The organism is Octadecabacter sp. SW4 (genome assembly GCF_008065155.1).
Taxonomy (GTDB): domain Bacteria; phylum Pseudomonadota; class Alphaproteobacteria; order Rhodobacterales; family Rhodobacteraceae; genus SW4.
Genome location: NZ_CP042819.1, coordinates 2,602,426 through 2,656,371, shown reverse-complemented (window position 1 = coordinate 2,656,371; position 53,946 = coordinate 2,602,426). Strand labels below are relative to the sequence as shown.

Below are 53,946 nucleotides of genomic sequence, written 5' to 3'. Positions count from 1 at the left end.
TCATTTCAAGTCGGGCCAATAGCGGGATCCGGCAGTCGTTTCAATGTCATCGTCGCACCCCCAATCGTTTTGTCCCACGCCATAAGATCCTGTCCTGACGGTAAAGATCCGCAATTTCAATGACTATGAGGAAAATAGCTTTGACATTCTTTCACGTCTCTGTTGACTCGCCCCGCGCGCTTGCCTACCTATCCGCTGCTAGCACTCTACCGAGGTGAGTGCTAACAGCCCCAAGGGGCCCATGAAACACCAAGCTGAAGGAGCTGCATGATGGCTTTGAAACCGCTTCATGATCGTGTGCTGGTTCGCCGCACAGAAGGCGAAGAAAAAACTGCAGGTGGATTGATCATCCCCGAAAGCGCAAAAGAAAAGCCCGCAGAGGGTGAAATCATCGCTTGCGGTGAAGGCGCACGCAAAGATTCCGGCGAGCTGATCGAGATGGCCGTAAAAGCCGGCGACCGCGTGCTGTTTGGCAAATGGTCCGGCACCGAAGTCACCGTCGACGGCGAAGAGCTGCTGATGATGAAGGAAAGCGACATTCTGGGCATCCTGTCCTAAGTCGCCTCCCCCTCAAGAAATTCCAAAAAGGAGCTAAAACATGGCTGCTAAAGACGTAAAATTCAGCACTGACGCCCGTAATCGGATGCTCAAGGGTGTGAATATCCTTGCCGACGCGGTCAAAGTGACCTTGGGCCCCAAAGGCCGCAATGTAGTTATCGACAAATCGTTCGGCGCACCGCGCATCACCAAAGACGGTGTAACGGTTGCCAAGGAAATCGAACTGGAAGACAAGTTCGAAAACATGGGCGCGCAGATGGTCAAAGAAGTGGCCTCGCGCACCAATGACGAAGCTGGCGACGGCACGACGACAGCCACTGTTCTGGCTCAGGCGATTGTGCGCGAAGGCATGAAATCAGTTGCAGCTGGTATGAACCCGATGGACCTCAAGCGCGGTATCGACATGGCGACGACCAAAGTCGTCGAGGCGATCAAAGCTGCGGCGCGTCCCGTCAGCGATAGCGCAGAAGTTGCGCAGGTTGGCACCATCTCCGCCAACGGCGAAGCAGAAATCGGCCAGCAAATTGCCGATGCGATGCAGAAAGTCGGCAACGAAGGCGTGATTACCGTCGAAGAAAACAAGGGTCTGGAAACGGAAACCGATGTTGTCGAAGGTATGCAGTTTGATCGTGGCTATCTGTCGCCATATTTCGTGACCAATACCGAAAAAATGACGACCGAACTGGAAGACGCCGTCATCCTGTTGCACGAAAAGAAACTGTCGTCGCTGCAGCCAATGGTTCCGCTTCTCGAAGCTGTTATTCAATCGGGCAAGCCGCTTGTGATCATCTCGGAAGATGTCGAAGGCGAAGCGCTGGCGACTCTCGTCGTCAACAAGCTGCGCGGTGGTCTGAAAATCGCTGCGGTCAAGGCACCCGGTTTCGGCGACCGCCGCAAGGCTATGTTGCAGGACATTGCCATTCTGACCGGTGGTCAGGTGATTTCCGAAGATATCGGCATGAAGCTCGAATCCGTCACCATGGACATGCTGGGCACAGCCAAGCGCATCACGATCACCAAGGACACGACCACCATCATCGACGGTGGCGGCGAAACAGCCGAGATCGAAGCCCGTGTATCCCAAATTCGTGGCCAGATCGAAGAAACCACATCAGATTACGACCGTGAAAAGCTGCAAGAACGCGTGGCCAAACTGGCTGGCGGTGTTGCCGTGATCCGCGTTGGCGGCATGTCGGAAATCGAAGTGAAAGAACGCAAGGACCGCGTTGATGACGCCCTGAACGCGACCCGTGCGGCCGTGCAAGAAGGTATCGTTGTCGGTGGTGGTGTTGCGCTGGTTCAGGCTGGCAAAACGCTTGACGGCGTGAAGGGTGCGAACTCGGATCAGGACGTTGGCATCGCCATCGTGCGCAAGGCGCTTGAATCACCGCTGCGTCAGATCGCCGAAAACTCTGGTGTTGACGGGTCTGTTGTTGCGGGCAAAATCCGCGAAAGCGATGACAAGACGTTCGGCTTTAACGCCCAGACCGAAGAATATGGCGACATGTTCAAGTTTGGCGTGATCGACCCTGCCAAAGTCGTGCGCACAGCGCTTCAGGACGCGGCTTCGGTTGCTGGTCTGCTGATCACTACCGAAGCGATGGTCGCTGATAAGCCGTCCAAAGACGGCGGCGCTGCTGGCGGCGGCATGCCCGACATGGGCGGCATGGGCGGCATGGGCGGCATGATGTAAGCTTCACTTTTCCTTGGGGAAAAGTGGCTGACGAATGCACCACAGCTGTAAAATTACAAAGGGCGGCCCACATCGGGTCGCCCTTTTTTATTGTCCCGCTACTGGCCCTTTACGGCCAAACCCGCGATGAGGTGACATGCGCCTTTTCTTCCTCACCGCCATTGCCATGCTTGCCTTTGCGGCCAATTCGGTTTTGAACCGCCTTGCGCTGCTGGATGGCGGGACCGATCCGCTGGCCTTTGCCGCGCTCCGTGTCATGGCCGGGGTTATCGTCTTGTGGGTATTGATCGGGCGGCGCGGCGTGCGGGCTCAGGTTGTCAGCCGCGCCACGCTGATCGGGGCGGTGTCACTGGCCCTTTACATGCTGGGGTTCTCGCTGGCTTATCGCACGCTTGATGCGGGCTTGGGCGCGTTGATCCTGTTCGGCGGCGTCCAGGTCACGATGTTTGTGGGCGCCATCATCGGTGGCGCATCTGTGCCCGTGTTGCGCTGGGTCGGGGCGGCTGTCGCGCTTGGGGGTCTTTGCGTGCTGTTCTGGCCCTCGGGCGGCGCAGCGGTTGATCTTTGGGGCGGTGCGTGGATGGCCGCGGCGGCCTTGGGCTGGGGGATTTATTCGTTGAACGGGCGGGCGGCCACGGACCCATTGGTGGCCACGGCGGCGAATTTCCTGTTGGCCCTGCCGTTCGTTGCCGCGCCGCTGATGTGGCAGTCGGTGGGGGCAACGGGGTATGGCGTGACCTTGGCGGTCATGTCGGGCGCGATCACATCGGGGTTGGGATATGCGCTTTGGTATGCGCTGATACCCGGGCTGGGCGCGACCCGCGCAGCCGTTGCGCAGCTAAGTGTGCCGATCATCGCGATCGCTGCGGGCGTCTTGCTGTTGGCGGAGCCGGTGACAGCGCGCTTGGGTGTCGCCGGAGTGCTAGTCATTGGCGGCATCGCGATCTCACTTTTGCCGCGCCGCGCCTAATGCACTATCGGTTCCAGCGGGTCGTAAACTGGCGCGTCCGCATCCTGCCACGCAACTGCGGCAAGGCTGTCGGGTTTGACATGCAAGCGTGCCAGTTCGCCGCGCGTCACCCAACGGCGCTGTGTCACGATTCCTTCGGGGTCTTGCCATGTATCATCCAAGGCACCGCTGACCAGCGTGCTGCGAAAATACACATCGACCTGATGGAAATCGCCGTCAGGGTCATGAAATTCGTTCAAAAGGCACGGTAGACCGACGGCAATCCGCAGCCCGGTTTCCTCGAATACTTCGCGCGCCAGATTGTCGGGCAAGCTTTGGTGCAGTTCGGCCCCGCCCCCGGGGGCGCACCATAGATCGCCGCGCCCCTTATAGGCGTTTACCAGCAGGAGCCGGTTTTCGCGCATCAGGATCGCGCGGGTGGCAAGGCGGACTGGGCGGGACATTGCGCAACTTTGGCGAAACACGCGAAGTCAGGCAACCCTGACCTTACCCTGCGCCAAAGGCCGCACTATATGTCCGAAATGACTCGCTTGTTCTTGACCCTTGCGCTGATACTTGCGCCTTTTGCGTCCCGCGCCGAGGATGTATTTCCGGCCGAGCAGGAATGTGTGGTCCTGCTGCACGGGCTGGCGCGCAGTGAAGCGTCGTTCCTGCCGCTGGCCGAGGTGCTGGAGCTTCAGGGTTACAAGGTCGTCAACTCGGGCTATCCATCGACGACGGCCACGGTGCAATCGCTGGTCGCGGATAATTTGCCTGCGGATGTGGCGGCCTGTGGCGATGCGCGGGTGCATTTTGTGACCCATTCGATGGGTGGGATACTGGTGCGCGCCTATCTGCAATCCAACCGTCCCGCCGATATGGGCCGCGTCGTCATGCTTGGGCCACCCAATCAGGGCTCGGAACTGGTTGACACATTTGGCGAATACGAAGCGTTTGAATGGGCCAATGGCCCCGCCGGTCTTCAGTTGGGCACCGAAGACAGCAGCCTGCCCAACCGGCTTGACCTGCCGGGCTACGAGGTTGGAATCATTGCCGGAAACCGGTCGCTGAATCCGGTGTTTTCCAGCATTATCGATGGGCCCGATGATGGCAAGGTGTCGGTTGAATCGACGCGCCTGCCGGGGATGGCCGACCATCTTGTGCTGCCCGTGACCCATACATTCATGATGAACAACCCGCTTGTGATTGCCGAAGTGCTGGAATTCCTGCGCAACGGGCGCTTTGATCCGTCGCTGCAAATGACCGATCTTTTGTTTGGCCAGGGGAACTAGGTACAGGGTCCGGTGATCCTGTTGAGATGTCCCATCTTGCGGCCCTTTTTGACCTCGGATTTGCCGTAAAGATGCAGCGCGGTGTTTGTCGCGGCAATCGCTGGCACGCGGTCCATATCATCGCCGATCAGGTTTTCCATCACCACGTTTGAATGGCGGCCGCCATCACCAAGGGGCCAGCCTGCCACGGCGCGAATATGCTGTTCAAACTGGTCGATCAAACAGCCGTTTTGGGTCCAGTGGCCGGAATTGTGCACGCGCGGGGCGATCTCGTTGACGATCAGACCGTCGCGGGTCACGAACAGCTCAACCCCCATCACGCCGATATAGTCCAACGCATTGAGGATACGCGCCGCAATCAGCACCGCATCGGTGCGCTGGCTCGGCGAAAGGGTGGCGGGCACGGTCGTGCTGTGCAGGATGCCGTCACGGTGGATGTTTTCGCCCGGATCAAAGCAGGCCACCGCTCCGTCAGCGCCGCGCGCGCCGATCACCGACACCTCAACGTTGAAATCGACGAACCCTTCCAGCACCGCTGGTGCGCCAGCCATGTCTGCCAGCGCCGCTGCGGCATCGCGCCTGTCCATGATCCGCGCCTGCCCCTTGCCATCATAGCCAAAGCGGCGCGTTTTCAGGATCGCGGGCGTGCCGATATCGGCAAGCCCGGCGTCAAGGTCAGCCGCGTTTTCGACCTTGGCAAAGGGCGCGACCTTCAGCCCGAGGCCTTGCAGAAACTCTTTTTCAGTCAAGCGGTCTTGCGAGGTCGCAAGGGCCGCGCGTCCGGGCCGGATCGGGCAGTGTTCCTCAAGGATATCCAGCGCTGCGGTGGGGATGTTTTCAAATTCATAGGTAATCACGTCGACGCCCGCGGCGAAGGCGCGCAGCGCGCCGTCGTCGTCGTAGCTGGCGGTTGTGACGGCATGGGCTACATCGGCGGCGGGCGGGTTGGCGCCCGGTTCGAATATATGGGTGCGCAGCCCGAGGCGGCTGGCGGCAACGGACAGCATCCGCCCCAATTGACCGCCGCCAAGAATGCCGATTGTCGCGCCGGTGGTCAGTGGATCAGTCATTACTCGGGGCATCCGGAATTGAATCGGACAGCGTGGTGCGCCAGGCATCAAGGCGCTGGGCCAGTTCGCTGTCATGCAGTGCCAGAATTCCGGCGGCCATAAGGCCTGCATTTGCCGCACCGGGGGCTCCGATTGCCATTGTCGCTACGGGGTAACCCTTGGGCATCTGCACGATCGAATACAGCGAATCAACACCCGACAAGGCTTTGGTCTGTACCGGCACGCCGATCACGGGAATGCGGGTTTTCGAGGCCATCATGCCGGGCAGATGCGCTGCCCCGCCAGCGCCCGCGATGATCACTTGCAGACCGCGCTCAACCGCGTCGCGCCCATAGGCCCACAGCCGGTCAGGCGTGCGGTGGGCCGACACGATCCTGGTCTCGTAGGCGATGCCAAGCTGGTCCAGCACTTCGGCGGCTTCGCGCATTGTGGGCCAGTCAGACTGGCTGCCCATGATGATACCGACAGGAATTTCAGTCATGCAACGGCCCCTTCGGCCCAACCAAATAAGGAAACGGCACTATAGCCAGCGGGTCGGTCAGCGCAATGTGTCAGGCGATGATATCGGGGGTTATCCGATCCTCGAGCTGGACAATCTTGTCCTTGAGCGCAAGTTTTTGTTTCTTCAGCCGCTTCATGGTCAGCATATCGGCGCTGCCACGTTCCTGAAGGGCGTGAATCGCATCATCAAGATCGCGATGTTCCTGGCGCATCACCTCAAGCTCATAGCGCAGCACGTCGATCTGCTCCATTCGGGACGATGTGTTCATACGTGCGGGCCTGTGGGGTTTGTCATTCTTGATTATATTATATGGGTTTCTGCGGGCTGCGCATAGCCCTGCCACTTGCATCCCTGCCCGCATAACCCCATATTTTTAATAATCGGTTGCCGCATTTGCGGGGCCACAGATGACTGTCGCTTTGAAAAGGACGTGTCGTATGACAAAATTGACGTTGGGGACGCATCCGTTCCTACTTGGGTTTGAACAGCTTGAACGGTTGGTGGAACGCACCGCCAAGACGGGAAATGACGGCTACCCCCCTTATAATATTGAACAAACATCGGAAAATTCTTATCGGATTTCGCTGGCCGTCGCCGGTTTCGCCGACGATGATCTGGCGATCACGGTCGAGGACAATCAACTGGTGATCCGTGGTCGTCAGGGCGACGATGCGGATGATCGCGTGTTTCTGCACCGCGGCATCGCAACGCGACGGTTCCAAAAATCATTCGTATTGGCCGATGGTGTCGATGTGGGCGAGGCGGTGATGGAAAACGGCCTGCTGCACGTTGATCTGACCCGTGCGGTGCCCGATTCAATCGTGCAGACGATCAAGATCACGAAAGGAGCGAAATCATGAATACCGAATACAAACTGGCAGACCACGCCGATGATCGGCTTGTTTACGTGAAACCCGTTGCCGTGTCTGACCTGCCCGACGAGGTGCGCGAGCAGGCGGGTGACATGAAGCAGCTGTTCGCCGTGCATAACAGCGACGGGGAACAACTGGCGCTGGTCGCCAACCGGCGGCTTGCCTTCGCACTGGCACTTGAAAACGACATGTCCCCAATGACACTTCACTAACGCAAAACGCCGACCCTGCAGGGTCGGCGTTTTCGTTTTCTCGCTGGTGAGGCGTGCCTTAGTTGCCCGCGATCAGCCCCAAGCTTTCCAGCTTCAAGATGACCTGATGCGCGCAGTTGTCCACATCGGTGCCTTCGGTTTCCACACGCAATTCTGGATCGGCAGGAACATCGTAAGGGTCTGAAATCCCGGTAAATTCCTTGATCTTGCCCTCGCGCGCCAACTTATAAAGCCCTTTGCGGTCGCGGCGTTCGCATTCTTCGATGCTGGTGGCTACGTGGACCTCGATAAAGGCACCAAAGGCCTCGATATCTTCGCGCACGGCGCGCCGTGTCGTGGCATAGGGCGCGATGGGCGCGCAGATGGCAATGCCACCGTTTTTCGTGATTTCTGAGGCAACATAACCGATCCGGCGGATGTTGAGATCGCGGTGTTCCTTGCTGAACCCCAGTTCAGAGCTGAGGTTCTTGCGCACGATATCCCCATCCAGCAGCGTCACTGGACGACCACCCATTTCCATCAGTTTCACCATCAAGGCGTTTGCGATGGTGGATTTGCCCGAGCCGGAAAAGCCGGTGAAAAACACGGTAAAGCCCTGGTTGGAACGGGGCGGCTTGGTGCGGCGCAATTCCTTGACAACCTCGGGGAAGGAAAACCATTCGGGGATTTCCAGACCCTCGGACAGGCGGCGACGCAGTTCGGTGCCGGAAATGTTCAGGATCGTGACGGCGTCCTTGTCCTTGATTTCATCCATCGGTTCGTATTGGGCACGTTCCTGCACCCAGACCATATGTTTGAAATCGACCATTTCGATGCCCATTTCTTCCTGGTGCTCGCGGAACAAATCCTGCGCGTCATAGGGGCCATAGAAATCTTCGCCTGCCGCGTTTTTGCCCGGGCCGGCGTGATCGCGCCCGACGATAAAGTGAGTACAGCCGTGATTGGCGCGGATCAGACCGTGCCATACGGCCTCGCGCGGGCCAGCCATGCGCATCGCAAGGTTGAGTAGCGACATCGAGGTGGTCGAGGCCGGATATTTATCCAGAACCGCCTCGTAGCAGCGCACGCGGGTAAAGTGGTCAACGTCACCGGGCTTGGTCAGGCCGACAACGGGGTGGATCAGCAGGTTGGCCTGGGCCTCGCGGGCGGCGCGGAACGTCAGTTCCTGATGGGCGCGGTGCAGCGGGTTGCGAGTTTGGAACGCGACAACGCGGCGCCAGCCCATCTTGCGGAAAAAAGCGCGTAATTCGTTGGGTGTGTTGCGCGAGCCGCGGAAATCGTAGTGCACAGGTTGCTGAATGCCGGTGACAGGGCCACCCAGATAGATCTTGCCCGCCTGATTGTGCAGATAATTGACGGCGGGGTGCGTGCTGTCATCGGCACCGAAGACCTTTTCGGCCTCGCGGGATTTGTTGGGTTCCCACTTGTCGGTGACGGTCATGGTAGCAAGGATCACGCCTTCCTGGTCGCGCAGGGCGATGTCCTGGCCGGTTTCCACGGATTTGGCGAAGTCCTCGGTGACATCCAGCGTGATCGGCATCGGCCAAAGTGTGCCATCTGCCAGACGCATGTTATCGACGACGCCATTGTAGTCCTGTTCGCTCAGGAAGCCCTTGAGCGGGTTGAAACCGCCATTCATCAGCAATTCAAGATCGCAAATCTGGCGCGGGGTCAGATCGTGCGAGGCGAGGTTTCCCGCTTCGACTTTCAGCTTTTGCGCGCTGTCGTAGGACACATAAAGTTCGGGGATCGGGGCCAGATTTTGCATCGTGCAACATACTTTCTAAGAACGGGTGACAGTCGTTGCGCGCGTCCTAGCCCCGCAATGTGGCAAAAGTCTAGCGCGCAGCCGAATTTTTCGCACAACGGACGCGGGTCGGCGGATTTTCCCCGCAGGTGTTGCCAAAAGGAACGGTAGCGGCAATCGCGTGATTGGCGGGCCGAGACGTGGGTTGCCCGCCCCTGTTGGCCCTTATGCGTCTTCGGGGACCATCGCTGTTTCCGCGTGGCCTTGTTCGGCCATCCAGCGTTCGGCCTCGAGTGCGGCCATACAGCCCATACCGGCGGATGTGACGGCCTGACGATACTTGTGATCAGTCAGATCGCCCGCTGCAAAGACGCCTGGAATGCTGGTGGCAGTGCTGTCGGGTTTGGTAACAACATAGCCGCCCATATGGGTTTCCAGCACGTCCTTGACCAATTCGTTTGCAGGGGCGTGGCCGATGGCAATGAATACGCCCTTGGCGGGGATATCGGTGATTTCGCCCGTTTTGGTATGCTTGACCTTGACACCCTCCACGCCCAGCGGGTTGTCGCTACCGTAAATTTCTTCGACTTCGTGAAACCACAGTGGTTCGATCTTGGGATTCTTCATCAAACGGTCGATCAGGATCGCTTCGGCGCGCAGTTCGTCGCGACGATGCACCAGCGTGACCTTTGAGGCAAAGTTGGTCAGGAACAGGGCTTCTTCGACGGCTGTGTTGCCGCCGCCGACCACGACAATTTCCTGCCCGCGATAAAAGAAGCCATCGCAGGTGGCGCAGGCCGACACGCCAAAGCCCTTGAATTTGGCCTCGCTCGGCAGGCCCAGCCACTTCGCGCGCGCGCCGGTGGCAAGGATCACGCTATCGGCCACGTAAACGGTGCCGCTGTCGGATTGCGCCACGAAAGGGCGTTTTGAAAAATCGACCGAGGTGATGATATCGCCGATAATTTCGGTGCCGGTTGCGCGGGCATGCGCTTCCATCCGCAGCATGAGGTCGGGGCCTTGTACCTCGGAGTCGCCGGGCCAGTTTTCGACATCAGTCGTCATGGTCAGCTGCCCGCCCGGCTCAATGCCCTGCACAAGGATCGGTTCAAGCATCGCACGACTGGCGTAAACGCCTGCGGTATAACCTGCGGGGCCGGAGCCGATGATAAGAACTTTGGTTTTGCGTGTGTCAGCCATGTGCCAGCGGCTCCCCTTTTGTGTCCATAGGGATATAGTCACCTGCGGCACGGGTTGAAAGCCCATGTGACATTTGGCATATCGACTAACGATGTTGCGCAGTGGTGAAACATTATTGCGCAAAGCCGCGCCCTGGCGTATAGATTGCAAAACCTTGAGGGAAAAATGATGCCGGGCCAAAAGCTGGATGAAATTGACCGTATGATTTTGGCCGAATTGCAGGCGGACGGGCGAATGACCAACGTTGAATTGGCCAAGCGCGTGGGCATTTCCGCGCCGCCCTGTCTGCGCCGTGTGCGCACATTGGAAGAACAGGGCTTCATTCGCGGTTATCACGCCGATGTGGACCCGCGCGAGCTGGGCTTCGAGGTGCAGGTCTTTGCAATGGTCGGTCTGGTCAGTCAGGCCGAATCCGATCTCAGCGCCTTTGAGAACCGCTGCAAGGGTTGGCCGTTGGTGCGCGAGTGTCACATGCTGAACGGCGAGGTTGATTTCATCCTGAAATGTGTCGCCCCCGACCTGCGCAGTTTCCAGACCTTCCTGACCGAAGACCTTACCTCGGCCGAAAACGTGGCGAGCGTGAAAACCTCGCTGGTTATTCGCGGGGCCAAGGACGAACCCGGCGTGCCCTTTGACGTGCTCGAAGCGCGGCTGGCCAAAGAGGCCTAGGCCACGTCAAACAGATCAAGATCGCGCAGCGCAAGACGCGGGCGCAGCAGCGGGCCAAAGTCCGAAATGTCCTGCATATGCGGGAATAGCGACAGATAAAGCGCAAGACCTTCGCCACGCAGGTTCAGCACATGACGCGCACCGGGATTCTGGCTTTCGATTTCGACACCATTGGCGGTGAACCGTTCATGGCGCGCAAAGCCAAGCTGGAACACCTGCACGGGTGTAAAGGGGGTGACGTCGATGATATTGATCCCGTCGATAAAATCGCGCGCCGGGATAAAGGCCGATTGGTGGCCTGTCAGTTGCTGGATCGCAGCGGCGCGGTGGTGCAGCCGCGCGCAGGGGCCAAGCACCAGATCGTGCATCGGACGCGCAATCCCAAGGGCATCGGCAGCGATCCGCGTCAGACGGCCCATTTCGGGGGCCTGGCGCGGGGCGTTTGGCACAAGCGTGGTTGATCCGCGCCACAGCAACGTTTGAAAGCCGTGATCAGTTGTGCGGATTTCGTCACCGGGCAGCAGGTCTTCGATGGCGGTGGGGCCGCGCGATGTCTGGATGATCGCGCCGCGCGCAAGGGCGGCAAAGGAGTCTTCGAAAGCCGGAATGGCAGGTGCAATGCGGGAAAAGTCATGAATATCACCGCCGCGCGCCAGATGGGCGACCTCGTATTTGCGCATTAGAGGCTGGCTGCGCTGAGGTCGCCCGTCTGTCTGAGCGAACCGGTCATAACCGACCGGAGAGGAACTGGTACGCGCCGCGAGGCCAGCGGCGCTTTGGTGGGTCTTGGTCATGCGATCACCTGAAAAGGTTGGTCACACATCTGTCGGCCCCACCGACAACATCTGAGGAACATTGCTGTTATCTCGAATGTGGCGGAGGTGGCGGGTTGTTGTCAAAAATTTCTGGTTAATGGCCCCATGCAGCGATCAATCGCGCAGGTTTCGCAAGATTGTCGCCGGAATCTGAACGAAGCTGCCACATTCTGATTCTTGTGCGCATTCAAAACGCAACGCGCCGCCCGGGAGGGAACCGGGCGGCGCGGATTGCATCCTCGTCAGGATGCGGGGCTATCTTGGTCAGGCGGCGGCGCGTTTTGCCTCGAGTGCGGCAACGGCGCGGCGTGCCGAAATGAAAGCTTCGCGGCGTAGGCCACGTTCCCACGGCATCTTGGTTGTGCAGGCCTCGGCCTCTTTGATCATGTTGCTGATCCAGCGTTTTTGCGTTTTCATCTACTCGGTCCTCGTGTTTGCTCGCGGGCCTTTGTCCCGTTGCAATCAAGATGGCAATGTAAAGCGGCACCAGTTTGGCCGCGCTGCATTATTCTGAAAAAACTTTCGGGCGGTTTGTGACAGATTGGTCAAAATCCTGAACTGCGCCGATTTGCCTTCAATTAAAGGCAGATTGCGCGGGTCCGGCAACAATCGGCGTGATCGACCCGGGATTGTTTCGCAAATTCGGGCAAAACCGCGGCGATGCACGGCCCAAGTCTTGCCCCAGTTACAGCCTTATCGCCGCAATCAGACGTCCGTAATCGGCCTCGCGCGCATGGGTCGTGCGGCGATAGCTGTAAAACCTGTCGGGGTCGTGGTAGGTGCAATGGCGCGTCCATTCTGCGCGGCCGACACCGGCACGGCGCAGGCGGTGCAAGCCAAAGGCGGGCAGGTCAAACAGCATCCGGTCGCCCGTGCCATTGGCAAAAAAACGGGCATTGTCAGAATCGTCCATCAGGAAATCGTCCAGAAATTCAGGCCCGACTTCATAGGCGCGCTGGCTGATCGACGGGCCGATCACCGCCGTGATCGCGTCACGGTTGGCCCCCAGACGCTCCATCGCGTCAACGGTTGCTTCAAGCACGCCATTCATCGCGCCCTTCCAGCCGGCATGGGCCGCACCGATCACACCGGCACTGGCATCCGCAAACAGCACAGGCTGGCAATCGGCGGTCAGGATTGACAGGGCGATACCGGGCGTGGCCGTTACCAGAGCATCTGCGCGCGGGCGATCATCGCCAGGTGCCGTGACATGCACAACATCTGCCGAATGGATTTGATGCACCCCAACCAGCGCATCGCTTTCAACCTGCATGGCCTTCGCGACGCGGGCGCGGTTGATCGCCACGGCTTCGTGCTGGTCCGACGATCCCTGTCCGCAGTTCAGCCCGGCAAAGACACCCGACGATGCGCCGCCCTTGCGCGTGAAAAATCCGTGGCGCAGCGGCGCGAGGGCATCCGAGGTGATGATCTCCAGTGTCATGGCGTCAAACCGGGCGGGGGTGTCGCACCTTTGGGATAAAGGCCGATCACTTTGAAAAGGTGGCCCATCGCATCGGGGTGGGTCAAGCGGCGATGCGCGGCGATGTGGCTTTCCAGCGCCGCAGCGCCAAGGTTTTGTGCAAGCGCCTGGGCCCGCTGCGTGATCCCGAGGCGTTCCAGAAACACACCCTGCGGTGTGACGCGGGTAAAGACCGCGGGCGCTGCCGCTTCGGCGATCGCGGCGAAATCCACATGCGCCGTCAGGTCGGCCATGCCGGGGGCGGCGAAGGGATCGGTTGGTTTGTGGTTTTGCAGGGCTTGCAGGGTGTCGCCCTGCGACTGCCAGTCACCATAGTCGATTATCAGAGCCAGGCCGCCGTGCTGCGCGATCCGCGTGCCGATGTCGTGTGTTATGGCGGGCAGCGCAGGGCAGACTTCGACGATATCGCCCACTTTGGTGTCGTCCAGCCGGTGATCAAGGCTGGCAAGCGGCGCAGGCGGGGCAAGCCCGGCCGCAAGCGCGTCGCCCTGCGCGCCGACCACTGTTTCCTGCCAGCCGTTCGAGTGCCGATGAAACTGGCGGATCGGGAGCGCATCAAAGAATTCGTTGGCGGCCAGCAACAGTGGCAGGTCCGGCAGGCTGGTGATACTATCGTGCCAGGTGGCGTTCGGGATCAGTTTGGCTTGGGCGGCGCGCAGGGTTGGTGATGCCTCGATCAGGTGCACCTGTGCGGCGGCGTGAAACCCTGCAACACGGCGCGTCGCGCGCAAGATGTCGGCCATTAGCGTGCCACGGCCGGGGCCAAGTTCGGCCAGCGCAAAAGATTTAGGTGCGCCCTGATCCATCCATGCCTGTGCAAGGGCAAGCCCGACTATTTCCCCAAACATCTGGCTGATCTCGGGCGCTGTTGTGAAATCGCCCGCCGCACCCAAAGGATCGCGGGTGGTATAGACGCCATGTTCGGGATGAAGCAGGCATTCGGTCATGAAATCGGCTAGCGTGATCGGCCCCGTGGCGCGGATGCGCTGAATCAGGAGGTCGCCCAGTGCCGTCATTCAGGACGTCGGCGCACAGCCCAGATGATTGCTGCGCCGACGATCACCATTGGCAGCGACAAGGTTTGCCCCATCGTCAGCCCCCAGCCATTGATGTGCAGCACAAGACCCAGCGGATTGCCCATCTCGACGAATTGCGCGTCTGGCTGGCGCACGAATTCGACAAGGAACCGCGCCACACCGTAGCCCGCCATGAAAAGGCCCGCCAACTGCCACTGGCGTTTGAGCCAGCCACGCGAAAACGCAAGCCACATCAGCAGCGCGCCAAGAATCAGCCCCTCGAGGCCGGCCTCGTAAAGCTGTGAAGGGTGGCGTGCGCACAGACCTGTGATGCCGTCGCAGGTTTGCGCAGCGGCCCCGGGGAAAATCACCCCCCAAGGCAAGTCGGTCGGGCGGCCCCACAGCTCGCCGTTGATAAAGTTTGAGATCCGGACGAGGAAGATCGCCGGTGTCGCCGTCAGCGCAAGGATATTGGCCACATCGCCCAGAGCTGCCTTGTGCTTGCGCGCTACGAGGAACACCGCAAGGCAGACCCCGAGGAAGCCGCCGTGAAACGACATGCCGCCCTGCCATAGCATCGGGATTTCCAGCGGGTTCGACAGATAATAGGCGGGTTTGTAAAACAGCACATAACCCAACCGCCCGCCTGCAATCACGCCGATGATCACCCAGGTCAGCAAATCCTCGATCTGTTCGGCTGTCATCGGTGCGCGTTCGTCGCGCCATAGATGCGGGCGCTTGATCGCTGCGACGGCAATCCGCCAGCCGATCACAATGCCGACGATATAGGCCATCGCATACCAGCGCAGCGCAAATGTCATTCCAAACAGCGAGATGGTAAAAATCTCGGGTGAAATATCGGGGAAGGGGAGACCTGTTTCCATAGCAACTAACTGCGATTGGGATGCGGCGATGTCAACAGGTATTGCGGCTTGTGATCGCGCCTACCGACCCCATATAATGAGGGAGTTTTACCGGAGGTTCCAATGCAGACCCGTAACAAGATTTTCGACGATATCGGCCAGTTGATGACCAATGCGATGGGCGTGGCCCAGGGGGCCAAGGACGAGGCGAGCAACGCCATGTCGGGCATGATGGACCGCTGGCTTGCTGACCGGGATCTGGTGACCCGCGAAGAGTTCGACGCTGTGCGCGTCATGGCACAAAAGGCCCGCGAGGAAAACGCTGCCCTGATGGCACGGATCGAAGCGCTTGAGGGGAAGGGCAAATCCAAGGCCAAAACCTAGGGCGGTGACGCATTGTTTTGCGTCAAATTCGGCCGCAGGTTTGCGCAGAGTGCCACGTGGGGTGATGCGGTTGGCGGCAGTGTAGGCGTGGCGTCTTCAGGGCCGTTTTGCCCGTGTCACACGCGCAGCACCTGACGAACTTGTGAACGAAACTATCCCGCAATCTGTGCCCTGCAATGTCGATGGGGGCGCTGCCCCCGTCCTTGCGGACTCCCCCGGAGTTTTCTGAACAGAAGAAGCTGAGTTCCAAGAAGGGTCAGAGCTGTTCGAGGTATGCGACGATAATGTCCAGCGCGGCCTCGAGGTCGGTTTTGTGGATCATTTCCGTGACCGTATGGATATAGCGCGTGCCCACAACGATCCCCACAGCGCGCGCGCCTGCCGCGGCCTGTTGCGCGGCGGCACCGTCTTGGCCACCTGCGGCCAGCATCGTGCGCTGGAACGGGATTTTCCTTTTTTCGGCGAGCACTTCGATATCACGCACCAGCGCCTTGTCAGCGATGAAGGAACTGTCGCGCACGTGCAGGCCGAAACCCTTGCCCTGGATGGTGGTCGCATCCTTGTCGGGGACGCCGGGCGTATCGCAGGCCAGCGTCGTGTCGATACCAAGTCCGATATCGGGCTGGATGCGATGGGATGCGGTGCGTGCGCCGCGCAAACCCACTTCTTCCTGACAGGTAAACACTACATGGATTTCAGCGCCGCGCCCTTTCTTGCCCAACCGGCGGATCGCCTCGATCCCCAGCCAGCAGGCGATACGATTGTCCAGCGCCTTGCTGACCACCTTGTCGCCCATTTCGATGAAGGGTTCGTCCATCACCACCATATCGCCGATCTTCACGACATCACGGGCGGCCTTGCCCATGCCAAGATCGACGGTGAAGTCGCCCACTTCGGGGATTTTCTTGCGGTCTTCGGCGCTGGAAATGTGGATTGGCTTGCCACCGGGGTTCATGACACCCTTGAGGTCACCCTTGTCAGTGCAGACCAACACGCGGCGTGAAAACAGGTTGCGCGGATCAAAGCCGCCGACCGGTTGCAGATAAAGGAACCCCTTTTCGTCGATGTGGCTGACGAGAAAGCCGATTTCGTCCATATGACACAGCAGCATAACCTTGAGCGGGTCTTTGGCGGTGCTGTCGCGACGGCAAAGCAGACTGCCCATCGGATCGGTCTCGACATGATCAAAGAGCCCCTTGATTTCTCGGGTGATCAGGTCGCGCACGCGGTCTTCGTTACCCGGCACACCGGGAGTTTCGCACAGGGATTTGAGCAGATCGAGGTTCATGAGCGGGGCCTTGGGTTATGTGGTTTGCGGGCAGAGTGACCCCGACGCGCGGACCCTGCAAGGGGCGTGACGAAAAAAGCGCTTGGGCCGGGTTACCCCCAGCTAATCCCAGTTATCCCCAAGAAATTGCTTTACAGGTGGCCGCTTAGGCCCCACCATATCTCGTATAGGGGGCGTCAACGATACGCTTTCCCTTGAGCAGTAAGCCAAATCTAGAGGCGGCCAGCCACGTGATAAGGCAGGGACAGGAGGCGACCAAATGGCACTCGCAGAGCAGTTCACAGACGTAGAAGACATCCACCCGATCGACCTTGTGGAACATATCGCCGAACACCACGCGTGGGAGTTCGACCGCATTCACGATGACCAGATCGCGATGGCCGTTGAAGGGCAGTGGCGCACCTATTCGATCACGCTGGCATGGTCAGGGTATGACGAAACGCTGCGCCTGATCTGCACCTTCGAGATGGAGCCGCCCGAAGACCGGATGCCTGCGCTTTACGAATTGCTCAACAAGGTGAACGACAATTGCTGGGCCGGCGCGTTTACCTATTGGGCCGAACAAAAGCTGATGGTCTATCGTTATGGGCTTGTGCTGGCAGGCGATCAGTTTGCCGGGCCTGACCAGATCGACACGATGATCAACGCAGCGGTGCTGAGCGCCGAGCGCTATTATCCGGCATTCCAGTTGGCCACCTGGGCTGATCGTTCGCCTGACGAGGCCTTGGGCATTGCGATTGCCGAAGCCTACGGGCGGGCCTGACCCTGAAAACGGGCGTGGGGTAAGACCCACGCACATACTCCTGCCCCTGTCATAGGGCCGTGGGCCAGGCCCCTTGAACCCCCTTTCATTGCTTCGTAACGTCCCCCTGATTTGCAGGGGGATTTTGCATGGATATGTCCGACATCGAACGCCGCGGGTTGGTCTTGCTGGGCTGCGGCAAGATGGGATCGGCGATGCTGGCGGGGTGGCTGTCGGACGGGTTGCCCGCAACATCCGTCTGGGTGCTTGACCCAAAACCAACCGACTGGCTGCAAGCCCAGGGCGTGCATCTGAATGTCGGCTTGCCTGACGATCCTGCCGTGGTGCTGGTGGCGGTCAAGCCACAGATGATGGGCGCGGCATTGCCATCACTTCAGGCGCTGGGCAACGGTGCGACTGTGTTTGTATCCGTCGCGGCTGGCATTACCATCGCGGCGTTCGAGGAAATCCTGGGCGCGCAAACCCCTATCGTGCGTGCCATGCCCAACACCCCCGCCGCCATCGGGCGCGGGATCACGGCGATCATTGGCAACGGGCGCACCACACCTGCCCAGCTTGATCTGGCCGACGGGCTGTTGCAGGCGGTTGGCCAGGTTGTGCGCCTTGACAGCGAGGGTCAGATTGATGCGGTCACGGCCGTGTCCGGGTCTGGCCCGGCCTATGTCTTTCACTTGATCGAAACGCTTGCCGCTGCGGGAGTGGCCGAAGGTCTGCCCGCTGATTTGGCGATGGCTTTGGCCAAGGCAACCGTGGGGGGCGCCGGGCAATTGGCCGAGGATGCCGATGAGGATCCAGCGCAGTTGCGCGTCAATGTGACCTCGCCCAATGGCACGACGCAGGCCGCACTTGCGGTTTTGATGGATGAAACCCGGGGCTTCCCGGCTTTATTGGCGCGCGCGGTCAAGGCTGCCGCAGATCGCAGCAGGGAATTGGCCAATGGATGACCTGAGCTTTGATGACTTCCTCAAGGTTGATATCCGCGTCGGTGTCGTAACCCGCGCCGAGCCGTTCCCCGAAGCCCGCAAACCGGCAATCAAGCTTTGGGTCGACTTTGGCGGCGATCTGGGGGTCAAGAAATCCAGTGCACAGATCACCGCCCATTACGCGCCCGGAGGGTTGATTGGCAAACAGGTCATGGCCGTGGTGAACTTTCCACCGCGCCAGATCGGGCCGCTGATGTCGGAAATCCTTGTGCTCGGTCTGCCCGATGACACGGGCGAGATCGTTTTAATCGGGCCGGATCGGCCTGTGCCAAACGGGGGGCGCATGCATTGAAAAAGCTGTTGATCACCCGCGAGATCGCCGCCCCCGTGATTGCGCAGGCCCGCGAAATGTTTGACGTGACGGTGCATGAGGGGGGTGCGCTGGACGGTGCTGCCGCCGCGCAGGCCTTGCGCGAATACGATGCGATCCTTCCGACCCTTGGTGACGATTTCAGCGCGCCGGTGTTTGATGGCAATCTGCGCTGCGGGATTTTGGGAAATTTCGGCGTTGGTTACAACCATATCGACGCCGCCGCTGCCCGCGCCGCCGGTGTGACCGTGTCAAATACGCCCGATGTTCTGACCGATGCGACCGCCGATATAGGCCTGACGTTGATTTTGGCCGTTGCGCGCCGCGCCGGCGAGGGTGAGCGCATGGTCAGGTCCGGTGCCTGGGGCGGGTTTGGCCCGAAAAACCTGCTGGGCACCCATGTGACCGGCAAAAGCGTCGGTATCGTCGGCATGGGCCGGATCGGGCAGGCCGTTGCGCGGCGCTGTCATTACGGGTTTGGCATGGAGGTCGTGTTTTTCAACCGCTCGCCAAAGGCGGTCGATTTTCCGGCGCGGCAAGTGGCGACCCTGGCCGAGGTCATGGGCGCGGATTTTGTCGTTGTCACCACACCTGGCGGGGCAGAAACCACAAAATTGATCGACGCGGATGCCCTTGGCGCGATGAAACCAAGTGGCATTTTCGTCAATATCAGTCGCGGAGAGGTTGTGGACGAGGCCGCGCTCGTCGATGCATTGGAGCGCGGCGCGATCACCGGGGCGGGTCTGGACGTATATGAAAACGAACCTCAGGTGCCCGCCCGCCTGCGCGCCTTGGATAACTGCGTTTTGTTGCCCCACCTTGGATCAGCCACCGCCGAAACCCGTCAGGCGATGGGGCAAATGGCGCTGGACAATATCATTGCCTGGTCGCGCGGGGAAACTCCGCCGCAGGCGGTAAACTAGGTGGGTCAGGGGGCGCTGCCCCCGCCTTCGGCCCCCCGGAGGTATTTGAAAACAGAAGACCGGATCAGGACGGCGCGCGATCACCCACGGCTGCGCGCCAGTGACGGCGGCACAGGCTGACATAGGTTTCGTTGCCACCGATTTGCACCTGATCGCCGCCCGTAAGCACATTGCCCGCATCGTCCTTGCGCACGACCATCGTCGCCTTTTTCCCGCAGTGGCAGATCGTGCGCACCTCGCGCATTTCATCGGCCAGGGCCAGAAGTGCGGCGGAGCCGGGGAATAATTCGCCCATGAAATCAACGCGCAAGCCATAGGCCATGATCGGCACGTTCAGATCATCGACCGCGCGCGCCAGCTGCCAGACCTGATCGGGCTGCAGGAACTGCGCCTCGTCGATGAAAACGCACTGGCAGGGCCCTGCGTCAAGCCGTGCCTTGATCTTGGCAAACAGATCCTCGCCGGGGCCAAATGTATCCGCCTTGCTGCCAATGCCGATCCGGCTGGCGATTTTGCCTTCGCCTGCGCGATTGTCGAACTGCGCTGTCAGAAGATAGGTTTGCATCCCACGTTCGATATAGTTGTGCGAGGCCTGCAGCAGCACTGTCGATTTGCCGGCATTCATCGTGGAGTAGTGAAAATAGAGTTTGGCCATAGCCCTGAATACCCTGCCGGATCGGCCCCTTGCAAGGCCGTCCGGCAGATCACTCGTTACCAGCTATGTGAGATCAACGACAAAAACGGGTCAGGCGCTGCAGGGCAATCCGAAATGCACGCATTCCGTGTGCCCTTTTGGATGGGGTGCAGCCTCCTGACCCTACAGCGTTGGGGACGCTGATACTCTTACTCTTCCCAACGGTGGGATAGGTATATAAATGACTGGGAGTGGCCTTGCCCGAAATGGGAAAACAAGCGCCGCTTTCCCCTGCGGTGGGTTTGGACAATAGAGGGTTGGTTATGGCTGGTGTCGGAAGTTACTTGAAGAAACACACAGAAGCGCTCGTGAAGGATGTCGGGATCGAGCCTGCGTGCGAATTGACTGGTAAATCCAAGGCGACCCTTGGGCGCTATTATTCCGACAGTGACGAACATGCCGACCGCTTTATGCCCGTCGATGCGGTTGCCGCCCTCGAAGCCGCCGCGTCATATCCGCATGTCACATCTGCCCTTGCCGAGCTGCGCGGAATCACCATGAGCTATGACGATACGACGGGCAATTCCGCCGGTGGCATCAATTCCGACGTGATCATGCTGAGCCAGCGGTTCGCGATGTTGATGGGGGAATACAACCAATCGATCGAGGATGGCATTATCACCGTCAACGAGGCCAAGCGCCTGTTGCGCGAAACCACGGCGCTGCAAAAAGTGCTGATCGAAATGAAGCTGCACCTTGAGGAAGAGTCCGCTTAACGTCTTGTCCGGTATGGATATTCCAGACACGCTGAATGTGGCTTCGGGGCGTTGAAGCCGTTGGAAGCTGTGCTGCGGGTGAACAGCTAGGCCCGTTCCACGATCACCGATCCCACGGAATAGCCTGCGCCAAAGCTACAGATCAGACCCATGTCGCCAGGTGCCAGATCGTCGGAGTGTTTGGCGAAGGCGATGATGCTGCCCGCCGAACTGGTGTTGGCGTAGTCTTGCAGGATGTTGGGTTGTTCGCCTGGTTCGGGGTCGCGGCCCAGCACCTTTTTGCCGATGTAGTCGTTCATGGTCTTGTTGGCCTGATGTAGCCAAAGACGTTTGAGATCAGTGGCTTGCACACCTTCGTCTGCCATATGTGCAGCAACATGTTTGCTGACCAGCGGCAGGACTTCCTTGAACACCTTGCGCCCGCTTTGCATGAACTGCATGTCGCGCCGGTCGTCCATCTGGTCGTGGGTGCGGCGCAGGTAGCCATCGTTGTTACGGATGTTATTGGAAAACTGTGTGGCGCAGCGGGTGGATTTTACTTTGAAATGAGGGCCTTGCAGGTTGTCGTCGCGTTCCAGAAGGACGGCCGTGGCCACATCGCCAAAGATGAAATGGCAATCGCGGTCGCGCCATTCCAGATGCGCGCTACAGATTTCAGGGCAGACGATGAGGGCGGATGTGATACTGCCCGCGCGGATCATATCGGCGGCGGTCTGGATGCCAAAGGTGGCGCTGGAACAGGCGACGTTCATGTCGAACGCAAAGCCGGACGTGCCCAGAAGCTGTTGAATTTCCACAGCAATCGCAGGGTAGGCGCGTTCGTGGTTCGAGGCGGCGCAAAGCACCAGATCGACGGTGGCGGGATCCTTGCCGCCCAGAGCCTGACGCGCGGCGTCCACGGCCATTTCAGCCATGACAGAGGGATCCTCGTCAGCCCTGACAGGCAGCCTGGGGAACATGCGAGTGGGGTCTAGTACGCCTTTTTTATCAAGCACATAGCGTTGTTCTATGCCACTGGCCGCAACGATGAATTCGCTTGAGGAATGGGGCTTTGCGTCGATTTCGCCCGCCGCAATCGCATCGGCATTCTGGGCGTTGAACAGATCAGCATGGGCGTTGAACGCCGCGACCAGTTCATCGTTTGTAATCGTCTGCGCGGGCGTGAAAACCCCCGTTCCGGTGATGGCTACACTGTGCATTCAGGCCCCCCTTACGTGGCGTCCAGAAGGGCAGAGCGGGGCCGGATTTGCAAGGCTGACGCGGCGTATGGAAAGCCTATGGAAACCGTATGGAAACCGTATGGGCGGTGGTATGGCAGCCCGTTAACCATTTTCGCACAGGTTGGAGGGGCGAAAACGAGGAGTTGTAAGATGCTGAAAGTCCAACCCAAGAAGATGAGCAAATACGACCGGATGCATTGGCGCTACGGCGTCGATGCGATGAAGATGTTTGAATACGATCTGCACAACTACGCGCGCGAGTTTAACGCCCTTCCGGCGGAATGGCACGGGATCTGGGAGGACGATGACCGCCGCGACAGCAAGCGCGTGAAGGTCACGGCGAGCTTTGACGCGGATGTGGTGAAATTCTTCAAGGGGCTGGGGCCGGGATACCAACACCGGATGAACCGCGTGCTGCGGGCCTTCATGCACTTCCGTCTGGCGAAACTGATCGAGGGGCCTGATACGACGGACTTTGTGCTGCGCCCCGAACGGGTGCTGGAGCGGTTTTCTAAAAAGCCGGAGTGGGGGGACACGGAAGCGGGTCATCGGCGGATGATGGGGGAGGAGTGAGTGGTGGCGCAATAAGCGGTGGTGAAAAGGAGCGAGGGGCCTTGGGCGATAGAGGATGGTTCGCTAGGTGTGACAAAGGGGTGGTAAGGGGCGCACGGCCGGATTTGCGAAGGTCGGCTTTGGGCCCTGATTCCCGGATGCTGCGCTCTGCACCAACGTCCGGATTCCAATCAACTGCTTAAACCGATCGAGGTTTGGCCGAGGGATTGTGGCTCCGCGAAAAAGAGAGGATTCGGACTTAACGCCATCGGTGACAAAATGACCGTTTTAGGCCAGATACCACGACACGGGCGCAGTCCGGACCTGTGAGGCGCTATGACTGGGTGAATGCATTGTTGATCGCGTGACGAGGCCAAGCCGCCAAGTCCGAGCACGAACTGACTTCAATCAATGATCTTAGCATCCATGTGGATATTCTAAGCGGGTACTCGCGTACCTCGGTTTGCGCGAGGGGCCTACTGAATTGAGAATGGGAGGGTACTATGGTTGCCTTTAAGGTCATCGCTGCAGCAACGCTGTTGGTGTTTTCGTCTCCCCAGATTCTGGCTGCGCAGGTGACGGTCGAAGATCGCTTTGCGATTGGGCAACCCAAGGTCGTTTCTGCGCATCGTAGTGCGATGATGGGTGGAGCCCCCGAGAACACGTTGGCGTGGATCGAACATGGGATTGCCCTTGGCGTCGATATGCTCCACATCAATCCGCAATTGACCTCAGACGGTCACTACGTGCTGATGCACGATCAAACGCTGAACCGCATGACAGATGTCGAGCAGGTCTTTCCAGAAGGCCCCCCCGGCGGACCCACTAGGGAGCAAAGGGGTGGGAAGGACTATGTCCGGGATTACACGCTCGCCGAGATCAGGCGCCTTGCAATTGATGCCAAAGAGGGCGACGAGCGGCATCCGGTCGCAACTCTTGACGAAGCTCTCGAGCTGATCGACGGTCGAACCCTAGTGCTCCTAGGTCTCAAGACCTATGACGTCGAAGGCCTTGCTGCCGCCCTTATCGGCTATGACACCGAGAATGCGCTGCTGTTCGAGATCTATTACTCCGGAACCGATCAAAGCATGTTGCGCGAGTTATCAGAAGCGACTGGCATCGCTGTCTCCGTTGCGCTTTTCCGTTCGAACGACTACCTCGCTGACCTCGAACACATCTATGGCCAGATCGGGCCAGCGCTGAAGTTGGTGGGCGTTGATCACGATGTGGTCACCCCTGAATTCCTCGCTCGCGTGGCGGAATTGGGTCTACGCATTGGTGTCTCGGGTTGGAATACGGGTGAGGATTTCGCTCTGGCCGAAGAGACAAACCCGGGACCTTGGGCAGAAGCGATTGATCTTGGGTTCGTCTTATCCACCGACAGACCAGACCTCGTCCTCGAACTGCTGAACAGGTAAATCGCCACAAGATCCCATTGACATACTATGCCTTATTCTAACGGCTCTGGCCGTAGAGTTTCGTGACAGCTGCCGTTGGCGCAGCCGCAGCGAAAGCTCGCTTTGTCCCGCAAAGCAGACAATCAAGCGATGCTCATTGGCTTGTCCAACGTAGGCGCGCGCTTAGCCCGGAAAGAAGCCAAAGGCGCCGGGCATCGCCAGACCGGCCCGAAGGGCTGGCGATATTGACAGGGGGGCGCAGGTCGTGGGGTTGGGATGTGTTTGGCAGCCATAAGATGGCCGTCATCGGCGATGCGTCGCCATCCCCCGGTCTGACGGTGCCCGGCTTGCGTGGTGTCTGTGGACAGCGGGGCGGGTATTAGCCCTGCAACGCCCTGACCCCGACCTCACCCTCGACCCGTGCTTTCATCGCCAGTGCCGCTGCGTGTGATCCGGCGGCGGTGGTGTAATACGGGATGCGGTCATACAGGGCGACGGCGCGGATGGAGCGGCTGTCCTCAATCGCGGCGGAGCCTTCGGTGGAGTTCATGACGATGGCGATGTGGCCGTCCTTGAGGCGGTCTTCGACGGTCAGGCCGCCCTCGTAGACCTTGTTGACCACTTCGGCCTCAAAACCCTGTTCGTGCAGCCAGGCCGCGGTGCCGCGGGTGGCACACAGCGTCAGGCCAAGGTCGGTGAGGATTTGCGCGGCCTCGCTCATCAGCGGGCCTTTGTCGGCGTCCTTGATCGACAGGAAGGCCATGCCGGATGTGGGCAGATCCACGCCCGCGCCCATCTGCGCCTTGAGAAAGGCGCGGCCAAAGTTGCGCGCCCAGCCCATGACCTCGCCGGTGGAGCGCATTTCGGGCCCCAGGATCGTGTCGACACCGGGGAAGCGGGCGAAAGGCAGCACGGCCTCCTTGACGGAGAACCACGGGGTTTTCGGGTCGGCGAGGGTGAAGGCATCGCCCAGCGGGAGGACCGTCATTGGGTCTTCGGCGTGCGGATAGGGTTCGCGCAGCGGGAAGTTTGTGAGCGGCTCACCAGCCATGAGGCGCGCGGCGATCGAGGCAATGGCGCTATCGGTCGCCTTGGCCACGAACGGCACGGTGCGCGACGCGCGGGGGTTGACCTCGATCAGGTAAACGACCTCGTCCTTGACCGCGAACTGGATGTTCATCAGCCCGACCACGTTGAGGGCGAGGGCCAGTGCTTCGGTCTGTTTGCGGATTTCGGCGATTGTCGCATCGGACAGGGAATAGGGCGGCAGCGAGCAGGCGCTATCGCCCGAGTGCACGCCGGCCTCCTCGATGTGCTGCATGATGCCGGCGACATGGGTGTTTTTGCCATCAGAGAGGCAGTCAACATCGACTTCGACCGCGCCGGAGAGATAGCTGTCAAGCAGCACGGGGCTGTCGCCAGACACGACAACGGCCTCGCGGATGTAGCGTTCGAGGTGGTCCATGTCGCGCACGATTTCCATCGCGCGGCCCCCCAGAACATAGGACGGGCGGATGACCAGGGGAAAGCCGATTTCCTTTGCGATTTCAAAGGCCTGCGCGTCGGTCGAGGCGATGCCGTTGTGGGGTTGTTTCAGCCCAAGGCGTTGCACGAGTTGCTGGAACCGCTCGCGGTCCTCGGCCAGGTCAATCGCGTCGGGCGAGGTGCCAAGGATCGGGATACCGGCCTGTTCCAGCGCGTTGGCCAGCTTCAGCGGGGTCTGCCCGCCGAACTGCACGATCACGCCGTGCAGGGTGCCGTTGTCCTGTTCGACCCGCAGGATTTCCATGACGTGTTCAAAGGTCAGCGGTTCGAAGTAAAGCCGATCAGAGGTGTCGTAATCTGTCGACACGGTTTCGGGGTTGCAGTTGATCATGATGGTTTCATAGCCCTGATCGGTCAGGGCATAGCAGGCGTGACAGCAGCAATAATCAAACTCGATCCCTTGGCCGATCCGGTTGGGACCGCCGCCAAGAATGACGACTTTTTTCCGGTCCGAAGGGCGTGCTTCGCATTCGACCTCGCCCATCATGGGCTGTTCGTAGGTGGAATACATATAGGGGGTCTGCGCCTCGAATTCGGCCGCGCAGGTGTCGATGCGTTTGAACACGGCTGTGACGCCTGCCTCGCGGCGGGCGTGGCGCACGGTGTCTTCGGCCATGCCGGTGAGGGTGGCAAGGCGGGCGTCGCTAAAGCCCATCATTTTCAAATCGCGCAACCCGTCGGCCTCGGTGGGCAGACCACCCGCGATCACGCGGCTTTCGGTTTCGACGATCTCGCGGATGCGGGCAAGGAACCAGGGATCAAACTTGGTGACGGCGTGGATGTCGTCGTCGGACAATCCGTGGCGCATGGCCTGGGCGATGACGCGGATGCGGTCGGGCGTTTGTTTTGCCAACTCGCGGGTCACGGCGGCCACATCGGGCGCGCCGGGGATGTCGATATCGTCAAACCCCGTCAGGCCGGTTTCCATCGAGGCGAGCGCCTTTTGCATGGATTCGTGGATCGTGCGGCCAATCGCCATTGCCTCGCCCACGGATTTCATGGCCGTGGTCAGGTAGGGTTCGGAGCCGGGGAATTTTTCAAAGGCAAAGCGGGGGATCTTGGTGACGACATAGTCGATGGTGGGTTCAAAGCTGGCGGGTGTGACCTTGGTGATGTCATTGTCCAGCTCGTCCAGCGTGTAACCCACGGCCAGCTTGGCGGCGATCTTGGCGATGGGGAAGCCGGTGGCCTTGCTTGCCAGGGCCGAAGACCGTGACACGCGGGGGTTCATTTCGATCACGACCATGCGCCCATCGGCGGGGTTCACGGCCCATTGCACGTTGGACCCGCCGGTTTCCACACCGATTTCGCGCAGCACATTGATCGAATGGGTGCGCATCAGTTGGTATTCTTTGTCCGTCAGCGTCAAGGCGGGGGCCACGGTGATGCTGTCGCCCGTATGCACGCCCATCGGGTCAACGTTTTCGATGGCACAGACGATGATGGCGTTGTCGGCGGTGTCGCGCACCACCTCCATTTCAAATTCTTTCCAGCCAAGCAGGGATTCATCGATCAGAATCTGGCCCATCGGGCTGGCATCCATCCCCGAGCGGCAGAAATGCACGTAATCGTCGCGGTTGTAGGCCACACCACCGCCGGTGCCGCCAAGAGTAAAGGCGGGGCGGATGATTGCGGGCAGGCCGATATCGTCCAGTGCGGCAAGCGCCTCGGCGACGCCGGCGTCCAGATCGAAACCTTTGGCTTTTTTCGGGGCGGTGACGATGGTGGCCTTGGGGTTTTCAATGCCCAGACGATCCATCGCTTCGCGGAACAGCTTGCGGTCTTCGGCCATTTCGATGGCTTCGCGTTTGGCACCGATCATTTCGACGCCGAATTTTTCCAGCACGCCAAGATCAGCCAGCGCCAGCGCGGTATTCAGGCCGGTTTGTCCGCCCATCGTCGGCAGCAGCGCATCGGGGCGTTCCTTTTCGATGATCTTGGCCACGACCTCGGGGGTGATCGGTTCGATATAGGTGGCATCCGCAAGGCCCGGATCGGTCATGATCGTCGCCGGGTTCGAGTTGACGAGGATGACGCGGTAGCCTTCCTCGCGCAGCGCCTTGCAGGCCTGTGCACCCGAGTAGTCAAATTCGCAGGCCTGGCCGATCACGATAGGACCCGCGCCAATGATCATGATCGACTGGATGTCGGTACGTTTTGGCATGGCAGCCCCCTGTGATTTGCAAATTGTCGTGGGTTATAGGGAAGGGGTGGGCAGGTGCAAGTGCTCTTCTTGGCGGATCGGCCCTTCGGGGAGAGTTTTTTGGCCAAGATGAAGCGGGGGTGTGACGGTGGTGGCAATGCGGGGCGGGCCTTAATCGCTTGACTTCCAAGCCCGCGCGCGGTGTATCAGCCCGACTGAATTCACCGACCCCGAAGGGACCGACCCCATGCACGCCTATCGCAGCCATACCTGTGCCGATCTGACCAAAGCCAACGTTGGCGAAAATGTCCGTTTGTCGGGCTGGGTGCATCGTGTGCGCGATCATGGCGGGCTGCTGTTTATCGACCTGCGCGACCATTACGGAATCACGCAGGTGATGGCCGACCCCGACAGTCCGGTGTTCGCCGAGATTGAAAAGGTCCGCAGCGAGTGGTGCATCCGCATCGATGGCAATGTCATGGCGCGCGACGAAAGCCTTGTGAATGCGAAGATCCCCACCGGCGAGATTGAAGTGTTCATTCGCGATATCGAGGTGCTGGGCGCGGCCAGGGAACTGCCCTTGATGGTATTTGGCGATCAGGAATACCCCGAAGAAACCCGCCTGAAATACCGCTACCTTGATCTGCGCCGCGAGGCGATGCAGGCCAATATGACCCTGCGCTCGGACGTTGTGGCATCGATGCGCAAGCGCATGTGGGATCAGGGGTTTCGGGAATACCAGACGCCGATTATCACCGCGTCCTCGCCCGAAGGCGCACGCGATTTTCTGGTGCCGTCGCGTCTGCATCCGGGCAAGTTCTATGCCCTGCCCCAAGCCCCCCAGCAGTTCAAGCAACTGATCATGGTCAGCGGCTTTGACAAGTATTTCCAGATCGCGCCGTGTTTTCGTGATGAAGACCCGCGCGCGGATCGCTCGCCCACGGATTTCTACCAGCTTGATCTGGAGATGTCCTTTGTCGAGCAGCAGGATGTGTTTGACACGATCCAGCCCGTTATCGCGGGTGTGTTCGAAGAATTCGGCGGTGGGCGCATGGTTGACCAGACCTGGGAGCAGATTTCCTACAAGGATGCGGCGCTGTGGTATGGCACCGACAAACCCGACCTGCGCAACCCGATCAAGATGCAGGTTGTATCGGATCATTTCCGGGGCTCTGGTTTTGCGATCTTTGCCAAGCTGCTGGAGCAGGAGGGCACTGAAATCCGCGCCATTCCGGCCCCAACCGGCGGGTCGCGCAAGTTCTGTGACCGCATGAACGCCTTTGCCCAGAAGGAAGGGCTGCCCGGGATGGGCTATATCTTCTGGCGGGAAAAGACGGCCGATGCGGTGGCGCAAGAAATGGGCATCACGGTGAAAGAGGCCCAGGCCAAGATGAAATCCGGCGAAGTTGCGGGCGGCATGGAAGCGGCTGGCCCATTGGCGAAAAACATCGGACCCGAGCGAACCGAGGCCATTCGCCAGCAGTTGGGCCTGAATGTCGGCGACGCGGCGTTTTTCCTGGGCGGCAAGCCCAAGGCGTTTGAAGGGGTGGCAGGACGTGCGCGCGCCGAGATCGGCAACGAGCTGGGCCTGACTGACCTGAACCGCTTTGCCTTTGCCTGGATCGTCGATTTCCCGATCTACGAGCGCGATGAAGAAACCGGCAAGGTCGATTTTGAACACAATCCGTTTTCGATGCCGCAAGGCGGGATGGCGGCATTGGAAGGTGATCCGCTGGAGGTTCTGGGCTATCAGTATGACCTTGCCTGTAACGGTTACGAGTTGGTCAGCGGCGCGATCCGCAACCACAAGCCCGAGATCATGTTCAAGGCGTTTGAAATTGCCGGTTATGGCAAGGCTGAGGTCGAAAAGCGCTTTGGCGGCATGGTTAATGCGTTCCAATACGGCGCGCCGCCCCACGGTGGCTGTGCGGCCGGGATCGACCGGATCGTGATGCTGCTGGCGGATGAGGCCAATATTCGCGAAGTCATCATGTTCCCGATGAACCAGCGCGCGGAAGATTTGATGATGAATGCCCCAAGCGAGCCGCAAAACGAGCAAATGCGCGAATTGCACCTGCGCACCATCCCCGTCGAGGACTGATTATCCGGTGGTGAGGGGCGCCAAAAGCCCCCTGCCATAAAGGAAAACAGGCGTTCCCAGCGGCACCCGATCATAAAGGTCGATGACCTGCGCATTGATCAGCCGCACGCACCCGTTGGACACATCGCGGGAAATGGTGCTGGGCTGATTGGTGCCGTGGATCCGCATGTAGGTGTCGCGCCCCGCGCGGTTGAACAGGTAGAGCGCGCGCGCGCCCAACGGGTTATCAGGGCCGCCGGCCATCCCGTTGGCAAAGGGGCGATAGATTTCGGGTTCGCGCCGGATCATCGCGGGGGTGGGTGTCCAGCGGGGCCATTCGGCCTTGCGCCGGATCGTGTAGCTGCCGCTGCGGTAGAGTCCGTCGCGTGCCAATCCCACAAGATAGCGGATCGCCTGGCCGTCCGGCAGGGTCCAGTAAAGGCTGTGACGGTCGGGCACGACGTGAATTTCGCCAGCGGCGCGGTTCTGCTGCAAACGCACCAGACGGGGCGCATATTCGGGCGGCAAAGTATCCGAGCGGCCAGACGCGCTCGCCGTTGCAAGTGATGGCGGGAGGGTGGCGAAAGACGCGGCAATACCCGCGAGTGTTTGGCGTCGTGTCAGCATTGGCAGCCTCGGGTTTCACTCGTCAAATGCAATTTCGAATCGGTAAGACCGGTTCAAGCCTGAAACCTTGCAGATTTTCTTGTTTAAGATCAAGGGTGTCGGAATTTTCCATGACTCGGCAAACTTGTTCTGATCACGTGAATTTTGCCAGACGCGCGTGCCAAGCATGCCTATAGTGGCACCAACAAGGGAGACCCGCGCGTGCCGTTTGATCCGATCATCGCCGAGATCCGTTTTGGCATGGGGCTGTCGCCTCGTATCGCGCCGCCGGTTTCGCAGGACGCGATGCTGGCGCGGTTGCGTGGGCCCGATGATGCGGCGGCACGCTTTGTGATACCGTTGTGGGCTGACACCTATCCTTCACCGCGTGACTACCGCGATCTGGCGCAGGTGCGTCGGGCAGCGCGCGGCACTGACCGCGAGGCGGAGGTGCTGGACCAACAACGTGCCATGCGCGCAGCCGGACGGGATATGCGGGGGGCGACATTTGCCGCCCATCTGGCCCGCGCCGCCACCACAAGCGATGGTATGCGCGAACGGCTGACGCGGTTCTGGGCGGACCATTTCACGGTGCGCGCGGTCACAGGTGTCACCCGTCATCTGGTATCACCCTATGTCGAAGAAGCGATCCGCCCGCATGTCATGGGGCGATTTTCAGATATATTACGGGCAGTTACCACTCATCCGATGATGCTGGTCTATCTTGATCAACATCTGTCAATGGGCCCCAACAGTCGCACTGCGCTGCGCCGCAATCGCGGGCTGAACGAAAACCTGGCGCGTGAATTGCTGGAACTGCACACGCTGGGTGTCGGGGCCAGTTACACGCAGACAGATGTGCGTGAACTGGCGGAATTGCTGACGGGGCTGTCCTATAGCCCCAAGAACGGCTTTGCATTTTTGCGCAACATTGCCGAACCGGGACCCGAGGTGGTTTTGGGCAAAACCTATGGCGGCGATGTCCCGCGCCTTGATGATATACTGACCGCGCTGGACGACCTGGCGATGCACCCCGATACGGCGCGCCATATCGGACGCAAACTGGCGGTGCATTTCGTGGCGGACGATCCGCCTGTGGGGCTGGTTGACGATTTAGCGGCGGTGTTTGCCGAGACGGGTGGCGATCTGGACGCCGTTGTCGCGGTGCTGTTGCGCCACCCGGCGGCATGGGACGTGACCAGGGCCAAGGTGAAGCCGCCGTTTGGGTTTGTCGCCTCGGCGGTCAGGGCGCTTGATATCGACGTGGATGCTCTCGCGGCGATGTCGTTCAACGAGGGGCGCGCTGCATTCGGGCGACATTTGGCGGTGATGGGCCAGCCTTGGGAAGAACCCGTTGGCCCGGACGGGTGGCCCGAAGACGGGCCATCATGGATCACGCCGCAGGGCATGGCTGGGCGCATAACATGGTCGATGATCATTCCCCAACGGTTGCGCGACGATCTGCCCGACCCGCGCGCGTTTGTGGTCACTGCGCTGGGGCCGGAGGCCGATCCGGCGGTGGTCTTCGCGGCCGGTGCCGCCGAAGATCGTGCGGCTGGGGTCGGCCTTGTGCTGGCGTCGGCCGCATTTCAAAGGAGGTAGGACATGGAGCGTCGCAGGTTTTTGATGTCGGGCGCGGCGCTGGGGTGTTGTGCAGCGGCCAGTCCGTTGCTGACGCCCGTGGCCTTTGCCGCCGCCCCTTGGGACACGCGGCTGGTTGTCATCATCTTGCGCGGGGCGATGGACGGGCTGGATGTGATCCAGCCTTATGGCGATCCCGCATTGGCGGGGTTGCGCCCCAATATTGGCGTGGGCGAGGCTGTCGATGCCATTGATCTGGATGGGTTTTTCGCACTGCACTCGGCGCTTGCGCCATTGCATCCGCTGTGGTTGGCGGGGGAACTGGGCGCGGTGCATGCGGTGTCCACGCCATATCGCGACAAGCGCAGCCATTTTGACGGGCAGGATATTCTGGAAGCCGGGTTGCCGGACCTGAGTGGTGGCGGGTTGCGCGACGGGTGGCTGAACCGCTTGTTGCAGCAAATTCCGGGGCTTGAGGCGGATGTGGCCTATGCGATCGGGCGTGAACAAATGCTGGTATTGTCGGGCGATGCCCCTGCGGCACGCTGGTCGCCGGATGCGCGCTTGAATCTGTCGCCGCAGGTGCGCCGATTGCTTGAGGTCGTGCATCATGACGATCCATTGTTTCAAACGGCCAGCGCCGATGCGATCGCCATCGCCGAGGAACTGGCCAGCGACGACGCGATTGCGGCCGCGGCGCAAACCGAAACGATGATGGGCGACAGCCCGATGATGGAGGGGGTGAGCCTGTCGGGGGATCACGTGAAACTGGCGGAATTTGCTGCCGGGCGGCTGCGCGCGGATACGCGGATCGCCAGCTTTTCGATCAGCGGATGGGACACCCATGACAACCAGCGCGCCAATCTTGCGCGTGCACTGTCGCGCCTTAGCGATACAATTCTGACCCTGCGCGCCGGATTGGGCGCGGCCTGGGGGCAAACGGCGGTGCTGTGCATGACCGAATTTGGCCGCACAGCGCGCGAAAACGGATCGCGCGGCACTGATCACGGCACGGGTGGTGCGATGTTGTTTGCGGGGGGCGCGATGAAGGGCGGGCAGGTGATCAGCGACTGGCCCGGTCTGGGCGAGGGCGATCTTTACGCGGGGCGTGATTTGCTGCCCACGCGCGACATTCGTGCTTATGCGGCCTGGGTGATGCGGGCGGCGACGGGCCTGCCCGCCGAAACCTTCGCGGGCGCGGTGTTCCCCGATCTTGAGATGGGGAGCGATCCGCGCCTGATGTTATAGGGTTAGATGCCCATCTCGATCTGGTCGATCTTGTCGGTTGTACCGGTGGCAAGATCCTGGGTTGTTGGCCCGACAGCTAGCATGACAGCTGCGCCAAGCATCACGATGCCAGCCGTCAGTACGATCCAGTCGATTGTGACGTTGCCGTCTTCGTCGCCCCAAAAGCGATTGATAAAGCGTTCCATTCTATACTCGTCCTCTTGCTTGCCGGGGCGAAAACGCGGTGGCGGCTTTCAGGCAAGGTGCGGGATGAATGGGGCCTATTTGGGACGCGACTGGGGTGTCTTTGTGCAGTGAGAGCGGCGTTTTACGGGCGCGTGCTGCAGGGTTGCGGATCCTTCGGTTGGGGTGTTTTTGGGTTACAGGGGGCTGTTGGTGGACAGCCGCTCTTGCACGATGGCGGCAAGGCGCGCCACTTCGGAGCGGGTCGTGCCACCGGTTTCACGCGCGCGCGCAAGCGAGCCGACCGCATCACCGAGGCCGGTGTCATTGGCGCTTTGGGCGACGCCGGAGAGGAATTGCGTGACATAGTCAATCGAGCGGTCCTCTTCGCCGTTCAGCACATCGGCCACATGCGCAAGATCATCGCGATACGCCATCAGATCGGGCGCGACATATTCATCCGACAGCACCCAGGGCGCGTTTGGCTGGCGATCAGCGGGCAGATGCGCGAGGATCGCCTGCTGGAACTGCGCAAGCGAGGCCACGGGTTTGGCAAAGAAGCCGTCAGCACCGGCGGCCAGGGCGCGTTCCTTGCCGTCCGTGTCGCCGCTGGTGCCAAGCACTACATCGACCCGCGGCACACCCATCGCCAGATCGGCGATCAGGGATTCGCCCGACCCATCGGGCAGGCCCAGATCGACGATCACCACGGCGGGGCGATAGACCGCCAGGTGTCGGCGTGCATGTTGCAGGCTGTCGGCGCGGCGGATTCGCGCGCCCGAGCGCAGGCATAAAAGGCGCATTGCTTCACAGGCAAAGCGGCTGTCTTCGACCACAAGCACCGTCAGCCCCAAAAGCGGGCGCCGCGCGGTGGGTGGCCGTGTCATCATGAAATCATCATGGTCGTCCATAACATCCCCTCCAGAGATCGTTGTGTGTTCAGTTAAGCGTCAGATGGTGAATCCTGCGTTAACGGCGCCGCGACCTGTTGGCGCGCCCACTTGTGTCGCGCCGCCGACCACGACATAGACAGGGCAGGTGTTGCGAGAGGAGAGAGCGATGATTGGACGTTTGAACCATGTGGCGATTGCCGTGCCCGACCTTGAGGCGGCCTGCGCCCAGTATCGCGGGGCGTTGGGGGCCACGGTGGGCGCGCCGCAAGACGAGCCCGATCATGGCGTCACGGTCGTCTTTATCGAACTGCCCAATACCAAGATCGAGCTGCTTTATCCCTTGGGGGATGCCAGCCCCATCCAGGGATTTCTGGACAAGAACCCCGCAGGCGGGATTCACCATATCTGCTATGAGGTCGATGATATCATCGCGGCACGCGATCGCCTGACGGAAACCGGTGCGCGGGTGCTGGGCAGCGGCGCGCCCAAGATCGGCGCACACGGCAAGCCGGTGCTGTTTTTGCATCCCAAGGACTTTAATGGTTGCCTGATCGAGCTAGAACAGGTCTAGGCGCGTGATGTCAGGGGCGGAGCCTCTGGCGGACGTTATTTTGGAAGAAAAAGCGGCGTGGTCCGCAGAAAGGCGCAGATGGGCATTACATCGGCACTCGTTTTATTCGCGGTCGTGTGGTTCATGGTCTTCTTTGTCGTGCTGCCGTTGCGGATGACCACGCAGGGCGAAGCGGGCGAGGTCGTGCCCGGCACCCATTCAAGCGCGCCCGCAGATCCGCAATTGCGCCGCAAGGCCAGGATCACCACCATTTGGGCGTTTTGCATCTGGGCGGTGATCGCCGGGGTGATCCTGTCAGGCGCGATCACGGTGCGCGATCTGGACTGGTTCAACCGGATGGCAACGCCCGAGGTCAGCGTTGACTGAGACGGTGATACATATGCGTGAAAGTCGCAGCACCCAGTATTGGCACGAACAGATTGAGCACGGGGATCGTCAGCGGGATCGCCATGAGGCACCCCGCAATCCAGATTTCATTGGCAAAACGGCTCCGTAGCGCCCGTGCGCCCGCGCGCCCTTCGCGCCGGGTTGCCGCCAGCGTGAAGTATTCCCGCCCCAGCAGAAAGCCGTTCAGCGCATAAAAGATGAACGGCGCGGCAAAGGGCAGCATGATATAAAGCATCAGTGCCAGAATATTGGCCCCGATCAGCACCCCAAGAAAGCCCAGCGTGTCTTTGACCGCCACCGAGAGCGGCATTTTCGGCGGTGCGGGCAGATGGGGAAAGTGTTTGTCCTCGACCGCCTGCGCAACGTCGTCAAGAAACACCGAGGTGATCGCAGAGGCGACCGGGATCATCAGGAACACCCAGAGAAACAGGCTGAGCGCGGCCATGATCACGCCCAGCACATAGGACAGCCAGGCGATTTCACCAAAGAACGGCCAGGACACGTTTTCGATGTCGATCCAGTTCAGCAACTGCCAGACGCCAAAGCCGCTGACCGCGAAAAGTGCCAGTGTCAGCCCGACCCCCAAAAGCAACACACGCCGGAAGCGCGCATCGGAAAACTGTGCGATGGCCTTGGAGATGTCCTGAAAGATCATGTGTCGATCCATGTGGTTTTGGCGGTGATGTCGGGGCGTGGCCGTTCCGGCGGGGCTGTCGTTTCCGTGCCGATATGGATGAACCCGGCGACCGTTTCATGTGGCGCAAGGCCGAGCCCCGTTTCAACAAAGGTCCGGTCATGGGAGGCCCAGCCCGACAGCCAGTTCGCGCCCCATCCCGCGGCCAGCGCTGCATTGAGCAGCGACAGGCAAACGGCCCCGGCCGAGTAGGTCTGTTCGATATCTGGCACCTTGGCCGAGATCACCGGCGCGCTGATCACTGCCACGACCAGTTGCGCATCGGCAAAGGCGGCGCGGGCCTTGGGGATTTGATCGGCGTCGATATCGAGCGCGGCGGCGCGGGTTGTTACAAGCGCGGCAAGCCGGGGCAGGGCGGCCCCCGACAGCACGATAAAGCGCCAGGGTTCCAGTTTGCCGTGATCGGGTGTGCGTGCGGCGGCTGTCAGCAGGGTATCCAGCCCCGCGCGGTCAGGCACGGGGCCTGTCAGCGTCTTTGCCGGGCGCGAGCGCCGTGTGAGCAGAAAATCGAGGGCGGCAGGGTTTGCAGTTGGCATTGGGCGCTCCGGTCTGGTTTGCCCCGACATAAGCGTAAGTGCGCGCAGGTTCTAGGGGGCGCAAGGTTCAGGCGTATGGATCATGTTGCGGGAATCGGACGATGATCAAATGGATTGAAACAGGCGGGCATGCGCCAAGCCCGACCTTGGGAGGGTCTTGAGACAAGGCGCGACCGTTGTTTCGCAAACCAGCCAAGATTTCACGCGTCGCATTTGTTGTATGAAAGCCCTCCCGTGGGGGAGGTCGGGCTTGGCGCAGGCGCGCCGGGGTGGGTGACTGGTAGCGGCGGCAAAGTCCCGCACATCAGCCAGTCAAACAGCCTCGGCCATGTCGCGGATCACCCCATTCAGAAACGCATCGAATGCGGGGCCGGGTTGGCGCAGGTCGAACACATCGCCAAAGGGATCGGGGGCGGTCACGGGGCTGCGTGACATTTCGGCCAGAACGGCGTGGCCGCAAAAGGGGACGTAGACTTCGGAGTAGCCGCCTTCGTGGGCCATCATCAACCGGCCCTCGCAGATGTCATCAGCCAGATCGCGGATCTGCGCGGTCATCGTCGCAAAGGTCTGCGCCGTGGCAAGCATCCGGCCCAGCGGGTCAATTGCGGCGGCGTCATAGCCGCAGGCGATCACGATCACGTCGGGTGCGTGGGCGCGGATCGCGGGTAGCACGATCTGGTCCATCGCGCGCAGATAGCCCAGATGCCCGGTGCCGGCAGGCAGCGGGATGTTCAGGTTCGCGCCCACCCCCTTGCCGCGCCCGCGGTCAGCGAAATCGCCGGTGTCCATCGGGTAATTGCGTTCCTGATGGATCGAAATCGTCAGGATATCGGGGTCTTCGTAAAATATCGCCTCGGTCCCGTTGCCGTGGTGCACGTCCCAATCCAGCACGGCAACGCGCGCGGTCAGTTTGTGTGCGCGCGCGGTCTGGATCGCCACCGCGAGGTTGGCAAACAGGCAAAACCCGTTGGGATAGTCGGGCAGGCAGTGGTGGCCGGGCGGGCGGGACAGGGCATAGGCGTTGCGGAGCTTGCCGCGCAGCACCGCATCAAGTGCGCCGATCGACAGGCCGGTCGACATGGCTGCCATCTCGTAGCCGCCGGGGCCGAATGGCGTGCGGCGACCCAATTCGCCTCCGGTTCCGTCTGAGAGGGTTTTGAAATCACTCAGGTAGGGTTGCGGATGGACGCGCAACAGGTCTTCATCGCTGGCCATGGGTGCGCCTTGCAGCGCCAGATCGCGCGACAGGCCCGTCACGTCGATCAGGTTCTTCAAGCGCCGTTTGGTTTCGGGGCTTTCGGGCAAGCCGCCGCTGGCCATCGGCTGCACCAATCCGCCGACGGGCAGCATCCCCGCGTAATAGCCGCCGCCATGCCAGAAACAGCGTTCGTCCCAAAAGAAACCTGTGGTCATGGTCGTGCCCCCTTGGCCCTTACCTTTGCCGATGCGTCGGGGGGTGCCAAGTGTGAAGATGACCTGCGCCCGCAATCAAGCCAGAGCCATCGCGCGCCCTAGGTCAGTTTGGCAAAGCCGATCACGTGGTTCGCGCCGTAGGCTTTGGCGCATTTGGGGCAGGTGGGGTAGAAAAAGTAGACCTCGGCGTCCTTGGTGCCCTGCATGGCGGCGAGGGCTTGCATGTCCTTGAACCACTGGCCCATCTGCGAATATGGCCCCTCATAGGCTTTGGTCACGAAATCGCCGCTCAGGGTTACCTGTTCTTCGCCCGCCAGTGGTTTGGGGGTCGCGAACAGGTGCTCGGCGCGCCAGGGCGACAGATCGCGGCTGAGGACCACAAAATCGCTGTTGTCATAGCCGCCGGATTTTTCGACCTTGTCCAGAACCCGCGAAAATACGCGGCCCATATTCAGGGGAATATGGAAAAAACTGCGGGTCGTGGCGCGGGTGAAGGGTTTGCTGGCAAAGTGCAGGTCCTGATCGTCCCAAGGCAGCGGGTCAAACCGCGGGCAACAGCCGGTTTCATTCACGCTGTCATCATAAAACGGGAGCTGGTTGGTTTGCATGTGCGTGTCCTCCTGATCCGTCTATTCTAGCAGGAGGGCAGGGGCAGCGCCTTGCGCGGTATCAATCCTTGGCAGGGTCGCGCAGTGTATAGGCCCCCTCGGGCAGGTTCAGCGCGGCGGCAAGATCGCGGGCCTGCGCGAACGACAGGGTGATGCGCACAGGCATGTCCGTGCGCTGGTCGATCTGTTCAAGGGTAATGCAATCGTCAAAGGCGTTGATTGTGACATCATCGCGCAATGGCGCCCTGCCATCATCGACCAGCGTGATCACTGTGGCGTCAAAGTCGTGCTCGATCGTAAACATGGGGTTAGGCTAGCGGGATCATGGGCGGATGCAAGCCTGTCGGTCGCAACTGCGTGATCGGGTCTGGCGAGCGGGGGAAAAGCTGCTAAATTCGATGCAAAGCCGGAGGTTTGGATCGTCGTGCGATACCGTAGTAATGTGATGATGGCCGCGTTGTTTGCGCTGGGCCTTGCGGCCTGCGAAGTTGTCGCGGTTGACGATGCGCCCGCTGTCGCACCAAAACCTGCGCCGCCCCCCATCACCCAGACCCGTGATGGCCGCATCTCGGCGCGCAATTTTGTGCAGGTCGTGGAAACTGTCGAACCTGTTGCCGAACAGATTTGCCGTCGCCAGGCGCCGCGCCTGAATTGCGATTTCCGCATTGTCATCGATGATCGCCCCGATATGCCGCCCAACGCCTTTCAGACCGTCGACGAACAGGGCCGTCCGATTATTGCGTTCACGCTGGCGCTGATTGCCGATGCGCAGAATGTCGATGAGCTGGCGTTTGTTTTGGCCCACGAGGCCGCCCATCATATCGCCGGTCATTTGGATCGCCAGCGCCAGAATGCCACTGTTGGTGCGCTTGTCTTTGGGCAGTTGGCGGGTGTGACCGGAGGCGGCGACGAAGCCGTGCGCGTGGCGCAGGAATTGGGCGCGCAGGTCGGCGCACGCACCTATTCCAAGGATTTCGAGCTTGAGGCAGATGTTCTTGGCACCCGTATTGCGGCCCGCGCCGGATATGATCCGTTACGCGGGGCTGAATTCTTTTTTCGCATTCCCGATCCGGGGGATCGTTTCCTTGGCACGCATCCGCCCAACGCAGAACGGTTCGAGGTCGTGCGCCGGACCGTTGCGGGGCTTTAGGCCGGGGCGGGAGTGTATTCATCCTTTGGTGCAAGCAGTTCATTCTGCACGGAATCAAGGCGCAGCCGCCGTGCATCGTCAGACCGCCCCAAGGGCTGGCGATTTCGGTGATGGAGGTGAGACGCTTTGGGGCAGGACGTGCTTGGCTGCCATAAAGTGCCATCCATCAACCTCCTATCGCCAACCCGCGGTCTGCCGATGCACGGCGCGTGTCGCGCAATATGGTCATCGTTGCGGGCGTTGGATGTTCGGTTGTTAGACCAGTTCGGCCTGTGGCTCGCCCTGTTCCACTGTGCGGCGCAGGCGCACGCCGATGGCAATTAGGGAAATGACGATCCAGAATGACTGGATCAGTGCCGAGGCAAGGTTGAACGAGGCCAGCATGCTGATCAGCACACAGAGTGCGGCCAACAAGTTGATCGCAAAGTAAAGGGCCGAATGGCTGGTCAGCTTGTGCAGTGTCAGCAGGCTGTAGTTCATCACGTAAAGTGAAAACCCAAAGACCCCGATCATATTCAGCAGGCCAGCCGGGAGCAGTGTCATGAATTGATCCATAACGAAATTTCCTATTTAAATCTGTCGTTTACTGGTGTTGGCCGGTAATTGACCAACGGTGGTGTTGCGATGATTTGAGGATAGGTTTTTCGGTGCGCCTTGTCAGGTGTGGAAATCCTGACCCCTAGGTCAGGACCAGCGCACCCCAGTAAATTGCAGCAAAGAAACAGGCCGAGGCGACCAACACGAATCCATGCCAGATTGCGGTTTGAAAACGCAGGTTTTGCCAGCTGTAAAAGATCACGCCCGATGAATACAGCAGCCCGCCCACGGCGATCAGGATGCTTGCGCCTAATGGGATCAGCGGGAACAACGACCAGATCAGCGCCATGCTGAGCCACCCCATGCCAAGGTAGAGCCAGGCGCCAAGCCTGCCGGGACTGCGCCAGAAAAACAGTTTGGCGATCATGCCGATGGCGGCCAGCGCCCAGACCACACCCAGCACGGCATAGGCAAAACCGCTGCCGATCAGCACGACCAGCGGTGTATAGGTGCCCGCGATTTTCAAATAGATCGCCGCGTGGTCAATCCGGCGCAGCATGGCACGCCCCTTTTGCCAGGGAATCAGGTGATAACAGGCCGAAGCGGTAAAGGTTGCGATCAGCGCGGCGGCGTAAACCGATAGTGCGGCAATCATCCCCGCCCCGCTGGCCCCAAGCGCTGCAAAGACGATCAACAGCACCGCGCCCGTGATCGCCAGAAGCACGCCAATGCCATGCACCACTCCGTCCACGATGCGTTCAGAGCGGGCAAGAACAGGAAAGGCGTGCGGGTTTTTCATATTCATAGATTAGAGAGTGTTTCACAAACCGGTAAACCATTCCCTTGCGTTACGCACATTATCGCGCGCACATTCGCCGACACATGCGGAAAGGGACACAAAATGTTGAATCAGTTACGCCGGATCAAGCAACGGGCCATTTGGTCCTGGGCCGGATTTGTCCATGTGTATCGCACCGAAGGCAGCCTGATGCAGTGGCTTGTCGCCAATGTGATCTCGGGCGGGCTGGCGATCGCGCTGCCGCTCAGCACTGCGGAAACGGCGCTTTTGCTGATGGGGGGCGTGATGGTTCTGGCGGCGGAATGTTTGAATACGGCTATTGAACGGGTGGTTGATGATATTTCCACCGAAATCCGCGACGCGGCGCGCCACGCCAAGGATTGTGGCAGTGCCGCCGTGGCGGTGACGGCCGTGGCTGTTGGTGTCGCCTGGGTGGTGATCCTGATCGGGCTGGCGGGTTAGGGGCTGATGGGCCACGCCCCGCAACAGGGCGGAGATCAGGATCAGTTTTCTTGTCAGATGGTCCGTTGCGGTCGCAGTTTGATCTGCCTCAAGGATATGCGGGCCGTTTGCCCCTAGACCCATGCGGCAAACAAGGAGAATCCGATGCGACCTATGGGTGATACACGCGCGCATTTCTGGCTGATGATGAGAATGTCCAAGACCGTCGGTGTGGACCTTGGCGAGGCCCTGCGCGAGGGTCGGCTGAGCGCGCGCAGCTATGCAGACGCCGTAACGCGCTGCCGCGGCTGCGACAACGCCCAAGGTTGCGCGGCCTGGCTTGACCAGACCGAAACAGCCGCCCACACACCCGTCTACTGCCGCAATGCCGATGTGTTTGACGGGTTGAGTCGTGCTTGAAGGCTCGCACCTCTAGGTTGATTTTACAACGATCCCAATGCTTAATGCGGACGCGACCGTAAGGGGGGATTGTCATGACGTTGCCGAACTACCTGAAACAGGGGGAGGCGGCGCGGCTGTTCCCCGTTCTGTCGACCACATCCAAGGAAGGGCGCACGACGTCGATTGTGCTTGCCTGTCTGGCGCAGGTCCATGAATTCAGCGCGGCCCTGTTGGGTGGGATCGGGCAGCGGTGCGGGGTGCGCAGCACCATCGACACCTTTACCGAAGTTGTCTTTCAACAGCAGCGGCAGACCATCAAGGAGCGCCCCGATGGGTTGATCGTATTGCGCAGTGGTGCGCGCGAATGGCGCGCCCTGGTCGAGGCAAAGGTTGGGAATGCGCCGATCCAGGCCGAACAGGTGGAACGCTATCGCGCCCTTGCCAAGGACAACGGAATTGATTGTGTCATCACTATTTCCAACCAGTTCGCGACCAATCCGCAGAACCATCCCGACGACGAAATTCGCAAAAGCCGATCAAAGATCCCGGTGTTTCACTGGTCGTGGATGTCGATCCTGACGGCGGCGGATCTTTTGCTGAGTAGCGAAGGCGTGGCCGACGATGACCAGCAGCTGTTGCTGAACGAATTGCGCCGCTTCCTGTCGCATGAAAGCGCGGGCGTGAAGGGGTTTGACCGGATGCCGCCCGAATGGGGCGAGTTGAACAAGCTGGTTTCGGCGGGTGGGCGCATTCCGCAACGATCAGCCGATGCGAATGCTGTCTTGGGCGCGTGGCATCAGGAGACCAAAGACCTGTCTTTGATCCTCTCGCGTCTGACTGGCACCGCTGTCACCGAGAAACTCAGCCGATCTCATGCCAAGGATCGCACCGAACGCGAAAAGGCCGAAGCTGACGTGCTGCGCGAGCGTAATCAGTTGATTGCCAGCTTCGATATCGTCGATGCCGCAGCCCCCCTTGAGGTGGTTGCGGATATGGTTCGGCGCACGGTTGATGTGGGCATGACTTTGCAGGCGCCCGAAGACAAGAAATCGTCCAAAGCACGGGTCAACTGGCTGCTACGCCAGATCAAACATGACGATATTTCCGATTTGCACGTCCGTCTTTTGTGGCCCGGCCGCAGCGAGGACACACAGTTTACCGTTGCGCAACTGCGCGATGATCCGGACCAGTGCGAAGTGGGCAAAGAAAACCTGCAAGTGCGCGCGTTTCACTTATTTCACGCGAAACGGCTTGGCGCGCGTCTGACGCAGCAGGCAAATTTCATCACCGACCTCGAATTGATCGTGCCGGGATTTTATCGCGACATCGGCCAGTATCTGGCACAATGGCACCGCCCCGCGCCCCGCATCAAAGAGGGCAAGGCAACCGCCGATGAGGTCGACATCGACGCTATTGCGCAAGAGGCCGAGGGGGCCAGCCGCATCTAGGTGCGCCGTGTATCGGGGTGCAGTGCGGTGCCGAGGATGTGGTCGGCGTTGTGGATCACCTTGGCGGCTGGTCCGACGATGGCCGGATCAGGTGCGCGGGCAATGTCGGGGTCTTTGCCGGGATAGTCGAGCGTTGACAGGAAGTGGCGCATACAGTTGAGCCGCGCGCGTTTCTTGTCGTTGGATTTCACCACCGTCCAGGGCGCATCGGCCGTGTCGGTGTAAAAGAACATCGCCTCTTTGGCCTCGGTATAGTCGCCCCATTTGTTCAGGGAGGCCTTATCAATGGGCGACAGTTTCCACTGTTTCAGCGGGTCGGTCTCGCGGCTGTCAAAGCGGCGCTTTTGTTCGCTTTGGGTGACGGAAAACCAGTATTTATACATGCGGATGCCCGAGCGCGTAAGCATCCGTTCAAATTCCGGCGTCTGGCGCATGAATTCCAGATATTCTTCGGGTTTGCAGAAGCCCATGACCCGTTCCACGCCCGCGCGATTATACCAGGAACGGTCATAAAGCACCATTTCGCCCGCCGTGGGCAGGTGTTCGATATAGCGTTGGAAATACCACTGGCCGCGCTCTTCGTCGCTGGGTTTGTTCAGGGCCACGACACGGGCCGCGCGCGGGTTCAGGTGTTCGGTAAAGCGTTTGATCGTGCCGCCCTTGCCAGCCGCATCGCGCCCTTCAAACAGCAGCACAAATTTCTGGCCGGTTTCCTGCGCCCAGATTTGCACCTTGAGGAGTTCAGCCTGAAGCTGCGCCTTCTCCGCCTCGTAGGGGCGGCGGGCAAGCTTGGCAGGCAGTGTCGGACGTTTGATGGCGGGTGATTTGGCTACAGCAGTTGTCATGAAGTCCCTCTCGTTTTGTTTGCATCAGCCTAGCAGAAACCGCCGCACAGCGCCTTGATATGGGTCAACGGTTTGGTCAGGTTGCGGGGATGCGGGTGATTGAAAACATCTTTACCGACCGCGGGTCGAAATACGCGGTGTCGGGCGGGCCTTGCGGGTCGGCTGATGATGCCAAGGCGTTCATCAAGACACTGACACGGCGCAAGAAATTCACGCGTGCGACGCATAACACATGGGCTGTGCTGTTGCCTGACGGGACGCCGTTAAAGAATGACGACGGGGAGGCGGGCGCAGGCATGGTGATCCTGCGGATGCTGGAACGCGAAGGTCGCGTGGGCGAGATTATCGTCGTCACGCGCTGGTTCGGCGGTGTGCATCTGGGTGGGGACCGTTTCCGGCGGGTGCAGGACGCGGTGCGGGTTTGGTTTGAGGCGCCTTAGCGAGGGCAGTTTGGCCCGCCCTCGCGTCTGACCGCCTAGGACCAGTCGGCAACCACTTCGTAGATTTTTGCGCTGGGTTCTTCGACCAAATGGTCCTTGAAGTTCGCCCAAAGGGCATTGACCTTTTCAACCGTTTCCGGTGTTGCTTCGGCAATGTTGGTGGTCGAAATCACATAGCCGGATCCGTCGTTGTCATTCATGACATTCAGGAAACTTTGCTGACCGGGCAGGGCCATAATGCGGTCCTTCAGGGTTTCCATGATCTGGGTCGCGGCAGCCTTGGAACCGGGCTTCATCTTGTATGGTGTAATGCGTGCATACATCGTGTCATCCTCCCTCATGCGCGTGAATTGGCAGACATGTGTCCCCGCGGCATGATGACGGGGAAAGTGGGAGTATAGCATAGTTTGGGTTGGTTTGGGGATCGGTGTGGGCCGGACCTAACATGAGCGGGGCGGGGGCGTTGGCAAGGAAGGCAGCCCGTGCGCGGGTGGGGGTGAAGCCCCCGCCCATGGGGGCGGTCGGGAAAGGTGAAGCGCGGGGTTTCCGCTTTGGGTCCAAATTGACATATGCTGCGATTAGATGAATGGCAGAAATGCGCAGGAAGCGGAGTTTGCAAACCTTGAGGCGAAGGCGGAAATCAGGCTCTCAATTACGTTCTCGTCACCGTCTCTCTACCCCAACTATTTCGCCCAATTACAAAAAGTTACCCGCCAAAATTCTTCAGCGTCCGTCTCTGCAAATTTGGTAGGTGTGATCACGAGGGAATTGCCAGAAACGTTTGAACTTTCGACTGTCCCGATCTTTTCGAATTGGGCGGCGAGGACATCTACAAGGCCTATGATCATGTCGGTGGCCAGCAAGACTTCTTTGATTTTCAGACTTTCCTGCTTGGGATCTAGCACGAAATCGTAATCAATATGAGCAATCAACTTATTTCGAAGCCTTGTAAGCTCTTCCAAGACCACCTTTTCATTTCTTTGAAACTGCTTGAATGCCTCGTTAACGGTATCGTGGCAGTCATCATTGGCCGCGTTACGTAATAAGGCGTTCTTGAGTCTTGTTAGGCTGGCTTGCGAGGCTTGGTCGAACGCTTTGAATGAAAATGATATTAGAGCATCCAAGACAACATTTAGCACCGCTATAGATACCCGTGCGACAGCATTATAGGCGGGGTCTTTAGGTTCTTCTGTTGGAGACACACTTTCAACGTAACGTCTTCGAATTTCCTCAAAGCCTCGAATGAAGGCAATGTTTCTTCGAGCTTTGCTGGCCTCGGAAACCCAATATCGCATCACCTCAAGCTGTTCCTCTTCGCTCAATGCTACCGCCTTCAATACTGTTTTCTCACTGCTGATCTTTGGGCCAATGTCCTGCCCGAGGCAGCACTTGACAATTCGACAATGACTTTATCCCACATTTTTCGCATAGATACGAGCGTCCGCTTCGGGCTGTAAGCGGTCATTAAGACAAGGTCTTTCAAAGACAACTTCGTCCCATCAAGCCGACGTCAAACCAAACATCCCCACAAATCATACTCGCCTGCTTCGTCCACTTCGACCGTCACGATATCCCCAACCGATAACCCTTCGGTCCCTTCATCAATAAACAGGTTCCCGTCGATCTCGGGGGCGTCGGCCTTGGTGCGGCAGGTGGCGATGCCGTCGGCGTCGATGTCGTCCACGATCACCTCCATGCGCTGGCCCACTTTTGCGGCGAGTTTCGCTTCGGAAATCGCTTGGGCTTTTTCCATGAAACGGTCCCAGCGCTCTTGTTTGACCTCATCGGCCACATGATCGGGCAGGGCGTTGCTGCGTGCGCCTGCCACGTCTTCATACTGAAAACAGCCGACGCGATCGAGTTGTGCCTCGTCCATCCAGTCGAGCAGGTGCTGAAACTCGGCCTCGGTTTCGCCGGGGTAGCCAACGATAAAGGTCGAGCGCAGGGTGATGTCGGGGCAAATCCCGCGCCATTCAGCGATGCGATCAAGCGTGCGTTCGGCGTGCGCGGGGCGGGCCATGCGGCGCAGGGTGTCGGGGTGGGCGTGTTGGAACGGGATATCCAGATAGGGCAGGATCAGCCCGTCGGTCATAAGGGGAATAATCTCGCGCACATGGGGGTAGGGGTAAACGTAGTGCAGGCGCACCCATGCACCAAGGCCACCGAGATCGCGGGCCAGCGTTGTGATCGGTTGTTCGGTCAGCCCGCGGCGCTGGTCGGCGGGCCAGTCGGTGCCATAGGCGCTGGTATCCTGACTGATCACCAGCAGTTCCTTCACCCCGTTTTCAACCAGCTTTTCCGCTTCGCGCAGCACGGCCTTGGCGGGGCGTGACGCCAGCCGCCCGCGCATGTCGGGGATGATGCAGAACTTGCACTTGTGGTTACAGCCCTCGGAGATTTTCAGGTAACTATAGTGGCGCGGGGTCAGGGACACGCCCGATGCAGGCAGCAGATCAATGAACGGATCGGGGCTGGGTGGGACCACATCGTGCACGGCATCCAGCACCTGTTCGTATTGGTGCGGTCCCGTCACGGCGAGGATTTTCGGGTGGTGTTCGCGGATATAATCCGGCTCGGCCCCGAGACAGCCGGTGACGATGACCTTGCCGTTTTCAACCAGCGCCTCGCCAATCGCATCAAGGCTTTCGGCCTTGGCGCTGTCAAGGAACCCGCAGGTGTTGACGATCACCGCATCGGCACCGGCGTAATCGGGCGAAATCGCGTAGCCCTCGGCGCGCAGGCGGGTGAGGATACGTTCGCTATCGACCAGCGCCTTGGGGCAGCCAAGCGACACCATGCCGATGGTCGGCTGGCCCTCGCGGCGGGTTTCGCTGATGCGCGCATTGGCAAGATCGGGGCGGAGATTGGGCGGGTTCTGTGACATGCCGCCCTGTTACGCCGCCCCGTGCGCCAAGGAAAGCCTTTCGTGCGCGGGCTTGATGCGCCGCGCGCAGGAAAAAGCGGGCACCGGTTTTTGCGATCAATGCGCGGGCTTGATGCGCCGCGCACAGGAAAAAGTGGGCACCGGTTTTTGCGATCAGTGCGCGGGCTTGATGCGCCGCGCACAGGAAAAAGTGGGCACCGGTTTTTGCGATCAGTGCGCGGGCTTGATGAAGGTGCCGTTGTTCAGGTCATTGATCGCCTGTTGCAATTCGGCACGGGTATTCATTACGATCGGGCCGTGCCATGCCACGGGTTCTTCGATTGGCGCGCCGGAAATCAACAAAAAGCGCACACCGTTTTCGCCTGCCTGCACGGTGACTTCTTCGCCGGTGCCGAACCGGATCAGGGTGCGGTCACCTGACATGTCGCGGATGTTGACTTCCTCGCCCATGACCTCTTTTTCCAGCAAAATACCGGACGGCGGGCTGGCATCGGCAAAGGCGGCCGTGCCTTCGAAAACATAGGCGAAGGCGCGGCGGTAGGTGTCGATCCGAAATGTCTTTTTGACGCCGGCGGGCACGAACACATCCAGATATTGCGGATCGGCGGCGATCCCGTCCACGGGGCCGCGCTTGCCCCAGAATTCACCGGTGATGACTTTGACGCGGGTGCCGTCATCATCGATGATTTCGGGAATTTCGGTGCCTTGCACGTCTTGATAGCGTGGCGCGGTCATCTTGAGGCTTGATGGCAGGTTGCCCCACAGCTGGAACCCATGCATTTGCCCGGCAGCGTTTCCGTGCGGCATTTCCTGATGCAGGATGCCCGATCCGGCCGTCATCCATTGCACATCCCCCGCCCCAAGCGAGCCTTCGTTGCCAAGGCTGTCGCTGTGGTCGACCGTGCCATTGAGCACATAGGTTATGGTTTCGATGCCGCGGTGCGGATGCCACGGAAACCCCTTTTCAAAATCGCGCGGGTTTTCGTTGCGAAAGTCGTCAAACAGCAAAAACGGGTCAAGTTCTGACGGGTCCTGAAACCCAAAGGCGCGGTGCAGTTTGACGCCAGCCCCTTCCATCGTCGGGATGGCGTGGCGTTTTTCAAGAATCGGGCGGATCGACATGGCAGTCTCCTGTGAGGTCTAGGATGCAGATAGGGCGACGTGGCCTTGCTGACAACACGCAGGAATAGCGGCGGAACGTGCATTTTTGCACATCACTTGCAGGCAGGTGGGCGCGGGGCTAATGCTGTCGCGATGAATGACACGCGACGCAAGCCCAAGATGACCCATGTTTTGTCAACACCCCAAGGGCGGCGCAAGGCGTGGTGGCATTTCCAGTTCATTGACCATGCCGTTATCCGCCACTGGTGGTGGAACCTGCACGAAATCGCACCTGGCGTCTGGCGATCGAACCATCCGTCCCCGGCGCGCCTGAAACGCTATAAGGCGATGGGCATCAAGACGGTGATTTCTCTGCGTGCAGAAATCGACAAAAGCCCGATGCTGCTTGAGGCCGAAGCCTGCAAGGCGTTGGGTTTGCGCCTTGTTTACGCCCGTGGTTTCGGGTCACGCATGGCACCGCGCAAAGATGCTTTTGCCAGCCTCAGGGCGGCGTTTCAGGACGCGGAAAAACCTTTCGTGTTTCACTGCAAGTCGGGTGCGGATCGCACGGGTATCGCAGCGGTGCTTTATCTGGTCATGATCGAGGGCCGCAGCGTTGAGGAAGCGTTGCAGCAGATGCACTGGCGGCACGTGCATTTCAAACGGTCCAGTGCGGGCGTGCTGGATCACGTGTTCCGCGTCTATATTGTTGCGCGTGACGCCACCGGGATCAGTTTTGAAGACTGGGTCGCCACGGCCTATGATCGCGATGCGATTACGGCGTCCTTTGCGTTGTGGCGCAGGGGCGGTGACTGGAAAAGCGGGATCAAGGGGGCAAGTACATGACCGTTGTCGTCATCGGTGCCGGATCAATCGGCAAGCGCCACTTCGGCAATCTGGAAACGCTGGGCGTCAAGGCGCGGCTGGTCGGATGGCGCGCGTTCAGGCCTGCCGATCTGGAGGGTGCATCTGCGGTTGTGATCGCCACCGCGACGCAGGTGCGCGCGGAAATCGTGACGCTTTGTGCGGCCCGAGACCTGCCGTTTTATGTCGAAAAACCATTAGCCTACCGTGCGGATGATCTGGCGCACATGATGACCATCGCGGCCCCATTGGCCGAGCGCTGTCTTGTCGGGTTCATGATGCGCTATCACCCTGCGTTTCGTGATCTGGCGCAGATGGACCTGTCTGGCGTTTATGGCTTTTCGCTGGAAATCGGTCATGATGTGCGCCAGTGGCGACAGAACTGGAGCTTTGCAGGCAGCTATGCCGCGCGGCCCGAAGGGGGCGGGGTCTTGCTGGACCTGTGTCACGAGTTGGACATGGCGCATTGTCTGTTTCCCGATGTCGGGCTGCGCGGTGTCGATGCGCTGGGCCACGCTGATTTCGCAGGCGTTGATTTTGCCAGCCGGATCGCGCTGGCCGGTGGTGGCGCGCAGGGGACCGTTGCGATGGATTATCTGTCGCCTGTGTCCTTGCGCCGGATTGCCCTGCGCGGGACGGGCGGCACGGTTGATCTGGATTTCATCGGCGGCACGCTGGTGATGGACAGCGGGCAGGGCGCACAGGCCCGCGACTGGACGTTTGAACGCAACGACATGTTTCTGGACGCGATGCGCGATTTTCTTGCCCTGGTCGACGGGCGTGCGACGTCTGACATTGACCATCTGCCGCGTCTTGATCGCGTCGGCACCAGTTGTGCCCTGATCGCGCAGGCTTGGGAAGCGCGGCGATTTAGCGGCATGATTACAGGAGATTACCCATGATCCTAGGTGAGATTGGCGCGCGCGGCGGGTCAAAAGGTGTGCCGCGCAAGAACTTTCGCGACCTTTGCGGCAAGCCGTTGATTGACTGGTCGCTGGACCAGTTGTTTGCCAATGCGCAGGTGGATGCGGTCGTGGTCTCTACGGATGATCCTGAAATATATGAACACGCGTTGAACAAGGGTGCGCTGGATATCGGCCTGCGCCCTGCCGCACTGGCCACGGACACGGCTGGCAAATGGGGCGTGTGGCAACAGGCGCTTGCGGCGAGCGAGGCGATCATCGGCCCGGTTGATGCCTTTCTTGATCTTGATTGCACGGCCCCGCTGCGCGCCGACAGCGATATCGACGCCGCACTTGATCTGTTTTTTGCGCAGCGCCCCGACATGGTGATGTCGTGCTGCCAAGCGCGCAAGAACCCCTACTTCAATCTGGTCGAACCCGATGAAACGGGTGCCCTGCATGTGTCCAAGCCCTTGCCCGGCGGGGTTGTGGCCCGTCAGGCCGCACCTGTCGTTTATGAGCACGCCGCCAGCACCTATGTGGTGTCGCCGGACTATCTGCGCCGCGCAAAGTCCTTGTTTGACGGGCGCGTCATCCCCTATCTGATGGACCCTGAACGCTGTCTGGACATCGATAGCCCGCTTGATTTCAAACTGGTGGAATTCCTGATGAAGGACCGCCTGACAGGAGAGACCGCATGACCAAGCAACTGGATGGGCGCACCGTTTTCATCACCGGATCGGGGGGCGTTTTGGGCAGTACCTATGTGCGGCGGATGCTGGAACAGGGCGCGCGGGTCGTGTCGACGGACCTGCCCGGCGCACGGGCGGATGCCTTGAAGGCAGCCCATGACGGCAACGAAAACTTCCGTTTCTACGATATGGATGTCAGCGACGAGGCCCAGGTGACCGAGATTTTCAAGCGTGTCATGGCCGATGGCTGGAACCCGAATGTGGTGCTGAACAATGCCGCGATCACAGGCGAAATGCTGATGGGGGCGGGCAAATCCTTTCCCGATTTCGCGGATACCTCGGTTGAGGACTGGAACAAGACGATGCACGTCAATCTGACCGGTGCCTTTATGGTCGCGCGCCAGATGGACCGCGATATTGTTGGCAACTACCCTTGCACGCTGGTTAACGTGGCGTCGATGTATGCCCTGAACGGTGCGCACCACCCGATTTACGATGGCATGCCGTTCAAGAATTTCAGTGCCTATGGCGTGACCAAGGCGGGGATTCACGGGCTGACTGTCTGGTTGGCGGGTTATTGGGCGAAACGGCAGGCGACGGTAAATACCATTGCGCCGGGGGCCGTGTTCAACAACCATTCCGAGGAATTCCAGAAACGTGTGGGCGAGCTGATCATGGCTGGCCGCATGTGTGAACCTGACGAGATTGCCGATGCGATGCTGTTTCTTGCTTCGCCTCAGGCGGGCTATATGACCGGCCAGATGGTTAACGTCGATGGTGGTTTCAGCGCCTGGTAAGCAGGCGCGGGATGGCGGCAAGGGTCTTGGCCACCGCGCCGGTATGATCGGCAAAGAAGGCTGTGATTGTAGCGCTGTCGGGCACTGGATCGCGCAGGGCTTGTGCGAGTTGATCTGCCTGTGCCACCTGTATCACGGCCCCTGCTGCGATTGCCTCGGTTGCCGGATATTCGATCGGCCAGATTTCGGGGCCGACGATCGTGGGTTTCCCTAGGGCGAGCGGTTCGGATATGTTGTGCGACCCCTGCGGCAAAAACCCCCCGCCCACGACCACGCGGTCGGCCATGGCAAGGTAAAAATACATCTCGCCCAGTGAATCACCCAAAAGAACGTCGATGTCCGGGGCGGCGCCTTGTGCAGATAGTTTAGTATTAAACAATTCGCTGCGCCGCCCGACCCGCAGGCCAGCATCAGTCAGCATTTGGGCCACATCGCCGAACCGTTCGGGCGCGCGGGGCACATAGACAAACAACGTATCTTGATGGGCGCGGATGGTGGCGATGAACAGATCGTCTTCGCCCTCGACGGCGCTGGCTATCGTCACGGTCTTGCTGGCGTTTAACCATTTGCGTGCTGTGCGACCGGCATCCAATTGCGCCGGTGGAATTGCCTGGTCAAAGCGCAATTCACCTGTCACGGCAAGGTTCGTCAGCCCGACTGTGCGGAACCGTTCGGCCTGCAAATCCGATTTGACCAACCCGCCGGCAAAGCCGCGCAACATCTGCGCCATGACAGGTGTGCGGGCCGCATCGCGGGCGAAGCTCTTGGTGGTGTATTGCGCGTTGCACAGCAGCAGCGGAACCCCTGCGCGATGGCAGGCCGCGATCATCCGTGGCCAGATTTCCACTTCCATGACAAGACCATAGCGGGGTGTGAAGGCACGAAAGAATCGCCGGAAACACCAGTTGAATTCAAACGGTACCCAGACAACGGCGACTTTACCTGACCTGATTTCTGGACTGAACTGCGCCATCGCTTCGCGCCGGCCGGCGGGGGTGAAACAGGTGATGACAATAGGGTCACCCTGCGCCAGCAAGGCCTTGATCAACGGCGCGCCCGAGCGGACCTCCCCCAAGGAGACCGCATGGACCCAGACTGCGTTTTGCAGGCCGGTCGGGTAACGCCCGAAGCGTTCGCCAAGATGCGCGAAATAATCTGGATCGCGGCGTGCCCGGTGCCACAGATAGATCAGAATGAATGGCAGGCCGAGCACCCAAAGCAGGGTATAGCCGACCAGAAAGAGCCGAATTTTGGTGGTCGGGTAGGGCATCAACCGTCCCCCAGCAGGTCCAGCAACGCAGTACTGGTGCGCGCGACACTTCCCGCACTATTGGATTGCAGAATGCGCGCCTGCGTGGCCATTTCGATCAGATCGGGCCGGTCAAGCGCCGCATTGAGGGTTGCTGCGTCGCGCACCGGAATGGTCGCGCCAGCCTGCGCAAGCGCGGTGTAGTCAGCAGCAAAATTCGCCGTATTGGGGCCGTGGAGGATCGCGCAATCCAGCTGCGCAGCTTCCCACGGATTATGGCCCTGCACCTGCCCGAATGATCCGCCAATCACGGCTACGGGGCAAAGGCGATACCAAAGCCCCAGTTCGCCGAAACTATCGGCTATCCAGACCGCATCGCCGGGTTTTGGCAGCTCTCCACAGGACCGCATGGCATAGGGCAGCCCGTATGCGGCGCAGGCGCTGGCAAGTGACTCGCGTCGGTCGGGATCGCGGGGCACGATAATCAAAAGCGCGGCGGGATCGGCGCGGTGGCGCATCGCCTGGGCGGCCAGCACCACCGCCTCGTCTGCGCCGTGGGTCGAGGCCGCGCACCACAGCTTGCGTGCGCCCAGATGGCGGGCAAGATCGGCGCGTTCGCGCGGGTCATCGGGCAGTGGTGCGCTACCGGATTTGAGCGACCCAAGGGTGGTGATGGTGACGTTTGGCGCAAGGTCGCGGATATGGCGCGCGGTGGCATCATCCTGCGCGGCGAGGTAGGCAAACCGCGCATAGGTGTCGC

61 protein-coding genes and 1 pseudogene (2 of these 62 cut by a window edge) are annotated in these 53,946 nt (G+C 60.1%); 29 read left to right on the top strand and 33 right to left on the bottom strand.

Features of this window, described 5'->3' with window-relative positions; genetic code table 11:
• Window positions 1–4: pseudogene (locus FTO60_RS18045) on the bottom strand (Stealth CR1 domain-containing protein) (its annotated part extends 68 nt beyond the left edge of the window); the annotation flags it as partial.
• Window positions 5–270: 266 nt separating this feature from the next.
• Here FTO60_RS18045 and FTO60_RS13140 point away from each other — a divergent pair.
• The 3 genes from FTO60_RS13140 to FTO60_RS13130 all read left to right on the top strand — a co-directional run bounded on the left by FTO60_RS13140 (window position 271) and on the right by FTO60_RS13130 (window position 3,221).
• The gene (locus FTO60_RS13140) at window positions 271–558 is read left to right on the top strand and encodes a co-chaperone GroES (RefSeq protein ID WP_148057161.1); all 288 of its coding nucleotides are present in this window, start codon (window positions 271–273) and stop codon (window positions 556–558) included.
• A 40-nt stretch (window positions 559–598) separates the two neighbouring features.
• Window positions 599–2,251, top strand: coding sequence for a chaperonin GroEL (gene groL / locus FTO60_RS13135; RefSeq protein ID WP_148056382.1), 1,653 nt, complete (start codon window positions 599–601; stop codon window positions 2,249–2,251).
• A gap of 136 nt (window positions 2,252–2,387) precedes the next feature.
• Entirely contained in the window at window positions 2,388–3,221 is an 834-nt protein-coding gene (locus FTO60_RS13130; protein WP_148056381.1) for a DMT family transporter, read from the top strand.
• On the opposite strand, the gene FTO60_RS13125 is transcribed toward FTO60_RS13130, so the two are convergent.
• A complete protein-coding gene (locus FTO60_RS13125) occupies window positions 3,218–3,664 on the bottom strand; it encodes an NUDIX hydrolase (protein WP_148056380.1) in 447 nt (148 codons plus the stop codon). The genes FTO60_RS13130 and FTO60_RS13125 overlap by 4 nt on opposite strands.
• A gap of 78 nt (window positions 3,665–3,742) precedes the next feature.
• On the opposite strand from FTO60_RS13125, the gene FTO60_RS13120 reads away from it, so the two are divergent.
• A complete protein-coding gene (locus FTO60_RS13120) occupies window positions 3,743–4,492 on the top strand; it encodes an alpha/beta fold hydrolase (RefSeq protein WP_172623937.1) in 750 nt (249 codons plus the stop codon).
• On the opposite strand, the gene FTO60_RS13115 is transcribed toward FTO60_RS13120, so the two are convergent.
• The 3 genes from FTO60_RS13115 to FTO60_RS13105 form a co-directional block, all read right to left on the bottom strand.
• Window positions 4,489–5,562 carry a 5-(carboxyamino)imidazole ribonucleotide synthase gene (locus FTO60_RS13115; protein ID WP_148056379.1) on the bottom strand — a complete coding sequence of 358 codons (1,074 nt, stop codon included), beginning with the start codon at window positions 5,560–5,562 and terminating at the stop codon, window positions 4,489–4,491. The two genes, FTO60_RS13120 and FTO60_RS13115, sit on opposite strands and share 4 nt — an antisense overlap.
• Window positions 5,555–6,043, bottom strand: coding sequence for a 5-(carboxyamino)imidazole ribonucleotide mutase (purE, locus tag FTO60_RS13110; protein ID WP_148056378.1), 489 nt, complete (start codon window positions 6,041–6,043; stop codon window positions 5,555–5,557). Before purE ends, FTO60_RS13115 begins: the two co-directional genes overlap by 8 nt.
• Window positions 6,044–6,113: 70 nt before the next feature.
• The gene (locus FTO60_RS13105; RefSeq protein WP_148056377.1) at window positions 6,114–6,332 is read right to left on the bottom strand and encodes a YdcH family protein; all 219 of its coding nucleotides are present in this window, start codon (window positions 6,330–6,332) and stop codon (window positions 6,114–6,116) included.
• A 169-nt stretch (window positions 6,333–6,501) separates the two neighbouring features.
• Between FTO60_RS13105 and FTO60_RS13100 the strand changes: the two genes are divergently transcribed.
• Window positions 6,502–6,924 (top strand): Hsp20 family protein, encoded by a 423-nt coding sequence (locus FTO60_RS13100; RefSeq protein ID WP_148056376.1) that lies wholly within the window; start codon window positions 6,502–6,504, stop codon window positions 6,922–6,924.
• Complete coding sequence (locus FTO60_RS13095) at window positions 6,921–7,148, top strand: DUF1150 family protein (RefSeq protein ID WP_148056375.1); 228 nt, start codon at window positions 6,921–6,923, stop codon at window positions 7,146–7,148. Before FTO60_RS13100 ends, FTO60_RS13095 begins: the two co-directional genes overlap by 4 nt.
• 58 nt (window positions 7,149–7,206) lie before the next feature.
• Here FTO60_RS13095 and FTO60_RS13090 read toward each other — a convergent pair whose 3' ends face one another.
• Together FTO60_RS13090 and trxB are read right to left on the bottom strand one after the other, a co-directional pair.
• Complete coding sequence (locus FTO60_RS13090; protein ID WP_148056374.1) at window positions 7,207–8,916, bottom strand: bifunctional sulfate adenylyltransferase/adenylylsulfate kinase; 1,710 nt, start codon at window positions 8,914–8,916, stop codon at window positions 7,207–7,209.
• 204 nt (window positions 8,917–9,120) lie between these two features.
• Window positions 9,121–10,095, bottom strand: a complete 975-nt coding sequence (gene trxB, locus FTO60_RS13085) for a thioredoxin-disulfide reductase (protein WP_148056373.1) — start codon at window positions 10,093–10,095, stop codon at window positions 9,121–9,123.
• Window positions 10,096–10,263: 168 nt separating this feature from the next.
• Here trxB and FTO60_RS13080 point away from each other — a divergent pair, with 168 nt between their 5' ends.
• The gene (locus FTO60_RS13080) at window positions 10,264–10,764 is read left to right on the top strand and encodes an Lrp/AsnC family transcriptional regulator (protein ID WP_148057159.1); all 501 of its coding nucleotides are present in this window, start codon (window positions 10,264–10,266) and stop codon (window positions 10,762–10,764) included.
• On the opposite strand, the gene FTO60_RS13075 is transcribed toward FTO60_RS13080, so the two are convergent.
• From FTO60_RS13075 to lgt, 5 genes are all read right to left on the bottom strand, one after another.
• A complete protein-coding gene (locus FTO60_RS13075) occupies window positions 10,761–11,558 on the bottom strand; it encodes a Hint domain-containing protein (RefSeq protein WP_148056372.1) in 798 nt (265 codons plus the stop codon). The two genes, FTO60_RS13080 and FTO60_RS13075, sit on opposite strands and share 4 nt — an antisense overlap.
• A gap of 285 nt (window positions 11,559–11,843) precedes the next feature.
• On the bottom strand, window positions 11,844–11,996 hold the full coding sequence (locus FTO60_RS17750) for a hypothetical protein (protein WP_172623898.1): 153 nt from the start codon (window positions 11,994–11,996) through the stop codon (window positions 11,844–11,846).
• A 268-nt stretch (window positions 11,997–12,264) separates the two neighbouring features.
• Window positions 12,265–13,020: a peptidoglycan editing factor PgeF gene (pgeF, locus tag FTO60_RS13070; RefSeq protein WP_148056371.1), complete on the bottom strand. Its 756-nt coding sequence runs from the start codon at window positions 13,018–13,020 to the stop codon at window positions 12,265–12,267.
• Window positions 13,017–14,075, bottom strand: coding sequence for a class I SAM-dependent methyltransferase (locus tag FTO60_RS13065; RefSeq protein ID WP_148056370.1), 1,059 nt, complete (start codon window positions 14,073–14,075; stop codon window positions 13,017–13,019). The genes pgeF and FTO60_RS13065 overlap by 4 nt, the downstream gene beginning before the upstream one ends.
• Window positions 14,072–14,959 carry a prolipoprotein diacylglyceryl transferase gene (lgt, locus tag FTO60_RS13060; RefSeq protein WP_148056369.1) on the bottom strand — a complete coding sequence of 296 codons (888 nt, stop codon included), beginning with the start codon at window positions 14,957–14,959 and terminating at the stop codon, window positions 14,072–14,074. The genes FTO60_RS13065 and lgt overlap by 4 nt, the downstream gene beginning before the upstream one ends.
• 102 nt (window positions 14,960–15,061) lie before the next feature.
• Here lgt and FTO60_RS13055 point away from each other — a divergent pair, with 102 nt between their 5' ends.
• The gene (locus FTO60_RS13055; RefSeq protein ID WP_148056368.1) at window positions 15,062–15,322 is read left to right on the top strand and encodes an accessory factor UbiK family protein; all 261 of its coding nucleotides are present in this window, start codon (window positions 15,062–15,064) and stop codon (window positions 15,320–15,322) included.
• Window positions 15,323–15,578: 256 nt separating this feature from the next.
• Here the strand turns inward: FTO60_RS13055 and FTO60_RS13050 are convergent, their stop codons facing one another.
• A complete protein-coding gene (locus FTO60_RS13050; protein ID WP_148056367.1) occupies window positions 15,579–16,610 on the bottom strand; it encodes a M42 family metallopeptidase in 1,032 nt (343 codons plus the stop codon).
• Between the two features lie 259 nt (window positions 16,611–16,869).
• Between FTO60_RS13050 and FTO60_RS13045 the strand changes: the two genes are divergently transcribed.
• The 4 genes from FTO60_RS13045 (at window position 16,870) to FTO60_RS13030 (ending at window position 19,589) form a co-directional block, all read left to right on the top strand.
• Window positions 16,870–17,373, top strand: a complete 504-nt coding sequence (locus FTO60_RS13045) for a YbjN domain-containing protein (protein WP_148056366.1) — start codon at window positions 16,870–16,872, stop codon at window positions 17,371–17,373.
• A gap of 128 nt (window positions 17,374–17,501) precedes the next feature.
• Window positions 17,502–18,317 carry a pyrroline-5-carboxylate reductase gene (proC, locus tag FTO60_RS13040; RefSeq protein WP_148056365.1) on the top strand — a complete coding sequence of 272 codons (816 nt, stop codon included), beginning with the start codon at window positions 17,502–17,504 and terminating at the stop codon, window positions 18,315–18,317.
• Entirely contained in the window at window positions 18,310–18,648 is a 339-nt protein-coding gene (locus FTO60_RS13035; protein WP_148056364.1) for a tRNA-binding protein, read from the top strand. Before proC ends, FTO60_RS13035 begins: the two co-directional genes overlap by 8 nt.
• Window positions 18,645–19,589 carry a D-glycerate dehydrogenase gene (locus tag FTO60_RS13030; protein WP_148056363.1) on the top strand — a complete coding sequence of 315 codons (945 nt, stop codon included), beginning with the start codon at window positions 18,645–18,647 and terminating at the stop codon, window positions 19,587–19,589. The genes FTO60_RS13035 and FTO60_RS13030 overlap by 4 nt, the downstream gene beginning before the upstream one ends.
• Before the next feature lie 64 nt (window positions 19,590–19,653).
• Here the strand turns inward: FTO60_RS13030 and FTO60_RS13025 are convergent, their stop codons facing one another.
• Window positions 19,654–20,244, bottom strand: coding sequence for a thymidine kinase (locus FTO60_RS13025; protein ID WP_148056362.1), 591 nt, complete (start codon window positions 20,242–20,244; stop codon window positions 19,654–19,656).
• A gap of 302 nt (window positions 20,245–20,546) precedes the next feature.
• Here FTO60_RS13025 and FTO60_RS13020 point away from each other — a divergent pair, with 302 nt between their 5' ends.
• Window positions 20,547–20,999, top strand: a complete 453-nt coding sequence (locus FTO60_RS13020) for a hypothetical protein (protein WP_148056361.1) — start codon at window positions 20,547–20,549, stop codon at window positions 20,997–20,999.
• A gap of 86 nt (window positions 21,000–21,085) precedes the next feature.
• On the opposite strand, the gene FTO60_RS13015 is transcribed toward FTO60_RS13020, so the two are convergent.
• A complete protein-coding gene (locus FTO60_RS13015) occupies window positions 21,086–22,198 on the bottom strand; it encodes a beta-ketoacyl-ACP synthase III (RefSeq protein WP_148056360.1) in 1,113 nt (370 codons plus the stop codon).
• Window positions 22,199–22,369: 171 nt separating this feature from the next.
• Here FTO60_RS13015 and FTO60_RS13010 point away from each other — a divergent pair, with 171 nt between their 5' ends.
• Window positions 22,370–22,792 carry a BrnA antitoxin family protein gene (locus FTO60_RS13010; protein ID WP_197738498.1) on the top strand — a complete coding sequence of 141 codons (423 nt, stop codon included), beginning with the start codon at window positions 22,370–22,372 and terminating at the stop codon, window positions 22,790–22,792.
• 482 nt (window positions 22,793–23,274) lie between these two features.
• A complete protein-coding gene (locus FTO60_RS13005) occupies window positions 23,275–24,189 on the top strand; it encodes a glycerophosphodiester phosphodiesterase family protein (protein WP_148056359.1) in 915 nt (304 codons plus the stop codon).
• A gap of 358 nt (window positions 24,190–24,547) precedes the next feature.
• On the opposite strand, the gene carB is transcribed toward FTO60_RS13005, so the two are convergent.
• Window positions 24,548–27,877 (bottom strand): carbamoyl-phosphate synthase large subunit, encoded by a 3,330-nt coding sequence (gene carB / locus FTO60_RS13000; RefSeq protein WP_148056358.1) that lies wholly within the window; start codon window positions 27,875–27,877, stop codon window positions 24,548–24,550.
• A gap of 226 nt (window positions 27,878–28,103) precedes the next feature.
• Between carB and aspS the strand changes: the two genes are divergently transcribed.
• Complete coding sequence (aspS, locus tag FTO60_RS12995) at window positions 28,104–29,957, top strand: aspartate--tRNA ligase (RefSeq protein WP_148056357.1); 1,854 nt, start codon at window positions 28,104–28,106, stop codon at window positions 29,955–29,957.
• Here the strand turns inward: aspS and FTO60_RS12990 are convergent, their stop codons facing one another.
• Window positions 29,958–30,563, bottom strand: coding sequence for a L,D-transpeptidase (locus tag FTO60_RS12990; RefSeq protein ID WP_148056356.1), 606 nt, complete (start codon window positions 30,561–30,563; stop codon window positions 29,958–29,960).
• A 144-nt stretch (window positions 30,564–30,707) separates the two neighbouring features.
• Between FTO60_RS12990 and FTO60_RS12985 the strand changes: the two genes are divergently transcribed.
• Both FTO60_RS12985 and FTO60_RS12980 read left to right on the top strand, forming a co-directional pair.
• Window positions 30,708–32,144 carry a DUF1800 family protein gene (locus FTO60_RS12985; RefSeq protein WP_368074251.1) on the top strand — a complete coding sequence of 479 codons (1,437 nt, stop codon included), beginning with the start codon at window positions 30,708–30,710 and terminating at the stop codon, window positions 32,142–32,144.
• A 3-nt stretch (window positions 32,145–32,147) separates the two neighbouring features.
• Window positions 32,148–33,371: a DUF1501 domain-containing protein gene (locus FTO60_RS12980; protein WP_148056355.1), complete on the top strand. Its 1,224-nt coding sequence runs from the start codon at window positions 32,148–32,150 to the stop codon at window positions 33,369–33,371.
• 2 nt (window positions 33,372–33,373) lie between these two features.
• Here the strand turns inward: FTO60_RS12980 and FTO60_RS12975 are convergent, their stop codons facing one another.
• Window positions 33,374–33,556, bottom strand: a complete 183-nt coding sequence (locus tag FTO60_RS12975; RefSeq protein WP_148056354.1) for a Flp family type IVb pilin — start codon at window positions 33,554–33,556, stop codon at window positions 33,374–33,376.
• Between the two features lie 174 nt (window positions 33,557–33,730).
• On the bottom strand, window positions 33,731–34,444 hold the full coding sequence (locus FTO60_RS12970) for a response regulator (protein WP_148056353.1): 714 nt from the start codon (window positions 34,442–34,444) through the stop codon (window positions 33,731–33,733).
• 148 nt (window positions 34,445–34,592) lie between these two features.
• Here FTO60_RS12970 and mce point away from each other — a divergent pair, with 148 nt between their 5' ends.
• Together mce and FTO60_RS12960 are read left to right on the top strand one after the other, a co-directional pair.
• Window positions 34,593–34,997, top strand: a complete 405-nt coding sequence (gene mce / locus FTO60_RS12965; protein ID WP_148056352.1) for a methylmalonyl-CoA epimerase — start codon at window positions 34,593–34,595, stop codon at window positions 34,995–34,997.
• A gap of 78 nt (window positions 34,998–35,075) precedes the next feature.
• Window positions 35,076–35,363: a DUF1467 family protein gene (locus FTO60_RS12960; RefSeq protein WP_148057156.1), complete on the top strand. Its 288-nt coding sequence runs from the start codon at window positions 35,076–35,078 to the stop codon at window positions 35,361–35,363.
• On the opposite strand, the gene FTO60_RS12955 is transcribed toward FTO60_RS12960, so the two are convergent.
• The 5 genes from FTO60_RS12955 to FTO60_RS12935 form a co-directional block, all read right to left on the bottom strand.
• A complete protein-coding gene (locus FTO60_RS12955; RefSeq protein WP_148056351.1) occupies window positions 35,350–36,039 on the bottom strand; it encodes an EI24 domain-containing protein in 690 nt (229 codons plus the stop codon). The genes FTO60_RS12960 and FTO60_RS12955 overlap by 14 nt on opposite strands.
• Window positions 36,036–36,614: a nitroreductase gene (locus tag FTO60_RS12950; protein ID WP_148056350.1), complete on the bottom strand. Its 579-nt coding sequence runs from the start codon at window positions 36,612–36,614 to the stop codon at window positions 36,036–36,038. Before FTO60_RS12950 ends, FTO60_RS12955 begins: the two co-directional genes overlap by 4 nt.
• Before the next feature lie 312 nt (window positions 36,615–36,926).
• A complete protein-coding gene (locus FTO60_RS12945; RefSeq protein WP_148056349.1) occupies window positions 36,927–38,027 on the bottom strand; it encodes a class II histone deacetylase in 1,101 nt (366 codons plus the stop codon).
• A 98-nt stretch (window positions 38,028–38,125) separates the two neighbouring features.
• Window positions 38,126–38,635: a hydrolase gene (locus FTO60_RS12940; RefSeq protein WP_148056348.1), complete on the bottom strand. Its 510-nt coding sequence runs from the start codon at window positions 38,633–38,635 to the stop codon at window positions 38,126–38,128.
• 61 nt (window positions 38,636–38,696) lie between these two features.
• On the bottom strand, window positions 38,697–38,939 hold the full coding sequence (locus tag FTO60_RS12935; protein WP_148056347.1) for a hypothetical protein: 243 nt from the start codon (window positions 38,937–38,939) through the stop codon (window positions 38,697–38,699).
• Window positions 38,940–39,059: 120 nt separating this feature from the next.
• On the opposite strand from FTO60_RS12935, the gene FTO60_RS12930 reads away from it, so the two are divergent.
• Window positions 39,060–39,785, top strand: a complete 726-nt coding sequence (locus FTO60_RS12930; protein ID WP_254696809.1) for a M48 family metallopeptidase — start codon at window positions 39,060–39,062, stop codon at window positions 39,783–39,785.
• A gap of 255 nt (window positions 39,786–40,040) precedes the next feature.
• Here the strand turns inward: FTO60_RS12930 and FTO60_RS12925 are convergent, their stop codons facing one another.
• Together FTO60_RS12925 and FTO60_RS12920 are read right to left on the bottom strand one after the other, a co-directional pair.
• Window positions 40,041–40,328 carry a hypothetical protein gene (locus FTO60_RS12925; protein ID WP_148056345.1) on the bottom strand — a complete coding sequence of 96 codons (288 nt, stop codon included), beginning with the start codon at window positions 40,326–40,328 and terminating at the stop codon, window positions 40,041–40,043.
• Window positions 40,329–40,464: 136 nt separating this feature from the next.
• Complete coding sequence (locus tag FTO60_RS12920) at window positions 40,465–41,121, bottom strand: hemolysin III family protein (RefSeq protein ID WP_148056344.1); 657 nt, start codon at window positions 41,119–41,121, stop codon at window positions 40,465–40,467.
• 102 nt (window positions 41,122–41,223) lie between these two features.
• On the opposite strand from FTO60_RS12920, the gene FTO60_RS12915 reads away from it, so the two are divergent.
• The 3 genes from FTO60_RS12915 to FTO60_RS12905 all read left to right on the top strand — a co-directional run bounded on the left by FTO60_RS12915 (window position 41,224) and on the right by FTO60_RS12905 (window position 43,412).
• Entirely contained in the window at window positions 41,224–41,583 is a 360-nt protein-coding gene (locus tag FTO60_RS12915) for a diacylglycerol kinase (RefSeq protein WP_148056343.1), read from the top strand.
• Window positions 41,584–41,736: 153 nt separating this feature from the next.
• A complete protein-coding gene (locus FTO60_RS12910) occupies window positions 41,737–41,982 on the top strand; it encodes a DUF6455 family protein (protein ID WP_172623897.1) in 246 nt (81 codons plus the stop codon).
• A gap of 74 nt (window positions 41,983–42,056) precedes the next feature.
• A complete protein-coding gene (locus FTO60_RS12905) occupies window positions 42,057–43,412 on the top strand; it encodes a hypothetical protein (protein ID WP_254696808.1) in 1,356 nt (451 codons plus the stop codon).
• Here FTO60_RS12905 and ppk2 read toward each other — a convergent pair.
• On the bottom strand, window positions 43,409–44,257 hold the full coding sequence (gene ppk2, locus FTO60_RS12900) for a polyphosphate kinase 2 (RefSeq protein WP_148056340.1): 849 nt from the start codon (window positions 44,255–44,257) through the stop codon (window positions 43,409–43,411). The two genes, FTO60_RS12905 and ppk2, sit on opposite strands and share 4 nt — an antisense overlap.
• Window positions 44,258–44,346: 89 nt before the next feature.
• On the opposite strand from ppk2, the gene FTO60_RS12895 reads away from it, so the two are divergent.
• On the top strand, window positions 44,347–44,697 hold the full coding sequence (locus FTO60_RS12895; RefSeq protein ID WP_148056339.1) for a YigZ family protein: 351 nt from the start codon (window positions 44,347–44,349) through the stop codon (window positions 44,695–44,697).
• A gap of 35 nt (window positions 44,698–44,732) precedes the next feature.
• Here FTO60_RS12895 and FTO60_RS12890 read toward each other — a convergent pair whose 3' ends face one another.
• The 4 genes from FTO60_RS12890 to FTO60_RS12875 all read right to left on the bottom strand — a co-directional run bounded on the left by FTO60_RS12890 (window position 44,733) and on the right by FTO60_RS12875 (window position 48,703).
• The gene (locus tag FTO60_RS12890; RefSeq protein ID WP_254696807.1) at window positions 44,733–45,038 is read right to left on the bottom strand and encodes a hypothetical protein; all 306 of its coding nucleotides are present in this window, start codon (window positions 45,036–45,038) and stop codon (window positions 44,733–44,735) included.
• Window positions 45,039–45,380: 342 nt separating this feature from the next.
• Window positions 45,381–46,019: a hypothetical protein gene (locus FTO60_RS12885; protein WP_148056338.1), complete on the bottom strand. Its 639-nt coding sequence runs from the start codon at window positions 46,017–46,019 to the stop codon at window positions 45,381–45,383.
• A gap of 188 nt (window positions 46,020–46,207) precedes the next feature.
• A complete protein-coding gene (gene rimO, locus FTO60_RS12880) occupies window positions 46,208–47,581 on the bottom strand; it encodes a 30S ribosomal protein S12 methylthiotransferase RimO (protein WP_148056337.1) in 1,374 nt (457 codons plus the stop codon).
• Between the two features lie 210 nt (window positions 47,582–47,791).
• Window positions 47,792–48,703, bottom strand: coding sequence for a pirin family protein (locus tag FTO60_RS12875; protein WP_148056336.1), 912 nt, complete (start codon window positions 48,701–48,703; stop codon window positions 47,792–47,794).
• A gap of 132 nt (window positions 48,704–48,835) precedes the next feature.
• Between FTO60_RS12875 and FTO60_RS12870 the strand changes: the two genes are divergently transcribed.
• The 4 genes from FTO60_RS12870 to FTO60_RS12855 are packed head-to-tail and all read left to right on the top strand — an operon-like array spanning window position 48,836 to window position 51,937.
• Window positions 48,836–49,528, top strand: a complete 693-nt coding sequence (locus FTO60_RS12870; RefSeq protein WP_148056335.1) for a tyrosine-protein phosphatase — start codon at window positions 48,836–48,838, stop codon at window positions 49,526–49,528.
• A complete protein-coding gene (locus FTO60_RS12865; protein WP_148056334.1) occupies window positions 49,525–50,448 on the top strand; it encodes a Gfo/Idh/MocA family protein in 924 nt (307 codons plus the stop codon). The genes FTO60_RS12870 and FTO60_RS12865 overlap by 4 nt, the downstream gene beginning before the upstream one ends.
• The gene (locus tag FTO60_RS12860; RefSeq protein ID WP_148056333.1) at window positions 50,445–51,149 is read left to right on the top strand and encodes an acylneuraminate cytidylyltransferase family protein; all 705 of its coding nucleotides are present in this window, start codon (window positions 50,445–50,447) and stop codon (window positions 51,147–51,149) included. Before FTO60_RS12865 ends, FTO60_RS12860 begins: the two co-directional genes overlap by 4 nt.
• Entirely contained in the window at window positions 51,146–51,937 is a 792-nt protein-coding gene (locus FTO60_RS12855; RefSeq protein ID WP_148056332.1) for an SDR family NAD(P)-dependent oxidoreductase, read from the top strand. The genes FTO60_RS12860 and FTO60_RS12855 overlap by 4 nt, the downstream gene beginning before the upstream one ends.
• Here the strand turns inward: FTO60_RS12855 and FTO60_RS12850 are convergent.
• Window positions 51,924–53,207, bottom strand: a complete 1,284-nt coding sequence (locus FTO60_RS12850) for a 3-deoxy-D-manno-octulosonic acid transferase (RefSeq protein WP_254696806.1) — start codon at window positions 53,205–53,207, stop codon at window positions 51,924–51,926. The genes FTO60_RS12855 and FTO60_RS12850 overlap by 14 nt on opposite strands.
• Window positions 53,207–53,946, bottom strand: the 3' portion of a protein-coding gene (locus tag FTO60_RS12845) for a 3-deoxy-D-manno-octulosonic acid transferase (protein WP_172623896.1). Its footprint extends 538 nt past the window's final position; the window shows 740 of its 1,278 coding nt (coding positions 539–1,278); its start codon lies beyond the right edge, outside the window; it ends in the stop codon at window positions 53,207–53,209. The genes FTO60_RS12850 and FTO60_RS12845 overlap by 1 nt, the downstream gene beginning before the upstream one ends.

Bases quoted from the DNA above. Each gene is read 5' to 3' on its own strand.
- FTO60_RS13140 (WP_148057161.1), top strand. From the start codon at position 271: ATGGCTTTGAAACCGCTTCATGATCGTGTGCTGGTTCGCCGCACAGAA.
- groL (WP_148056382.1), top strand. From the start codon at position 599: ATGGCTGCTAAAGACGTAAAATTCAGCACTGACGCCCGTAATCGGATG.
- FTO60_RS13130 (WP_148056381.1), top strand. From the start codon at position 2,388: ATGCGCCTTTTCTTCCTCACCGCCATTGCCATGCTTGCCTTTGCGGCC.
- FTO60_RS13125 (WP_148056380.1), bottom strand. From the start codon at position 3,664: ATGTCCCGCCCAGTCCGCCTTGCCACCCGCGCGATCCTGATGCGCGAA.
- FTO60_RS13120 (WP_172623937.1), top strand. From the start codon at position 3,743: ATGACTCGCTTGTTCTTGACCCTTGCGCTGATACTTGCGCCTTTTGCG.
- FTO60_RS13115 (WP_148056379.1), bottom strand. From the start codon at position 5,562: ATGACTGATCCACTGACCACCGGCGCGACAATCGGCATTCTTGGCGGC.
- purE (WP_148056378.1), bottom strand. From the start codon at position 6,043: ATGACTGAAATTCCTGTCGGTATCATCATGGGCAGCCAGTCTGACTGG.
- FTO60_RS13105 (WP_148056377.1), bottom strand. From the start codon at position 6,332: ATGAACACATCGTCCCGAATGGAGCAGATCGACGTGCTGCGCTATGAG.
- FTO60_RS13100 (WP_148056376.1), top strand. From the start codon at position 6,502: ATGACAAAATTGACGTTGGGGACGCATCCGTTCCTACTTGGGTTTGAA.
- FTO60_RS13095 (WP_148056375.1), top strand. From the start codon at position 6,921: ATGAATACCGAATACAAACTGGCAGACCACGCCGATGATCGGCTTGTT.
- FTO60_RS13090 (WP_148056374.1), bottom strand. From the start codon at position 8,916: ATGCAAAATCTGGCCCCGATCCCCGAACTTTATGTGTCCTACGACAGC.
- trxB (WP_148056373.1), bottom strand. From the start codon at position 10,095: ATGGCTGACACACGCAAAACCAAAGTTCTTATCATCGGCTCCGGCCCC.
- FTO60_RS13080 (WP_148057159.1), top strand. From the start codon at position 10,264: ATGCCGGGCCAAAAGCTGGATGAAATTGACCGTATGATTTTGGCCGAA.
- FTO60_RS13075 (WP_148056372.1), bottom strand. From the start codon at position 11,558: ATGACCAAGACCCACCAAAGCGCCGCTGGCCTCGCGGCGCGTACCAGT.
- FTO60_RS17750 (WP_172623898.1), bottom strand. From the start codon at position 11,996: ATGAAAACGCAAAAACGCTGGATCAGCAACATGATCAAAGAGGCCGAG.
- pgeF (WP_148056371.1), bottom strand. From the start codon at position 13,020: ATGACACTGGAGATCATCACCTCGGATGCCCTCGCGCCGCTGCGCCAC.
- FTO60_RS13065 (WP_148056370.1), bottom strand. From the start codon at position 14,075: ATGACGGCACTGGGCGACCTCCTGATTCAGCGCATCCGCGCCACGGGG.
- lgt (WP_148056369.1), bottom strand. From the start codon at position 14,959: ATGGAAACAGGTCTCCCCTTCCCCGATATTTCACCCGAGATTTTTACC.
- FTO60_RS13055 (WP_148056368.1), top strand. From the start codon at position 15,062: ATGCAGACCCGTAACAAGATTTTCGACGATATCGGCCAGTTGATGACC.
- FTO60_RS13050 (WP_148056367.1), bottom strand. From the start codon at position 16,610: ATGAACCTCGATCTGCTCAAATCCCTGTGCGAAACTCCCGGTGTGCCG.
- FTO60_RS13045 (WP_148056366.1), top strand. From the start codon at position 16,870: ATGGCACTCGCAGAGCAGTTCACAGACGTAGAAGACATCCACCCGATC.
- proC (WP_148056365.1), top strand. From the start codon at position 17,502: ATGGATATGTCCGACATCGAACGCCGCGGGTTGGTCTTGCTGGGCTGC.
- FTO60_RS13035 (WP_148056364.1), top strand. From the start codon at position 18,310: ATGGATGACCTGAGCTTTGATGACTTCCTCAAGGTTGATATCCGCGTC.
- FTO60_RS13025 (WP_148056362.1), bottom strand. From the start codon at position 20,244: ATGGCCAAACTCTATTTTCACTACTCCACGATGAATGCCGGCAAATCG.
- FTO60_RS13020 (WP_148056361.1), top strand. From the start codon at position 20,547: ATGGCTGGTGTCGGAAGTTACTTGAAGAAACACACAGAAGCGCTCGTG.
- FTO60_RS13015 (WP_148056360.1), bottom strand. From the start codon at position 22,198: ATGCACAGTGTAGCCATCACCGGAACGGGGGTTTTCACGCCCGCGCAG.
- FTO60_RS13010 (WP_197738498.1), top strand. From the start codon at position 22,370: ATGCTGAAAGTCCAACCCAAGAAGATGAGCAAATACGACCGGATGCAT.
- FTO60_RS13005 (WP_148056359.1), top strand. From the start codon at position 23,275: ATGGTTGCCTTTAAGGTCATCGCTGCAGCAACGCTGTTGGTGTTTTCG.
- carB (WP_148056358.1), bottom strand. From the start codon at position 27,877: ATGCCAAAACGTACCGACATCCAGTCGATCATGATCATTGGCGCGGGT.
- aspS (WP_148056357.1), top strand. From the start codon at position 28,104: ATGCACGCCTATCGCAGCCATACCTGTGCCGATCTGACCAAAGCCAAC.
- FTO60_RS12990 (WP_148056356.1), bottom strand. From the start codon at position 30,563: ATGCTGACACGACGCCAAACACTCGCGGGTATTGCCGCGTCTTTCGCC.
- FTO60_RS12980 (WP_148056355.1), top strand. From the start codon at position 32,148: ATGGAGCGTCGCAGGTTTTTGATGTCGGGCGCGGCGCTGGGGTGTTGT.
- FTO60_RS12975 (WP_148056354.1), bottom strand. From the start codon at position 33,556: ATGGAACGCTTTATCAATCGCTTTTGGGGCGACGAAGACGGCAACGTC.
- FTO60_RS12970 (WP_148056353.1), bottom strand. From the start codon at position 34,444: ATGGACGACCATGATGATTTCATGATGACACGGCCACCCACCGCGCGG.
- mce (WP_148056352.1), top strand. From the start codon at position 34,593: ATGATTGGACGTTTGAACCATGTGGCGATTGCCGTGCCCGACCTTGAG.
- FTO60_RS12960 (WP_148057156.1), top strand. From the start codon at position 35,076: ATGGGCATTACATCGGCACTCGTTTTATTCGCGGTCGTGTGGTTCATG.
- FTO60_RS12955 (WP_148056351.1), bottom strand. From the start codon at position 36,039: ATGATCTTTCAGGACATCTCCAAGGCCATCGCACAGTTTTCCGATGCG.
- FTO60_RS12950 (WP_148056350.1), bottom strand. From the start codon at position 36,614: ATGCCAACTGCAAACCCTGCCGCCCTCGATTTTCTGCTCACACGGCGC.
- FTO60_RS12945 (WP_148056349.1), bottom strand. From the start codon at position 38,027: ATGACCACAGGTTTCTTTTGGGACGAACGCTGTTTCTGGCATGGCGGC.
- FTO60_RS12940 (WP_148056348.1), bottom strand. From the start codon at position 38,635: ATGCAAACCAACCAGCTCCCGTTTTATGATGACAGCGTGAATGAAACC.
- FTO60_RS12935 (WP_148056347.1), bottom strand. From the start codon at position 38,939: ATGTTTACGATCGAGCACGACTTTGACGCCACAGTGATCACGCTGGTC.
- FTO60_RS12925 (WP_148056345.1), bottom strand. From the start codon at position 40,328: ATGACACTGCTCCCGGCTGGCCTGCTGAATATGATCGGGGTCTTTGGG.
- FTO60_RS12920 (WP_148056344.1), bottom strand. From the start codon at position 41,121: ATGAAAAACCCGCACGCCTTTCCTGTTCTTGCCCGCTCTGAACGCATC.
- FTO60_RS12915 (WP_148056343.1), top strand. From the start codon at position 41,224: ATGTTGAATCAGTTACGCCGGATCAAGCAACGGGCCATTTGGTCCTGG.
- FTO60_RS12910 (WP_172623897.1), top strand. From the start codon at position 41,737: ATGGGTGATACACGCGCGCATTTCTGGCTGATGATGAGAATGTCCAAG.
- FTO60_RS12905 (WP_254696808.1), top strand. From the start codon at position 42,057: ATGACGTTGCCGAACTACCTGAAACAGGGGGAGGCGGCGCGGCTGTTC.
- ppk2 (WP_148056340.1), bottom strand. From the start codon at position 44,257: ATGACAACTGCTGTAGCCAAATCACCCGCCATCAAACGTCCGACACTG.
- FTO60_RS12895 (WP_148056339.1), top strand. From the start codon at position 44,347: ATGCGGGTGATTGAAAACATCTTTACCGACCGCGGGTCGAAATACGCG.
- FTO60_RS12890 (WP_254696807.1), bottom strand. From the start codon at position 45,038: ATGAGGGAGGATGACACGATGTATGCACGCATTACACCATACAAGATG.
- rimO (WP_148056337.1), bottom strand. From the start codon at position 47,581: ATGTCACAGAACCCGCCCAATCTCCGCCCCGATCTTGCCAATGCGCGC.
- FTO60_RS12875 (WP_148056336.1), bottom strand. From the start codon at position 48,703: ATGTCGATCCGCCCGATTCTTGAAAAACGCCACGCCATCCCGACGATG.
- FTO60_RS12870 (WP_148056335.1), top strand. From the start codon at position 48,836: ATGAATGACACGCGACGCAAGCCCAAGATGACCCATGTTTTGTCAACA.
- FTO60_RS12865 (WP_148056334.1), top strand. From the start codon at position 49,525: ATGACCGTTGTCGTCATCGGTGCCGGATCAATCGGCAAGCGCCACTTC.
- FTO60_RS12860 (WP_148056333.1), top strand. From the start codon at position 50,445: ATGATCCTAGGTGAGATTGGCGCGCGCGGCGGGTCAAAAGGTGTGCCG.
- FTO60_RS12855 (WP_148056332.1), top strand. From the start codon at position 51,146: ATGACCAAGCAACTGGATGGGCGCACCGTTTTCATCACCGGATCGGGG.
- FTO60_RS12850 (WP_254696806.1), bottom strand. From the start codon at position 53,207: ATGCCCTACCCGACCACCAAAATTCGGCTCTTTCTGGTCGGCTATACC.